General features: G+C 68.5%; 50 protein-coding genes (2 of these 50 only partly in view). 32 read left to right on the plus strand and 18 right to left on the minus strand.

Going from position 1 to position 57,671, the window contains the following annotated elements; translation table 11 throughout:
* From metE to aceA, 3 genes are all read right to left on the minus strand, one after another.
* A protein-coding gene (gene metE / locus A8G18_RS02850) for a 5-methyltetrahydropteroyltriglutamate--homocysteine S-methyltransferase (RefSeq protein WP_026002806.1) crosses the window boundary here: on the minus strand, nt 1–202 show its start. It extends 2,090 nt beyond the left edge of the window; only the first 202 of its 2,292 coding nucleotides appear in the window; it begins with the start codon at nt 200–202; the stop codon falls past the left edge of the window.
* Between the two features lie 102 nt (nt 203–304).
* Nucleotides 305–1,201 (minus strand): 3-hydroxybutyryl-CoA dehydrogenase, encoded by an 897-nt coding sequence (locus A8G18_RS02855; protein ID WP_016931982.1) that lies wholly within the window; start codon nt 1,199–1,201, stop codon nt 305–307.
* Nucleotides 1,202–1,378: 177 nt separating this feature from the next.
* A complete protein-coding gene (aceA, locus tag A8G18_RS02860) occupies nt 1,379–2,668 on the minus strand; it encodes an isocitrate lyase (RefSeq protein WP_016931981.1) in 1,290 nt (429 codons plus the stop codon).
* A gap of 532 nt (nt 2,669–3,200) precedes the next feature.
* Here aceA and A8G18_RS02865 point away from each other — a divergent pair.
* The 12 genes from A8G18_RS02865 to atzF all read left to right on the plus strand — a co-directional run bounded on the left by A8G18_RS02865 (nt 3,201) and on the right by atzF (nt 15,468).
* The gene (locus A8G18_RS02865; protein ID WP_245207762.1) at nt 3,201–4,346 is read left to right on the plus strand and encodes a globin domain-containing protein; all 1,146 of its coding nucleotides are present in this window, start codon (nt 3,201–3,203) and stop codon (nt 4,344–4,346) included.
* 53 nt (nt 4,347–4,399) lie between these two features.
* A complete protein-coding gene (ramB, locus tag A8G18_RS02870) occupies nt 4,400–5,812 on the plus strand; it encodes an acetate metabolism transcriptional regulator RamB (protein WP_016931979.1) in 1,413 nt (470 codons plus the stop codon).
* Between the two features lie 19 nt (nt 5,813–5,831).
* Nucleotides 5,832–6,233: a PPOX class F420-dependent oxidoreductase gene (locus A8G18_RS02875; RefSeq protein ID WP_064062639.1), complete on the plus strand. Its 402-nt coding sequence runs from the start codon at nt 5,832–5,834 to the stop codon at nt 6,231–6,233.
* A 163-nt stretch (nt 6,234–6,396) separates the two neighbouring features.
* Entirely contained in the window at nt 6,397–7,281 is an 885-nt protein-coding gene (locus A8G18_RS02880; RefSeq protein WP_037222026.1) for a type IV toxin-antitoxin system AbiEi family antitoxin domain-containing protein, read from the plus strand.
* Nucleotides 7,282–7,514: 233 nt separating this feature from the next.
* Nucleotides 7,515–8,789 (plus strand): urea ABC transporter substrate-binding protein, encoded by a 1,275-nt coding sequence (gene urtA / locus A8G18_RS02885; protein ID WP_064062640.1) that lies wholly within the window; start codon nt 7,515–7,517, stop codon nt 8,787–8,789.
* Nucleotides 8,790–8,815: 26 nt separating this feature from the next.
* Nucleotides 8,816–9,700, plus strand: a complete 885-nt coding sequence (gene urtB / locus A8G18_RS02890; RefSeq protein ID WP_016931975.1) for an urea ABC transporter permease subunit UrtB — start codon at nt 8,816–8,818, stop codon at nt 9,698–9,700.
* Nucleotides 9,700–10,869 (plus strand): urea ABC transporter permease subunit UrtC, encoded by a 1,170-nt coding sequence (gene urtC / locus A8G18_RS02895; protein ID WP_016931974.1) that lies wholly within the window; start codon nt 9,700–9,702, stop codon nt 10,867–10,869. The genes urtB and urtC overlap by 1 nt, the downstream gene beginning before the upstream one ends.
* Nucleotides 10,866–11,648, plus strand: a complete 783-nt coding sequence (gene urtD, locus A8G18_RS02900; RefSeq protein ID WP_064062641.1) for an urea ABC transporter ATP-binding protein UrtD — start codon at nt 10,866–10,868, stop codon at nt 11,646–11,648. The genes urtC and urtD overlap by 4 nt, the downstream gene beginning before the upstream one ends.
* Nucleotides 11,648–12,340, plus strand: a complete 693-nt coding sequence (urtE, locus tag A8G18_RS02905) for an urea ABC transporter ATP-binding subunit UrtE (RefSeq protein ID WP_064062776.1) — start codon at nt 11,648–11,650, stop codon at nt 12,338–12,340. The genes urtD and urtE overlap by 1 nt, the downstream gene beginning before the upstream one ends.
* Nucleotides 12,340–13,026 (plus strand): GntR family transcriptional regulator, encoded by a 687-nt coding sequence (locus A8G18_RS02910; protein WP_016935001.1) that lies wholly within the window; start codon nt 12,340–12,342, stop codon nt 13,024–13,026. The genes urtE and A8G18_RS02910 overlap by 1 nt, the downstream gene beginning before the upstream one ends.
* 66 nt (nt 13,027–13,092) lie before the next feature.
* Nucleotides 13,093–13,623 carry a carboxymuconolactone decarboxylase family protein gene (locus A8G18_RS02915; protein ID WP_016935002.1) on the plus strand — a complete coding sequence of 177 codons (531 nt, stop codon included), beginning with the start codon at nt 13,093–13,095 and terminating at the stop codon, nt 13,621–13,623.
* Between the two features lie 111 nt (nt 13,624–13,734).
* Complete coding sequence (atzF, locus tag A8G18_RS02920; protein ID WP_064062777.1) at nt 13,735–15,468, plus strand: allophanate hydrolase; 1,734 nt, start codon at nt 13,735–13,737, stop codon at nt 15,466–15,468.
* A 4-nt stretch (nt 15,469–15,472) separates the two neighbouring features.
* On the opposite strand, the gene A8G18_RS02925 is transcribed toward atzF, so the two are convergent.
* From A8G18_RS02925 to A8G18_RS02940, 4 genes are all read right to left on the minus strand, one after another.
* Nucleotides 15,473–16,909, minus strand: a complete 1,437-nt coding sequence (locus A8G18_RS02925; protein WP_064062642.1) for a fatty acid desaturase family protein — start codon at nt 16,907–16,909, stop codon at nt 15,473–15,475.
* Nucleotides 16,910–16,937: 28 nt separating this feature from the next.
* Nucleotides 16,938–18,035, minus strand: a complete 1,098-nt coding sequence (locus tag A8G18_RS02930; protein WP_037222825.1) for a ferredoxin reductase — start codon at nt 18,033–18,035, stop codon at nt 16,938–16,940.
* Nucleotides 18,036–18,104: 69 nt separating this feature from the next.
* A complete protein-coding gene (locus tag A8G18_RS02935; protein ID WP_064062643.1) occupies nt 18,105–18,437 on the minus strand; it encodes a cupin domain-containing protein in 333 nt (110 codons plus the stop codon).
* Nucleotides 18,437–19,249 carry a class I SAM-dependent methyltransferase gene (locus A8G18_RS02940; RefSeq protein ID WP_064062778.1) on the minus strand — a complete coding sequence of 271 codons (813 nt, stop codon included), beginning with the start codon at nt 19,247–19,249 and terminating at the stop codon, nt 18,437–18,439. Before A8G18_RS02940 ends, A8G18_RS02935 begins: the two co-directional genes overlap by 1 nt.
* Nucleotides 19,250–19,428: 179 nt before the next feature.
* On the opposite strand from A8G18_RS02940, the gene A8G18_RS02945 reads away from it, so the two are divergent.
* A complete protein-coding gene (locus A8G18_RS02945; protein ID WP_245207763.1) occupies nt 19,429–20,106 on the plus strand; it encodes a helix-turn-helix transcriptional regulator in 678 nt (225 codons plus the stop codon).
* A 74-nt stretch (nt 20,107–20,180) separates the two neighbouring features.
* Here the strand turns inward: A8G18_RS02945 and lpdA are convergent, their stop codons facing one another.
* On the minus strand, nt 20,181–21,584 hold the full coding sequence (gene lpdA, locus A8G18_RS02950; RefSeq protein WP_064062645.1) for a dihydrolipoyl dehydrogenase: 1,404 nt from the start codon (nt 21,582–21,584) through the stop codon (nt 20,181–20,183).
* 204 nt (nt 21,585–21,788) lie between these two features.
* On the opposite strand from lpdA, the gene A8G18_RS02955 reads away from it, so the two are divergent.
* Nucleotides 21,789–22,079, plus strand: coding sequence for a hypothetical protein (locus tag A8G18_RS02955; RefSeq protein WP_016933419.1), 291 nt, complete (start codon nt 21,789–21,791; stop codon nt 22,077–22,079).
* 37 nt (nt 22,080–22,116) lie between these two features.
* On the opposite strand, the gene A8G18_RS02960 is transcribed toward A8G18_RS02955, so the two are convergent.
* Together A8G18_RS02960 and A8G18_RS02965 are read right to left on the minus strand one after the other, a co-directional pair.
* Nucleotides 22,117–22,962: an SDR family oxidoreductase gene (locus A8G18_RS02960; RefSeq protein WP_064062779.1), complete on the minus strand. Its 846-nt coding sequence runs from the start codon at nt 22,960–22,962 to the stop codon at nt 22,117–22,119.
* 30 nt (nt 22,963–22,992) lie between these two features.
* A complete protein-coding gene (locus tag A8G18_RS02965; protein WP_084421439.1) occupies nt 22,993–24,327 on the minus strand; it encodes a wax ester/triacylglycerol synthase domain-containing protein in 1,335 nt (444 codons plus the stop codon).
* On the opposite strand from A8G18_RS02965, the gene A8G18_RS02970 reads away from it, so the two are divergent.
* Nucleotides 24,326–26,344 carry a prolyl oligopeptidase family serine peptidase gene (locus A8G18_RS02970; protein WP_064062646.1) on the plus strand — a complete coding sequence of 673 codons (2,019 nt, stop codon included), beginning with the start codon at nt 24,326–24,328 and terminating at the stop codon, nt 26,342–26,344. The two genes, A8G18_RS02965 and A8G18_RS02970, sit on opposite strands and share 2 nt — an antisense overlap.
* Before the next feature lie 52 nt (nt 26,345–26,396).
* On the opposite strand, the gene A8G18_RS02975 is transcribed toward A8G18_RS02970, so the two are convergent.
* Nucleotides 26,397–27,401, minus strand: a complete 1,005-nt coding sequence (locus A8G18_RS02975) for a LacI family DNA-binding transcriptional regulator (RefSeq protein WP_064062647.1) — start codon at nt 27,399–27,401, stop codon at nt 26,397–26,399.
* A 101-nt stretch (nt 27,402–27,502) separates the two neighbouring features.
* On the opposite strand from A8G18_RS02975, the gene A8G18_RS02980 reads away from it, so the two are divergent.
* From A8G18_RS02980 to A8G18_RS02995, 4 genes are read left to right on the plus strand one after another with little or no spacing between them, the layout of a single operon-like run.
* Nucleotides 27,503–28,861 carry an MFS transporter gene (locus A8G18_RS02980; protein ID WP_064062648.1) on the plus strand — a complete coding sequence of 453 codons (1,359 nt, stop codon included), beginning with the start codon at nt 27,503–27,505 and terminating at the stop codon, nt 28,859–28,861.
* The gene (gene aroQ / locus A8G18_RS02985) at nt 28,858–29,328 is read left to right on the plus strand and encodes a type II 3-dehydroquinate dehydratase (RefSeq protein WP_064062649.1); all 471 of its coding nucleotides are present in this window, start codon (nt 28,858–28,860) and stop codon (nt 29,326–29,328) included. Before A8G18_RS02980 ends, aroQ begins: the two co-directional genes overlap by 4 nt.
* Nucleotides 29,325–30,191, plus strand: a complete 867-nt coding sequence (locus A8G18_RS02990; RefSeq protein ID WP_064062650.1) for a shikimate dehydrogenase — start codon at nt 29,325–29,327, stop codon at nt 30,189–30,191. Before aroQ ends, A8G18_RS02990 begins: the two co-directional genes overlap by 4 nt.
* The gene (locus A8G18_RS02995) at nt 30,191–32,020 is read left to right on the plus strand and encodes a sugar phosphate isomerase/epimerase and 4-hydroxyphenylpyruvate domain-containing protein (protein ID WP_064062651.1); all 1,830 of its coding nucleotides are present in this window, start codon (nt 30,191–30,193) and stop codon (nt 32,018–32,020) included. The genes A8G18_RS02990 and A8G18_RS02995 overlap by 1 nt, the downstream gene beginning before the upstream one ends.
* Here the strand turns inward: A8G18_RS02995 and A8G18_RS03000 are convergent.
* Complete coding sequence (locus tag A8G18_RS03000; protein ID WP_064062652.1) at nt 32,006–32,863, minus strand: alpha/beta hydrolase family protein; 858 nt, start codon at nt 32,861–32,863, stop codon at nt 32,006–32,008. The genes A8G18_RS02995 and A8G18_RS03000 overlap by 15 nt on opposite strands.
* 160 nt (nt 32,864–33,023) lie before the next feature.
* Between A8G18_RS03000 and A8G18_RS03005 the strand changes: the two genes are divergently transcribed.
* Together A8G18_RS03005 and A8G18_RS03010 are read left to right on the plus strand one after the other, a co-directional pair.
* Complete coding sequence (locus A8G18_RS03005) at nt 33,024–33,365, plus strand: PASTA domain-containing protein (protein WP_064062653.1); 342 nt, start codon at nt 33,024–33,026, stop codon at nt 33,363–33,365.
* A 210-nt stretch (nt 33,366–33,575) separates the two neighbouring features.
* Nucleotides 33,576–33,779 (plus strand): PspC domain-containing protein, encoded by a 204-nt coding sequence (locus A8G18_RS03010; RefSeq protein WP_064062654.1) that lies wholly within the window; start codon nt 33,576–33,578, stop codon nt 33,777–33,779.
* A gap of 601 nt (nt 33,780–34,380) precedes the next feature.
* Here A8G18_RS03010 and A8G18_RS03015 read toward each other — a convergent pair.
* From A8G18_RS03015 to htpG, 5 genes are all read right to left on the minus strand, one after another.
* Nucleotides 34,381–35,397, minus strand: a complete 1,017-nt coding sequence (locus A8G18_RS03015; protein WP_064062781.1) for an alpha/beta hydrolase — start codon at nt 35,395–35,397, stop codon at nt 34,381–34,383.
* 290 nt (nt 35,398–35,687) lie between these two features.
* Complete coding sequence (groL, locus tag A8G18_RS03020) at nt 35,688–37,313, minus strand: chaperonin GroEL (RefSeq protein ID WP_016932760.1); 1,626 nt, start codon at nt 37,311–37,313, stop codon at nt 35,688–35,690.
* A gap of 255 nt (nt 37,314–37,568) precedes the next feature.
* Nucleotides 37,569–38,093 (minus strand): DUF6764 family protein, encoded by a 525-nt coding sequence (locus A8G18_RS03025; RefSeq protein WP_016932759.1) that lies wholly within the window; start codon nt 38,091–38,093, stop codon nt 37,569–37,571.
* 114 nt (nt 38,094–38,207) lie between these two features.
* Nucleotides 38,208–38,984 (minus strand): HAD-IIA family hydrolase, encoded by a 777-nt coding sequence (locus A8G18_RS03030; protein WP_064062655.1) that lies wholly within the window; start codon nt 38,982–38,984, stop codon nt 38,208–38,210.
* Nucleotides 38,985–39,028: 44 nt separating this feature from the next.
* Nucleotides 39,029–40,954, minus strand: a complete 1,926-nt coding sequence (gene htpG, locus A8G18_RS03035) for a molecular chaperone HtpG (RefSeq protein WP_064062656.1) — start codon at nt 40,952–40,954, stop codon at nt 39,029–39,031.
* A 122-nt stretch (nt 40,955–41,076) separates the two neighbouring features.
* Here htpG and A8G18_RS03040 point away from each other — a divergent pair, with 122 nt between their 5' ends.
* The gene (locus A8G18_RS03040) at nt 41,077–42,327 is read left to right on the plus strand and encodes an NAD(P)/FAD-dependent oxidoreductase (RefSeq protein ID WP_064062657.1); all 1,251 of its coding nucleotides are present in this window, start codon (nt 41,077–41,079) and stop codon (nt 42,325–42,327) included.
* On the opposite strand, the gene A8G18_RS03045 is transcribed toward A8G18_RS03040, so the two are convergent.
* The gene (locus A8G18_RS03045; protein ID WP_016935023.1) at nt 42,302–42,850 is read right to left on the minus strand and encodes a PadR family transcriptional regulator; all 549 of its coding nucleotides are present in this window, start codon (nt 42,848–42,850) and stop codon (nt 42,302–42,304) included. The genes A8G18_RS03040 and A8G18_RS03045 overlap by 26 nt on opposite strands.
* Before the next feature lie 108 nt (nt 42,851–42,958).
* Between A8G18_RS03045 and A8G18_RS03050 the strand changes: the two genes are divergently transcribed.
* The 10 genes from A8G18_RS03050 to A8G18_RS03095 all read left to right on the plus strand — a co-directional run.
* Nucleotides 42,959–43,477, plus strand: a complete 519-nt coding sequence (locus tag A8G18_RS03050) for a DUF1707 SHOCT-like domain-containing protein (protein ID WP_064062658.1) — start codon at nt 42,959–42,961, stop codon at nt 43,475–43,477.
* 55 nt (nt 43,478–43,532) lie between these two features.
* Nucleotides 43,533–47,012, plus strand: coding sequence for a TM0106 family RecB-like putative nuclease (locus A8G18_RS03055; RefSeq protein WP_064062659.1), 3,480 nt, complete (start codon nt 43,533–43,535; stop codon nt 47,010–47,012).
* Between the two features lie 92 nt (nt 47,013–47,104).
* Nucleotides 47,105–47,569 carry an SRPBCC family protein gene (locus A8G18_RS03060; protein ID WP_016932476.1) on the plus strand — a complete coding sequence of 155 codons (465 nt, stop codon included), beginning with the start codon at nt 47,105–47,107 and terminating at the stop codon, nt 47,567–47,569.
* A 117-nt stretch (nt 47,570–47,686) separates the two neighbouring features.
* Nucleotides 47,687–48,409 carry a phosphatidylserine decarboxylase gene (locus A8G18_RS03065; RefSeq protein WP_026002919.1) on the plus strand — a complete coding sequence of 241 codons (723 nt, stop codon included), beginning with the start codon at nt 47,687–47,689 and terminating at the stop codon, nt 48,407–48,409.
* Complete coding sequence (locus A8G18_RS03070; RefSeq protein ID WP_016932478.1) at nt 48,406–49,323, plus strand: CDP-alcohol phosphatidyltransferase family protein; 918 nt, start codon at nt 48,406–48,408, stop codon at nt 49,321–49,323. The genes A8G18_RS03065 and A8G18_RS03070 overlap by 4 nt, the downstream gene beginning before the upstream one ends.
* A 46-nt stretch (nt 49,324–49,369) precedes the next feature.
* Nucleotides 49,370–51,583 (plus strand): AAA family ATPase, encoded by a 2,214-nt coding sequence (locus tag A8G18_RS03075; protein ID WP_016932479.1) that lies wholly within the window; start codon nt 49,370–49,372, stop codon nt 51,581–51,583.
* Between the two features lies 1 nt (nt 51,584).
* Nucleotides 51,585–52,778, plus strand: coding sequence for a hypothetical protein (locus A8G18_RS03080; RefSeq protein ID WP_064062660.1), 1,194 nt, complete (start codon nt 51,585–51,587; stop codon nt 52,776–52,778).
* A gap of 202 nt (nt 52,779–52,980) precedes the next feature.
* On the plus strand, nt 52,981–55,818 hold the full coding sequence (locus A8G18_RS03085; protein WP_026002920.1) for a Na+/H+ antiporter subunit A: 2,838 nt from the start codon (nt 52,981–52,983) through the stop codon (nt 55,816–55,818).
* On the plus strand, nt 55,815–56,426 hold the full coding sequence (locus tag A8G18_RS03090) for a Na(+)/H(+) antiporter subunit C (protein WP_064062661.1): 612 nt from the start codon (nt 55,815–55,817) through the stop codon (nt 56,424–56,426). The genes A8G18_RS03085 and A8G18_RS03090 overlap by 4 nt, the downstream gene beginning before the upstream one ends.
* On the plus strand, nt 56,423–57,671 hold the 5' portion of the coding sequence (locus A8G18_RS03095; protein ID WP_064062662.1) for a Na+/H+ antiporter subunit D. The gene runs 341 nt beyond the window's last position; only the first 1,249 of its 1,590 coding nucleotides appear in the window; it begins with the start codon at nt 56,423–56,425; its stop codon lies beyond the right edge, outside the window. Before A8G18_RS03090 ends, A8G18_RS03095 begins: the two co-directional genes overlap by 4 nt.

Raw genomic sequence — 57,671 nt, forward strand, 5'->3', positions numbered from 1 at the left:
TGTTGCCGGGTACCTGGGTCAGACCCGTGGCTGCGAGCTCGCGCCAGGTGTTCTCCTGGAGCTCGCGAGCGACCGCGACGAGTTCGTCCCGCGTGCCCTCACCGTGCCAGTAGGCCTCGAGGGCGAACTTGAGCTCGCGGCGGGGCCCGATGCGCGGGTACCCGAGGATGCTGGATCCGTATCCGTCGGCAGGAGTTGCCATGTCGGCGTCGACCTTTCCCTCATGCACACCGCGCCCGTGCACCGGTGACCAGTGCGGACACTGTCTCCGGGCACGGGCGCCGTGTGCGGTGGTGCTACCTGGCTAGCCGGCCTTCTTGACCGTGCGGCCGTTGTCGGCGTACTCGTAGAAGCCGGCGCCCGACTTCTTGCCGACGAGTCCCGCCTCGACCATGCGCTGCAGCAGCGGTGGTGCCGAGTACAGGGGCTCCTTGAACTCCTCGTACATGGAGTCGGCGATCGACTTGACGGTGTCCAGACCGACGAGGTCGGTCAAGGCGAGCGGACCCATCGGGTGGGCGCAGCCCAGGACCATCGTCTTGTCGATGTCCTCCTTGGTGGCGAAGCCGGACTCGACCATCCGGATCGCCGAGAGCAGGTACGGCACCAGCAGTGCGTTGGCGATGAAACCTGCGCGATCGGAGGACCGCACGACCTGCTTGCCCAGTACGTCGGCGGCGAAGGCCTCGGCGCGCTTGGAGACGGTGGGGCCGGTCTTCAGGGTGGTGACGAGCTCGACGAGCGGGAGCACCGGCACGGGATTGAAGAAGTGCATGCCGATGACACGCTCGGGGGCGCGGGTGGCGATACCGAGCTTCATGATCGGGATCGACGAGGTGTTCGAGGCGAGCACCGCGTTGGGATCGGTGACGATCTTGTCGAGCTCGGCGAAGATCTCGCTCTTGACCTTCTCGTCCTCGACGACGGCCTCCACGACGAGCTGCCGATCGGCGAAGTCACCGAGATCGGAGGTGAAGCGCAGACGCCATGCGGCCTGCTCACGCTCCCGTTCGGTGATCTTGCCGCTGCTGACACCCCGGTCGAGCGACCGGAGGATGCGGGCGCGTCCTGCAGCCGCGAGTTCGCGGGTCTGCTCGAACACCAGTACGTCGACATGAGCGCGTGCGCACACCTCGGCGATACCTGCGCCCATGATGCCGGCGCCGATCACGCCGACGCGCTGAATCTTTTCGCTGGTCACGTCAGCTCCTTCTCGTTGTGGGGGTCGTGGCCGAGGGTCGTCGGTGCACGGGGAAACGCATCGAGGGTGTGCCCATCGGAGCGTCGAACCGCTCCTGATGCGCACACACCCCGCGGCGAGACATGGGGACCTGTGGATCCCGCCGCGGGGTGGTGGCCTCTTGGGTGGCGCTTGTTCCTAGTGGAACTGGCCTTCCTCGGTGGAGCCCTTCAGGGCAGCCGTGGAGGTGTTGGGATCGACGGTGGTGGCGATGCTGTCGAAGTAGCCGGCACCGACCTCACGCTGGTGCTTGATGGCGGTGAAGCCGCGCTCCTTGGCCGCCTTGAACTCGCGCTCCTGCAGGTCGACGAAGGCCGTCATGCCCTCGCGGGCGTAGCCGTGGGCCAGGTCGAACATGCCGTAGTTGAGCGAGTGGAAGCCGGCGAGGGTGATGAACTGGAACTTGAAGCCCATCGCGCCGAGCTCCTTCTGGAACTTCGCGATGGTCGCGTCGTCCAGGTGAGCCTTCCAGTTGAAGGACGGCGAGCAGTTGTAGGCGAGCAGCTGATCCGGGAACTCGCTGCGAACGGCCTCGGCGAACTTCTTCGCGACCTCGAGGTCCGGCACGCCGGTCTCCATCCAGATGAGATCGGAGTACGGAGCGTAGGCCTTCGCACGGGCGATGCAGGGCTCGATGCCGTTCTTGACGCCGAAGAAGCCCTCGGCGGTGCGGGTGCCGTCGAGGAACTCGCGGTCGCGCTCGTCCACATCGGAGGTGATGAGGGTCGCGGCCTCGGCGTCGGTACGGGCGATGACGACCGTGGGGACGTCGGCGACGTCGGCCGCGAGGCGAGCCGAGGTCAGGGTGCGGATGTGCTGCTGCGTGGGGATGAGCACCTTGCCACCGAGGTGACCGCACTTCTTCTCCGACGCGAGCTGGTCCTCCCAGTGCGAACCGGCGACGCCGGCCGCGATCATGGCCTTCTGCAGCTCGTAGACGTTGAGGGCGCCACCGAAGCCGGCCTCACCGTCGGCGACGATCGGGGCGAGCCAGTTCTCGACGGAGGTGTCGCCCTCGACCTTGGCGATCTCGTCGGCGCGCAGCAGCGCGTTGTTGATGCGGCGAACGACCTGCGGAACCGAGTTCGCCGGGTACAGCGACTGGTCCGGGTAGGTGTGGCCCGAGAGGTTGGCATCGCCGGCGACCTGCCAGCCGGACAGGTAGATGGCCTTCAGGCCGGCGCGGACCTGCTGGACGGCCTGGTTACCCGTGAGGGCACCGAGCGAGTTGATGTAGTCCTCGTTGTTGACGAGATCCCACAGGATCTCGGAACCGCGGCGGGCGAGGGTGGCTTCCTCGACGACGGTGCCCTGCAGCTTGGCGACCTGCTCGGCGGTGTAGTTGCGGGTGACCCCCTTCCAGCGCGGATTGGTGTCCCAATCCTTCTGGATCTCTTCTGCAGTCCTCGGGGTGCCGGTGGTCGACATCAAATCTCCACTCTCTAGATCTGCCCCGCTCGGGATGAAGCAGTACGCTTGTACGACTTCACATCCTTTGCGTGCCGTTCGGATGTACAAGAACGACAATGACACACTCCAAAAACCCCGTCTACCTGTTGCTAGTGCCAATCTCGGCTATTTTCGAAGCAGGCATTGCAAATGTTGCTAATCGATGGCCGGTCCAACTACCCGAATCGGGCACAGGTTTATTACCCGCGAGTAGTAACTACCTCGGGTTTTGCCGCCCCCTCCCGGACGCCGACGGCGGCACGCAGCGCTCCGCCGAATCACCCACCGGCGGACAGATCGGACAGTCGCCTGTGACCGCCTTCACAAGAGGTGATCTGCCATCGCGATGCCCATTGACCCCTCGAATCCCACCCGTAACATGTCTCCGGCCGGATCGGGGCCGGCGCGTCGCACTGCTCGGCCTGTCCGGCCCCGGTCGAACAGCCCCCGAACACGAGGAGTCGACATTCTCTCGAGTACGTCGCGGTCGATCATCGAAGCGACCCTGCCGGTGGTCGGAGCCGAGATCGGCGCGATCTCACGTGTCTTCTACAACCGGCTCTTCCGGGCCGTCCCCTCCCTGCGGGACATCTTCAACCGCACCAACCAGGCCGACGGCGCCCAGCAACGGGCCCTCGCCGACTCGGTGGCCGCCTTCGCATCGCTGCTCGTCAGCCATGCGCCGACCGACATCGACCCGATCATGGAGCGGATCGCGGCCAAGCACGCCTCCCTCGGCGTGCGGGCCGTGCACTACGAGATCGTGCGAACCCACCTCTTCGCCGCGATAGCCGAGGTGCTCGGCGCGGCCGTCACACCGCAGGTCGCCGTGGCCTGGCACGAGGTGTACACGTTGATGGCGAATTCCCTGGTGGAGCAGGAGACCAAGCTGTACCGGCAGGCCGGTGTCGCGCCCGGCGACATCTGGCGGCGGGTGGTCGTCACCGAGCACGAATACGACGGTGCGCACGCGGCCACCCTCCATCTCCGCTCCGTCGACGGTGGGCGATTGCCGGCATTCCTTCCCGGGCAGTACATCTCGGTGCGGGTCACGCTCTCCGACGGGACCGAGCAGATCCGCCAGTACACGGTGTTCCCGGGCAGGACGAGCGGTGAGTGGGCGGTGACCGTCAAGCGCGTACCGGGCGGACTCGTCTCCCCGGTGCTGTGCGACGGCCTGCGGTCCGGCGACCGCCTCCTCGTGTCGCCGCCGTTCGGCAGCGTGGTGGTCGACCCGGGCAGCGAACCGCTGCTGCTCGTCTCGGCGGGCGTGGGCGTGACCATGACCATCGCCGCGCTCCGCGACCTCCAGTCCCGCCAGGACGGCCGGAGCGTCGACGTCGTCCACCTCGACCGCACGCCCTACGAGCAACCGCATCGGACCGAGATCCGGACCCTGGTCGACTCGCTGCCGAACGCCCGACTCCACGTGCGCTACACCGAATACGACGAGATCCGTAGCGGCGGGCGAACCCCTCTGTCCGGCTTGGCGATTCCGGGCGACGCCCGCACCTACGTGTGCGGGCCGATCCCGTTCATGCGCGCTATCCGCACCGACCTCGTCGCCTCCGGTGTGGCTCCGGCGTCGATCCGGTTCGAGGCGTTCGCGCCCGGTTCGTGGTTCGGCCTCGAAGCGCCACCGGCGCCCGTCGATTAACATGCTGCAAACGTCACCTTGCGAAGGTTGCAAGGCAGTTCTACCCTGGGCGAATGGCCAAGACCTATGTAGGCGCCCGGCTGCGGCAGCTACGCACCGAGCGAGGACTCAGCCAAGCGGCACTCGCCAAGACCCTCGAGATCTCCGCTAGCTATCTCAATCAGATCGAGCACGACGTCCGGCCCCTGACCGTGCCCGTCCTGCTCCGCATCAGCGAGGTCTTCGGGGTGGACGCCACCTTCTTCTCCTCGCAGGACGATACGCGCCTGATCGCCGAGATGCGGGAGGTCGCGCTCGACCGGGAGATGGGCATCGAGGCCGACGCCCAGGAGATCGCCGAGATGGTCGCCGCCCACCCCACCCTCGCGCGGGCGATGGTCAACCTGCACCGGCGCTTCCGCAACACCACCGCACAGCTCGCCGTCGCCACCGAGGAGCGGTACAGCGACGGAAGCGGCAGCGGCGCGATCACCATGCCGCACGAAGAGGTACGCGACTACTTCTACCAGCGACAGAACTACCTGCACGATCTCGACACCGCCGCCGAGGAACTGGCCAATCGCATCCGTTTCCACCGCGGCGACGTCGGCGGCGAGATCGCCCGACGCCTGACCACGGCCCACGACGTGCAGATCGTCAAGCGCATCGACCTCGGCGAGAACATCCTGCACCGCTACGACCCCGAGACCCGCGTCCTCGAGGTCGCGCCGCAACTGTCCGGTGGCCAGCAGGTGTTCAAGCTGGCCATCGAACTCGCATATCTGGAGTGCGGAGAGCTCATCGACCGTCTCGTCGCGGAGGGCTCGTTCACCAGCGATCCCTCGCGAGCACTGGCCCGGCTGGGGCTCGCCAACTACTGGGCGGCCGCGTTGATCCTGCCGTACACGCAGTTCCACGAGATCGCCGAGGACTTCCGGTACGACGTCGAACGCCTGTCGGCCTTCTACGGCGTCAGCTACGAGACGGTCGCGCACCGGCTCTCGACCCTGCAACGCCCGAAACTGCGGGGCGTCCCGTTCTCGTTCGTCCGCGTCGACCGCGCCGGGAACATGTCGAAGCGGCAGTCCGCCACCGGTTTCCACTTCTCCACGAGCGGCGGCACGTGCCCGCTGTGGAACGTCTACGAGACCTTCGCCTATCCCGGCAAGATCATGACGCAGATCGCGCAGATGCCCGACGGTCGTCGCTATCTGTGGGTCGCGCGCACCGTCGAACGTCGCGCCGCGCGGTACGGTCAGCCGTCGAAGACGTTCGCGATCGGGCTCGGGTGCGAACTGCGGCACGCGCATCGTCTCGTCTACGCCGACGGTCTCGACCTCGACGACTCCAATCCCGGTACGCCGATCGGCTCGGGTTGCCGCGTGTGCGAGCGGATGAACTGCCCGCAGCGCGCGTTCCCACCCCTCGGCAAGGAGATCGACATCAACGAGCACCGCTCGTCGGTCTCGCCGTATCTGGTGCGTTGAGCGTCGGTAGGCTCGTCGCATGGCACGCACCCCCGACGCGATAGGCGCGAAGGCACTCGAGTTCCTGTCCGAGTACCACCTCGCGACGCTCACGACCCTCCGCAAGGACGGCTCGCCGCACGTCGTCGCCGTCGGGTTCACGTGGGACGAAGAGGCCGGCCTCGCCCGCGTCATCACTTTCGAAGGTTCGCAGAAGACGCTCAACGTCGAGCGCGGCGGTTACGCCGTCGTCAGCCAGGTCGACGGCGGACGCTGGCTCACCCTCGAGGGACCGGCCCGCGTGACGCGCGAGCCCGCCGACGTCCGCGAAGGCGAGCGTCGCTACGCCGCCCGCTACCGCGAGCCCCGCGCCAATCCCCGCCGCGTCGTCATCGAAATCGCGGTCGAGCGCGTGATGGGCTCGGTTCTCGAACCCTCCTGACCCGTCCGCTACGGAATTCGCCATTCGCTACGGAAATAGCTGCAGCAGATGACGAAAGATGTAGCGAACGCGTTGTCCACAGGGCGACGACTCATCCACAGATCGATCGGAATCCGCGTCGTCCGCGGCTTTTCGGCGGCGGACGTGGGGCAGGGTGGTCGCCATGCAGCCCCTCCTGCGCGCCGACGCCCTGACGACCGGCCTCAGCGACACCGAAATCCGCCGAGCCCTGCGCAACGGTGAACTCGAACGACTCGAACCCGGCGTGTACATCGCCGACGCCTCCCTCGACGACCTCGACCGCTACCGCATGCGCGTCCGGTCCGTCGGTGCGCGCCTGTCCGCCGACACCGTGACCAGCCACGAGTCCGCCGCCGTCCTGCACGGACTCGCCCTGTGGAAGCCGGACCTCACGCGGGTGCACGTCACCCGCGACAGGTCGGGTGGTGGACGCAGGACCGCAAGTCGCCACCTGCACGTCGCGCCACTCCCCGCCGACGACCGCTCCGAGGTGGACGGAGTTCCCTGCACGTCGATGGCCCGGACGGTCGTCGACCTCGCCTGCACGCTCGACTTCGACGAATCGGTGATCGCCGGTGACTCCGCCGCAGCCCGTCAGCCGGGGTTCGCGGAAGCTCTCGCCCGTTGCCTGGCCGAGTCGGGCCCTCGTACGGGCATCGCCGCGGCACGGCGGGTGGCAGCATTCGTCGACGGTCGCAGTGAAAGCCCTGGCGAGTCGCTCAGCCGGGTGCGCATGCAGGAGGTCGGCATGCCGTCGCCGATCCTGCAGCAGGAGATCAGAACTCCCAGTGGACTCTTCGTCGGGCGAGCCGACTTCTACTGGGAGGACGAAGGCGTCGTCGGTGAGTTCGACGGCATGGGCAAGTACGACGACAGCGGGATCGAAGCCGTCCGACGGGAGAAGCGACGTGAGGACGCGCTGCGCGATCTCGGCTTCGAGGTGGTGCGGTGGACGTGGCCGGAGCTGTTCCGATTCGACGTGGTCCGCGCCCGTTTCGATCGGGCCGTCGCCCGTGCCCGGAGGTAATCGCTACATCTTCAGCTGTCCGCTACAGCAATTGCCGTAGCGGATGGCAAAGGCCGTAGCCGATGCTTGTGCGCGCTGTGTAACACGCGCGAAATCTGCGTCATGAGACCGTGACCGGAAGATATTCCCGCGCAACAACTCCCTTCTACTGTGTGGCCTCACGGATACAGCGCTGTATACGCCGCCCGGATACACCGGGCCCCCTCCCGCCACCTTCGAAGGAAGGGCTCTACATGTCTGTTGTCAGGTCCAGGCTCGCCACCCGCGCCATCGCGGCCCCCGCCGCACTCGTCGCAGTCGGACTCGTTCTGTCCGCCTGCGGAAGCCGCGCGGGCGACGAGGGCAGCACCACCGCCGCCGGTGCTGCGTCGTGCGTCGACACCTCGGGCGACACCGTCAAGGTGGGCTCGCTCAACTCGCTGTCGGGCACGATGGCCATCTCCGAGGTCACCGTCCGCGACTCGATCACGCTGGCCGTCGAGGAGATCAATGCCGACGGCGGTGTGCTCGGCAAGCAGATCGAGATCGTCTCCGAGGACGGCGCGTCCGAGCCGACGGTGTTCGCGGAGAAGGCCGAGAAGCTCATCGGATCCGACTGCGTCGCAGCGGTGTTCGGAGGCTGGACGTCGTCGAGCCGCAAGGCGATGCTGCCGGTCTTCGAGGACCGCAACGCGCTGCTGTACTACCCCGTCCAGTACGAGGGTCTCGAGTCGTCGTCGAACATCTTCTACACCGGCGCAACCACCAACCAGCAGATCGTGCCCGCCCTGGACTACCTGAAGGAGCAGGGCGTGAAGTCGCTCTACCTCGTCGGTAGCGACTACGTCTTCCCGCAGACCGCCAACCGCATCATCAAGGCGTACGCCGAGGCCAACGGCATCGAGATCAAGGGTGAGGACTACACCCCGCTCGGCTCCACCGACTTCTCCACCATCGTCAACAAGGTGCGCACCGCCGATGCCGACGCGGTGTTCAACACCCTCAACGGCGATTCCAACGTCGCGTTCTTCCGCGAGTACACCAACGCCGGCCTGAACGCGAAGGACATGCCGGTCGTCTCGGTGTCCATCGCCGAGGAGGAGGTGGGGGGCATCGGTGCGCAGAACATCGAGGGCCAGCTCACCGCATGGAACTACTACCAGACCGTCGACTCGCCCGAGAACACGTCCTTCGTCGAGGCGTACAAGGCGAAGTACGGCGAGAACAAGCCGACCTCCGATCCCATGGAAGCCGCTTACACCTCGGTCCACCTGTGGAAGAACACCGTCGAGAAGGCCGGATCGTTCGAGGTCGACGACGTCGTCGAAGCTGCCGACGGCGTGACCTTCGAGGCCCCCGAGGGCACCGTGACCATCGACGGCGACAACCACCACATCACCAAGACCGCCCGCATCGGTGAGATCCGCGGCGACGGGCTGATCTACACCGTGTGGGAGTCCGACGGTGCCATCGAGCCCGACCCGTACCTCGAGTCCTACGACTGGGCTTCGGGCCTGTCCGGTAACTGACAGCACGAGCCGACGAGGGAGACGACATGGATGTCCTTGTAGGACAGTTCTTCACAGGATTGAGTATCGGATCGATCCTGTTGCTGGCAGCGCTGGGGCTGTCGCTGACGTTCGGCCAGATGGGCGTGATCAACATGGCCCACGGCGAATTCATCATGGCCGGCAGCTACACGGCGTTCGTCGTGCAGCAGGTGATTTCCTCGGCCGGGGTGTCCTTGTTCGTCTCCCTGCTCGTCGGCTTCCTGGTGGGCGGTGTGATGGGGGTGCTGCTCGAGGTCACCCTCATCCGCCGCATGTACCACCGCCCGCTCGACACCCTGCTCGTGACCTTCGGTGTGGGCCTGCTGCTCCAGCAGGCCGCCCGCGACATCTTCGGCGCCCCCGCCGTCAACGTCGTCGCACCGTCCTGGCTCTCCGGCGGGGTCGAGATCCTCGGAGCGGTGGTCCCCAAGACCCGCCTCTTCATCCTGGCCCTGGCCGTGATCTGTGTGATCGCGCTGATCGCGTCGATGAAGTACACCCCGATAGGACGACGGATCCGCGCCGTGGTGCAGAATCGCGATCTCGCCGAGACCGTGGGCATCTCGTCCCGCCGCACCGACATCACCACCTTCTTTCTCGGCTCCGGCCTGGCCGGTCTCGCCGGTGTCGCCCTGACCCTGATCGGCTCCACCAGCCCGACCGTCGGGCAGTCGTACCTGATCGACGCCTTCCTCGTGGTCGTCATCGGTGGTCTCGGCCGGATCGAGGGCGCGGTGCTCGCGGCCGTCGCACTGGGCCTGCTCACTTCGTTCATCGAGTACTCCACGACCGCCTCGATCGCGAAGGTGATCGTGTTCGTACTCATCGTGATCTTCCTGCAGGTCCGCCCGCAGGGCCTGTTCGCCGTCAAGACGAGGAGCCTGGTCTGATGTCCGTGACCCTGTCGGCCCGCACCTTCACACAAGCCGGACCCGCCCGTATCATCACCCGCCCCGGACCCACCCGTACCGCAGCGGGATTCGCGCTCGCCGCACTGATCCTGTTCGGTCTTGCCCCGGCGGTGCTCTCCGATTTCCGGCTCGGCCTGCTCGGCAAGTTCCTGTGCTTCGCGATCGTCGCCGTCGGGATCGGCCTGGCCTGGGGTCGCGGCGGCATGCTCACCCTCGGCCAGGGTGTGTTCTTCGGCCTCGGCGCCTACATCATGGCGATGCACCTGAAGATCGCCGACGCGCAGCTCCGCGGCGATTCGGTTCCGGACTTCATGCAGATCGCCGGCATCCGCGAACTACCCGCCTACTGGGTGCCGTTCACCTCGCCCGCCGTGACGCTGCTGGCGATCCTGATCGTGCCGGCCCTGATCGCCGCGCTGCTCGGCTTCGGGGTGTTCGCCCGCCGCGTCAAGGGTGCCTACTTCGCGATCCTCTCCCAGGCTCTGGCCGCCGCCTTCGCGATCCTGCTCGTCGGTCAGCAGTCCACCGGAGGGTCCAACGGGCTCAACCGTTTCCGTACCTTCTTCGGCTACGACCTGTCCGATCCGGTGAACAAGCGGATGCTGTTCTTCATCGTCGCGGCGATCCTGCTGCTCGTCGTCGCCGCGACCCGCCAGCTCATGCAGTCCCGTTACGGCGAACTGCTCGTCGCGGTGCGCGACCAGGAAGAGCGCGTCCGTTTCCTGGGCTACGACCCGGCCCTGATCAAGGTCGTCGCCTACACCGTCGCCGCCTTCTTCGCCGGCGTCGCCGGGGCGATGTTCGTGCCCATCGTCGGCATCATCTCCCCCGCCGACGTCGGCATCGTCCCGTCGATCGCGTTCCTCATCGGCGTGGCCATCGGCGGACGCAACACCCTGCTCGGCCCGGTCCTCGGTGCCATCGGCGTCGCCTGGGCACAGACCGCCCTGTCGGAGAGCTTCCCCTCCGCCTGGACTTACGCCCAGGGCCTGCTGTTCATCGTCGTCGTCGGCTTCTTCCCCGCCGGCCTGGCCGGAGTGATCACCCTGCTGCGCCGGCGCCGCAGCCCCACCCCTCCGGATCCGACATCCGAACCCGAACCCGATTCCGATCCCGCCGACCTTCCCGCGATGGAGCGCGCCCGATGAGCACACCCGTCTACGGCGGCAACGCCGGTATGAGCAGCGACTACCTCGAGATCCGCGACCTGCGTGTCACCTTCGACGGCTTCACCGCCGTCGACGGCGTCGACCTGACCCTCCTCCAAGGCGACCTGCGGTTCCTCATCGGCCCCAACGGTGCCGGCAAGACGACCCTGGTCGACGCCGTCACCGGCCTGGTGCCCGCGACCGGCTCGATCACCAAGTCCGGCGTCGAACTGCTCGGCAAGAAGACCCACAGGGTCGCGCGCCTCGGTGTCGGCCGCACCTTTCAGACCGCCTCGGTCTTCGAGGAACTGTCGGTCCTGCAGAACCTCGACATCGCTGCCGGCGCGGGCCGCTCCCCGTGGCAGCTGCTGCGTCGCCGCAGCGGCGTGCTGCCCGAGATCGAGGAAGCCCTCGAGACGATCGGCCTGACCGCCCACCGCGACACCCCCGCCGGGATCCTCGCCCACGGGCAGAAGCAGTGGCTCGAGATCGGCATGCTGCTCGTCCAGAACGCCGACGTCCTGCTCCTCGACGAACCCGTCGCCGGCATGAGCCACGACGAACGTGAGGAGACCGGGCAACTGCTGCGGCGCATCGGTGCGCAGCGCACCGTGGTCGTCGTCGAGCACGACATGGACTTCATGCGCGCCTTCGCCACCTCCGTCACCGTCCTCGCCCGCGGCAAGGTCATCGCCGACGGCACCGTCGACCAGGTCCAGAACGACCCGCAGGTCCAGCAGGTCTATCTCGGGACCGCCACCGCACCTCAGGAGGCATGATGCTCGAACTCGTCGACGTCCACGCCGGTTACGGTCGCACCGAGATCCTGCACGGACTCTCCCTCACCGTCCCGTCCGCCAAGTCCGTTGCGGTCATGGGCCACAACGGCGCCGGCAAGACCACCCTGCTGCGCGCCGCCGTCGGCCTGCTGCCCGTCACCCGCGGAAAGATCCTCTTCGACGGTGAGGACGTCACCTCGCTGCGACCGTCCGCCCGGGTCGCCCGGGGTCTGGCCTACGTCCCGCAAGGGCAGCAGTCCTTCGGCCAGCTCACCTGCCGTGAGAACCTGCAGGTCGTCGCGGACACCAGGCGCAACGGCCGCGCGCTCGTCGCCGACATGCTCGACCTGTTCCCCGCCCTCGTCCCGCTGCTCGACCGCCGGGCCGGGTTGCTCTCCGGCGGCCAGCGCCAGCAACTCGCCATCGCCCGCGCCCTGATCACCGAACCGCGCATGCTCGTCCTCGACGAGCCCACCGAGGGCATCCAGCCCTCGGTGGTCGCCGAGATCGAGAACACCATCGTCGAACTCGGCCGTAGCGGCGGCCTCGGGGTGCTGCTCGTCGAACAGCACATCGGTTTCGCTCTCGACAACGCCCTGCACTACTACGTCCTCGAATCCGGGCGTATCACCTCCACCGGGGAAGGTGGTGTCGACGCCGCTGCCACCGTCCGCGCGGCCATGGCGATCTGATGGCCGCCGACACCCGCCGCGAACGCGTCTACACGGCGCTGCGTGCCCGTCTGATGTCCGGCACACTCTCCCCCGACGAACGGCTCAGCGAGGAACGGCTCGCGGAGCAGTACGGGGTGTCGCGAACTCCGGTGCGCGAGGCCCTCGCCCGGCTGGTGTCCGACGGGCTCGTCGAGCGTCGTGACCAGGGGCTGTATCCCTACCGTCCGCGTTTCGACGACCTCGCCGACCTGTACGAGCTGCGCACCACCCTGGAGCTGCGCGGGATCCGCCGGGTGCTCGAGGACGAGTCGGTACGGCACGACCCCGACGTCCTCGGCCCCGAACTCGACCACTGGTACGAGATTCGCAGCCGTCCGCCCGAACCGGACGCCGGTTTCGTCACGCTGGACGAACGCTTCCACATGACGTTGCTCGCCGCCTCCGGCAATCGCGCCCTGTGCGACGCCCTGGCCTCGGTGAACGCCAAGGTGCGTCCGGTGCGGATGTTCGACTACCTGACACCCGATCGCATCGCCGCCACCGTCGACGAGCACATTGCGGTCGCCGAACTCGTTCTCGCCGACAAGCTCGACGACGCCCACCACCTGCTGCTCGCCCACATCGACACCTCGCGATCGGTGGTCGTGCGACGCGCCGAGGAGGCACGCACCTTCGCGCGGATGGCCCGCGCCGTCCGCGACTGACCCGCATCCGTGGAGCCCCGGTCGTTCCGCGTGACCGGACGAGCTCGTTCGGGCACACTGGCGCTCATGACACCCCGCATCCAGCCCGGACGTTTCAAGGAACTCGGCCCGCTCAACTGGGTGACATGGAAGGCCCTGTCCGCTGCCGGGGGTACCTCGGACGCCCACCTGTTCAGCACGCTCGGCCGCACCGGGCGACTGTTCCGCGGATGGTTGCACTATGCGGGCATGCTCATGCCGTTCGGCCGCCTCGGCCGCTTCGAGTCGGAGATGGTCATCCTGCGGGTAGCGCATCTACGCGAGTGCGGTTACGAATTCGACCACCACACCCGTCTGGGCCGCCGCGCGGGGATCACCGACGAGGTGCGCGACCGTATCGTCGCCGGACCCGGCGCTCCGGGCTGGCAGCCGAGGCACCGTACGCTTCTCACCGCCGTCGACGAGCTCGTGACCACGAAGCACCTGTCCGACGAGACCTGGTCGTCGCTCGCGCAGTACTACGACGACCGCAGGCTCATCGAATTCTGCCTGCTCGTCACGCAATACGATGCTCTCGCCACGACCATCGGTGTCCTGCAGATCGAACGCGACTTCTGATCCGTCCGCATGCCGGCATCCGGCCGGAGAGGACATCCCTAACAAGGCTGTTACACAACGTCACAGCGGCGTCATTGCCGGTCCATAGCGTATACAGCCATGTCCACGAAGATGTATACAGCTGCGGCGCCCGTCTCCCCGGCGAGGGTGTCCGCCACCGATCGCGTTCTCGCCGCGCTGCGCCGCATCGGCGAGGTGGAGCGCCCCGAAGTGTGGATCACGCTGCGCGGCGCCGACGATCTCCTCGCCGAGGCCGCCGCCGTGGACGCCCGCGTCGCCGCCGGTGAGTCACTGCCGCTCGCCGGTCTGGTCGTCGCGGTCAAGGACAACGTGGACGTCGCCGGAATCCCCACCACTGCTGCATGTCCCGAGTTCGCGTACGTCCCCGAGGAGACCGCCTCGGGTGTCGAGCGCCTGATCGCCGCCGGCGCCGTCGTCCTGGGCAAGACCAACCTCGACCAGTTCGCCACCGGTCTCGTCGGGACCCGCAGCCCGTACGGGACGGTGCGGTGCGCCTGGGATCCCGAGAAGGTCTCGGGCGGTTCGAGTTCGGGTTCGGCGGTCGCCGTCGCGCTCGGCATCGCCGACATCGGGCTGGGCACCGACACCGCCGGGTCGGGACGCGTCCCGGCCGCGCTGAACGGAATCGTCGGTGTCAAGGCCACCCTCGGCGTGATCCCGGCGCACGGCGTGGTGCCGGCGTGCGTCGACTACGACTGCCTCACGGTCTTCGCGCCGTCGCTCGACCTCGCGGCGACCGCGGTCCGGGTGATGGCCGGACCCGAATCCCGAGATACGCGCAGCAGGGCATGGCCCGCGGACGTGCGACTCGCCGCATCGAACGCTCTGCGTGTCGCGGTGCCGCGCGCCGAGGATCTCGAGGCCCTGTGCGACGACTACCGCGACGCCTTCGCCCGCACGGTGGCGACGACGCGCGAGGCCGGCGCCGAAATCGTCGAGGTGGACATCTCTCCGCTGCTCGACGCGGCGCTGCTGCTGTACGACGGTGCCGTGGTGGCCCAGCGCTACGCCGCTGTCGGCGAGTTCCTGTCGAGGGCGCCGGAGGGCGCCGATCCCACCGTCGCCGCGATCGTCGCCGACGCGAAGAAGCCCGCCGCGTACGAACTCGTCGAAGACCTCGACACCCTCACCCACGTCAAGGCGTTCGCAGCTGAACTGCTCACCGGGTTCGACGGGTTGCTGCTCCCGACGACGACGGAACACCCGACGATCGCTGCAGTGGAGGCCGATCCGGTCGCCGTCAATCGACGGATGGGCACCTACACCAACTTCTGCAACCTACTGGACATGGCGGCGGTGGCCGTTCCGGGCGCACCCACGGCGGGCGGCGATCCGTTCGGGGTCATGGTCGTGGTCCCGGCCTTCGCCGATCAGGTGGCAGTGGACGTCGCAGCCGCGCTGAACGATGTGGATGCGCCGCGCGTCGTCGAGTCCGGTGTGGAACTCGCGGTCTTCGGAGCGCACCTTCGCGGTCAGCCACTGCACTTCCAGCTCGAGAAGCTCGGGGCGCGGTTCGTCGAGGAAGTGCACACCTCCGACGCGTACCGTCTCGCCGCGCTGAACACGACACCACCCAAGCCGGGACTGGTGCGGCACGCACCGGGCGAGGGCGCCGCGATCACCGGCGAACTGTTCCGTCTGTCGGAGGCCGGTCTGGGACGCTTCCTCGCCGCGCTCCCCGCCCCGATGACGCTGACGAGTGTCGAACTGGCGGACGGGCGGTGGGTCGTCGGTTTCGGATGCACGCAGGACGCCGCGAAGGACGCGGTGGACATCACCGGGTTCGGTGGCTGGAAGGCCTACCGGGCGTCACGATCTCGGTGAGCGGTCAGCGGGGCGGCGGGTCGACCTTCACGCCGCCACCGTCGTGTTCGGGTCCGGCATCGGGATGATCGGCGGGCAGGCGGTCGCGGAACCGCGCGGCCTCGCTGGGGGCGGGCCCACCCTGGGGATCCTGCGAGCGTCGGTACGGTCCGGGCTTGGGCCGGGGCTTGCCGCCCGGGAAGGCGAGCCGGGCGATGGTGCGGTGCACCATGAACCACTGCTTGCCCAGTCTGCCCGAGTTGTAGGGCAGTTCGTAGCGTTCGCAGATGTCCTTGACCTTCGGCGCGACCTCCGCGTAGCGGGTGCTCGGCATGTCGGGGAACAGATGGTGCTCCACCTGGTAACCGAGATTGCCGCTCATGACGTGGAACAGCGGGGTGCCTTCGATGTTCGCGGCGCCGACGAGCTGCCGCACGTACCACCCTCCGCGCGACTCGTTCTCGACCTCCTTCTTCGAGAAGGTGTAGGTCTGGTCGGGGAAGTGTCCGCAGAAGATGATCGCGTGCGCCCACACGTTGCGGATGATGTTGGCCGTGACGTCGGCGAGCACGGTCGCGAGGAAGGTCTTCTCGACACCGGGCAGATACCGGTCGGCGAGATCGGCTGCGGTACGGAACTTTCCGGACCGGTCCTTACCGATCGGCCCCGTGCTCGTCGAGCGCAGTCGCCGGCCCAGACGTGAGGTCTTCGGCTGGGGCAACCGGCCCTGCAGCGCGACCTGCGCGAGACCGAACAGCGCGGCGCTCACCAGCGGCCAGCCGACGTAGTCCTTGACGAACTGGGCGCGGGCCTTACCGGCGATGCCCTTCAGTTCCTCGAGCACCTGCCCGGCCGACTTCTCTCCGGCCCACAGCGCCTCGAGGTCGAGGTCGTGCAGCGCGACACCCCACTCGAACAGCACGGTGAGCAGCGCGTTGTAGACGGGCTGCGCGAGGTAGACGGGGTGCCACTTCTGGTGCGGGTCGATCCGCATGATCTCGTAGCCGAGGTCTTTGTCGAGACCGCGAATGTTGGTGAACGTGTGGTGGATGTAGTTGTGCGAGTGCTTCCACGCTTCCGCGGTGGAGGCGGTGTCCCAGTCCCACACCGACGAGTGGATGTCCGGATCGTTCATCCAGTCCCACTGGCCGTGCATGACGTTGTGGCCGATCTCCATGTTCTCGAGGATCTTCGCCAGGCCGAGGCAGGCCGTCCCGGCCACCCATGCGGGCTTCGACGACGACGCGAACAGCAGCACCCGCCCCGCCACGACCAGTTGACGCTGCGCCGCGATGACGTTCTTGATGTACTGCCGGTCCTTGTCGCCGAGGCTCGAGTACACCTCGTCGTGGATGGCATCGAATTCCTTCGCGATCTGCTCGAGATCGTCGTCGCTCAGATGCGCGAGCGGACTCTGCAGTTCCTGCGACCCGGTATCGGCCCTGTCGATGCTTCTCGTCACGACGCCCCCTGCCTCGAAGCCGGTTGCTTCACAGTTCGATTTCGATGTCGCCCTCCGCGGTGTGGATGCAGGTACGCACCGCCGCCCCGGTGGGCTCGCTCACCTCGTCGGTTCGCAGGTCCCGGAGTTGTCCGGATCTCAGTGTTCCGACACACGTGTGGCAGATGCCGATCCGACAGCCGTACGGCAACTTCAGGCCGGCGTTCTCCCCTGCGACCAGGATGGGTGTTCCGCCGTCGCATTCCACCTCCTTCTCGCTGTCGAGGAAGTGGATGGTGCCGCCTTCGCCGCTTCCGGCATTCCCGCCGATGATCGGCTGGAAACGTTCGAGGTGGAATCTTTCGGGATCGCCGTGTTCGTCCCAGTGTTCTTCGAGGGCGTCGAGCAGGTCGCGCGGACCCGAACAGAAGGCGTCGCGCTCGCGCCAATCGGGGCAGAGTTCGTCGAGGTCGCCGGGAGTGATGCGGCCGCGTTCACCGCTGAGCCACACTTCGAGGCGCAGGCCGGGATGACGGTCGTCGAGCTCGTGCAGGGTCGACGAGAAGATCACCTCGTCGGGGGTGCGGGCGGAATGCACGACCACGACGTCGTCGACGCGGTCGCGGTGGTCGAGGCTGCGCAGCATGCTCATGATCGGCGTGATCCCGCTGCCCGCGCTGATGAACAGCATCTTCCGAGGCAGCGGATCGGGCAGTGTGAACACGCCCTCCACCTCGCCGAGCCGGACGATGTCGCCCGGTTCGAGCTTGCGGACCAAATACGGCGAGACCACACCGTTCTCGACGAGCTTGGGCGTGACGCTGATGAGTCCGTCGTCCGGATCCGGGTCGGAGGTGAGCGAATACGCCCGCCAGTGGTAGACGCCGTCGATGATCACGCCGAGCCGCACGTACTGGCCGGGCTCGTGTCCCCGCCACTCGTAGGCCGGGCGGATGAGCACCGACGCGGCGTCGCCACCCTCGGGGACGACCCGCTCGACACGGCCGCGCAGTTCGCGGGTCGTCCAGAGCGGGTTGATCATCTCGAGATAGTCGTCGGGACGGAGGGGCGTGAACAGGTGCCGCACCGTGCGCAGCAACCATCTCCGAACCGGGTGCACGTGTGGGCGAGCGCCGCGTTCCGCCATGGCGACACACTACGCGTGCATACACGCCGCACGTGCGGATTCGCTTCCGTGTGGAAGCGGGAACAATCGTCAGCGCAGGATCGTCAACTGCACTACCGAATCGGCGTTCGCGACGAGGCGGTGCACGATACCCGCGTCGACGTGGACCGCGGTGCCCGGCAGCAGCGACACGGTCTCGTCGGCGGTGCTGAACGCGATGTCCCCGGTGACGGCCTGCACGAGGATCGGGGCGCCGGCCTTGTGGTCGTCCATCGTCTGCCCGGCGGTGAAGGACAGACGTACCACGGTGGCACCGGTGACCGCCGCGAGCTTCTCGATGCGCGGCCCGCTCCCCTCTCCCGCGTTGAGCTCCGCGAGCCCCTCGATACGGGTGAGCCTGCCCTCGACCTGCTGTGCACTCATCACGCTTCCTTCTTCGTGGCGACGATCTCGATCGCGACCAGATGCTTCTTGTACTTCGTGAACGTCGACCGCATCCGGAGCACCCGGCTGCGGGCGTCGGAGTCGCGAAGGACGTTGCCGACGAACTTCAGGGTCCCGGGCAGGCCCTCGTCGGCGAGGATGCGCTTGGGTTCGAGCAGCGCCATGGGGGCGAAGCCAATCTTCTCGACCTCGAATCCGTTCTCCTCGAACAGGGTCCGCCATTCCGCCGCGGTGAGCGGGCGGGCGTTGACCTTGATCGAGCGCGCGAGCGACTTGCGGATCTCGGTCTTGACCTCGTCGTCGACCGCGTCGGGTTCGATCGCGAGTTCGTGGATGGCGTACCGCCCGCCCGCCCGGAGCACCCGCCGTGCCTCCTGCACGATCTCCGCCTTGTGCCTGTCGGTCTGCATGGTGAGCATCGCCTCGCCGACCACGACGTCGGCGACCTCGTCGTCGAGTCCGGTCTTCGACGCCTCGCCGCTGACCACCCTGCCGCCACCGGCGATGGCCTTGCGCGTCAGTTCGGCTGCCGTCTCGTCGGATTCGACGCCGGTGTAACTGCCGGGCGAGTACGCGAGGATCTCCTGCGCGGTCCGGCCGAGGCCGGGCGCGAACTCGACGACGTCCGCGCCGCGCAACCGCGCGTCGGCGAGCATGCGCGCCGTCAGTTCCTTGCCGCCGGGCCGCAGCACACGCTTGCCCAGGCGGGCGAGCAGCCAGTGTCCCGGCAGGTGGGCGGTGTCCCTACCCGCAAGGGGCAGAGCATCTTCCGATGCGCGCTCATTCGTCATGTTCTGCACTCTTTCTCGCGAGGCCAAGAGTAGCCACAGTTCCGAGACTCTCCGGACCGGTCGTAACGTGGACGGTGATCCGGTCGTCGCCTCCATGACGCCGACTATAGAGGATTTTCTTCCTTTTAATAAGGTGACCCTCACCTAAGGGGCACCCCGGGCGCGACGGGAGAGCGGACTTGGCACGGCGGGTGAAGCAACACGAGCGGATTCTCGGACTGTTGCGGGAATCCTCGGGCCCGGTCGACGCCCATCACCTCGCCGCCACGCTCGACCTGCACGTCACGACCGTCCGCTTCCATCTCGCAGGCCTCGAGGAGGAAGGTCTCGTCCGCACCCGGCAACTTCCGGCCGAGCGGGTCGGGCGCCCGCGCCTCGGCTACGTCGCGGTGAAGGAACCGTCCTACACCGATCTCGTCGCGCTGCTCGCCGCGCGGATCGGGGGCACCCCCACCGAGCGCGAGGACAAGGCGTTCGAGGTGGGCTCGGACTGGGCGGGCATGCTCGCCCTCGCACCCGCGCCGACCGTCGACGCCGCCACGCTCGTCATCGACGCCCTGCAGCAGTTGGGTTTCGAGACGCAGAGCGCGACGAACGCCTTCGGCACCCACAGTCTCACGCTGTGCACGTGCCCGCTCGCGGAGATCGCCCGCACGAATCCCGAAGTGGTGCGCGGCATCCAACGCGGATTGATCCAGCGCGTCCTCGACGACCACGCCGACCTGCTGCGCAGCCGCTACGCCGTCGACGTCCGGCCCGACCCGCAGGACGGCAACTGTCTCGTGCAGCTCGTGCTGCGTCCGGAGAAGGGCGGAACGACGTCAGCCCGCGACGACGGTCGAGTCGTCACGGGCTGAGCCGGTACATCCGAGCGGGGATCCGCCCACACGGAAGAAGGGTGAACGCGGAGCCTCGGGTCGGCCCCGCATCCTCAGAAATTGATCATGTGTCCTGCGAGACCGTGGATGGCCTCCTGCAGCGCCTCGCTGAGCGTCGGGTGCGTGTGGACGTTGCGCGCGAGCTCGTTGACCGTGAGGTCCCACTTCTGGGCCAGGGTCAGCTCGGGCAGCAGCTCCGAGACGTCGGGGCCGATGAGGTGGCCGCCGATGAGCTCACCGTGGGTCTTGTCGGCGATGAGCTTGACGAAGCCGGTGGGATCGCCCAGACCGTGTGCCTTGCCGTTGGCGGTGAACGGGAAGGTCGCGACCTTCACGTCGTACCCCTCGGCCTTCGCCTGCTCCTCGGTGAGACCGAAGGAGGCGACCTGCGGCTGGCAGAAGGTCGCGCGCGGCATCATGCGGTAGTCGCCGAGCTCGAGTGTCTCGGCGCCGCCGATGGTCTCGGCCGCGACCACGGCCTGTGCCTCCGCGACGTGGGCGAGCTGAAGCTTCGCGGTGACGTCGCCGATAGCGTAGATGCCCTCGACATTGGTGCGCATGCGCTCGTCGATCGCGATGGCACCGCGGTCGGTGAGCTCGACGCCGGTGTTCTCGAGGCCGTAGCCCTCGACGCGCGGCGCGAAGCCGACCGACTGCAGCACCTTGTCGACCGTGACGGTCTCGACGTTGCCGGACTTGTTGTCCTTGATCTCGACGGTCACCTTCGAGCCGTCGTCCGAGATCTTCTGCACGGCGGCACCGGTCTTGATGGTGATGCCGAGCTTCTTGTACGCCTTGGCGATCTCCTTGGAGACGTCGGCGTCCTCGTTGGGCAGTGCGCGGTCGAGGAACTCGACGATGGTGACGTCGACCCCGTAGTTCTTCAGGACGTAGCCGAACTCCATGCCGATGGCGCCGGCACCGACGATGACGATGGACTCGGGGAGGTCGCGGGTGAGGATCTGCTCCTCGTAGGTGACGACGTTGTCGCTGAGCTCGGTGCCCGGGAGCAGCTTGGTGACCGAGCCGGTGGCGATGATGACGTTGTCGAAGGTCACCTGTTCGGTGCCACCCTTGGTGAGGGCCACCTCGATGGTCTTGGCGTCGACGAACGAGCCCTTACCGTCGTATTCGGTGATCTTGTTCTTCTTCATGAGGAAGTGCACGCCCTTGGTGCGGCCGTCCGCGACCTTGCGGCTGCGGTCGTAGGCGGCACCGAAGTCGAAGGACACGTCACCGGAGATGCCGAAGGTCTTGGCCTCTTTGTTGAAGAGATGCACCAACTCGGCATTGCGGAGAAGCGCCTTGGAGGGGATACAGCCCACGTTCAGGCAGACACCACCCCAGTACTTCTGCTCGATGATGGCGGTGCTCAGTCCCAGCTGTGCCGCGCGGATAGCAGCGACGTACCCACCGGGACCGGCTCCGAGGACAACGACGTCATAGTGTGAGGTCACGGATATACAGGGTAGTCCCGCCCGATTCCGGTGTCTGCCGATGGTCCGGTTACCCGCGGGTAGCCACCGTCCCGATCCGCTCTCCACCGATCGGATGACGGCGCGTGTCGTCCGGTTCGGGCATGATGTCGTCGTGCGTGTTCCCCGTCGAGATCAACCCGCGCGGCGCGAGGCCGCTCGGGTGTTCGACACGGGAGAACACACATGGAATACAACGCGATGATCGAAATCGACGCCGACCTCGATCGCTTGACCGACGACGAGACCGTCGACCTCATCGAACCGATCGTCCCGCATCACGGGGCGGTGGGGCGCAGCGACAACGGCCGCGCCCAGCTCGTCATCACCGTCGACGCCGTCGACGCGATCCACGCCCTGCGGTTCGTGCGCGACCTGATGCATGCCTCGTACCCGTCCTACCGCGTGAACGCGGTGGACGTGTTGCCCACCGGCGCGTTCGACGCGATCTACGGATTCGGCGACTGTTTCGCCTGATGTGAGAGCCCGGTGAGGGTCCGCGCCGCGCGGACCCTCACTTCCGGCGCCCGAACCTCCGCATGGCGAGCAGGTACCGGGGGATCGACCGGAGCGGAACCCGCACCGGCCAGTCGTCGGGGCGGAAGTACGCCTCGGTGCCGCCGTCGACCACCACGACGCTTCCCGTCAGGAAGTCCGCCGCCGGCGACAGCATGAACTCGACCCACTGCGCGATCTCCTCGGGCTTCCCGAAGCCGCCGAGCGGAACGGGGAAGCTCTCGACCGCCTTCCCGAGCGGGCTGTCGAGCTGCGCGTCGAGCAGCGGGGTGGAGATCGCTCCCGGTGCGAGGACGTTGAGGCGGATACCCGCTCCTGCCCACTCGGGGGTTACCGCAGCCCGGCGCGCCCATCGGGTCACGGCGATCTTCGACGCCGCGTAGGTGAACGGCGGACCCGTCTGCGGGATGCGCGTGGCGCGGGCGACGCCCTTGTCCATGTCGCCGGCGAGGAACGCCTTCACCGCCGAGTTCGGCACGCCGGGCGTCGTCGTCGTCGAGTTGGACCCGAACACCACAACCTTGCTGTTGCCGGAGGCGACCAGCGCCGGCCGCCAGCCGACGAGCAGGTCGATCACGCCCCGCACGTTGACCTGCGCGATGATCTTCTCCTTGCCCGGGGCGGGACCCAACCCGGCGGCGAGTACGGCGCCGTCGAGACGGCCGCCCGCCAGCTCGAGCGTCGTGCGGACCGCATCGGAGCGGCCCTGGGGCGTGGACAGATCCGCCGTGACCTCGGTGTCCTTCAGGTCGATGCCGATCACCGTGTGCCCGGCAGCCCGTAACCGTTCCGCACTCGCCCTGCCCATTCCCGACGCGGCACCCGTCACCGCATATACCGCCATGTACCCCTCCATCGTTCGATTCGGGGCACGCTACAGCGCGGCGACCGCCTCGCGCAGCAAGGCGACGTACCGAGCGAGACCGGCCGCATCGACCACCTCCGGGGAGGTCGTCACCGACAGGGTCACCGCCTCGCCGATCCCGTGCACGCCGTGTGTGAGGGCCTGCACCGGCGACAAGCCGGGGAAGCCGGAGGTGAACCGCACCCGGCCGCCACCGAGTTCCAGGTCGGCCCGGCCGCGATCGACACTCGAGACGACGGTGTTGCCGGTGACGGTGGGCGGGACGACGGACAGGTCGAGGCGGTCGGTGCCGAAGCGCAGCAGCGGTGCCGGGACGTGATCGTCGGTGCGGGCGCGTACCGCCATTGCGGGGTGGCGCGCGCGGATCCGCTGCGACGCCAGGTCGGCGGCGATCGCCACGGCACGCTCGTGCGGGTCGCGGATGGTGCAGTGCAGGTCGACTCCGACGTTGCGGTAACTGTTGCGGGAGGTCGCGGTGGGCACCGCGACCGGCACTTCCGCGGACAGTTCGTCGACACCGAGGAAGTCCGACAGGGCGGCACCGATCACGGTGAGCGCACCGACGGTGACGGTGCCGACGCGGCGCAGGTCTGCGGTGTCGACCACGACTGTGCGCACCGCCCGGCGCGGTCCGGGCGCGGTGTTCACGGCCACCAGCGGCCTCCCCGGGGCGGGTTGCGGGACCGACGGTTCGGCGAGTTGCCGTTGTGCTTCGACCGCCCGTCGCCCGTCGGCGATCACCTGCGGGATCGACAGAGGCAACCGCAGGAGGGCGCGCGCGAGCATCCCGGCCGGCGAGGGGGCACGCGGCGGGGTCGTGGGTGTGGCGATGCCCGACAACAGGTCCCGGGCCAGCGCGGACGTGCGCACCCCGTCGGCGAAGGCGTGCGACATCTGCAGGACGACGACGAGCGCGGGACCGTTTCCGCGCGGAGCATCGGCGACCTGCTGGAAGATGTGCAAGCGCCACGGTGAGACGGTGACGTCGACGCGGGTCGCGACGAGCCCGGACAGCGTGTCGAGCACCTGCCCGTAGCTGCCGGATTCGTGGACGACGAACCGGTCGGGGCCAGGTCCGCAGGCTGTCCAGTAGGGATAGTCGAGACCCGCGGGCACCTCGACCATCCGCACCTGCAACTCCCCCATCGCCGCCACCCGCGACCGCAGTTCGGCGAGCACCTCGGCGACCGGAACCGCGGGGGCGTCGAAACAGTAGAGGGCGAACAGGTCGCCCGGGATTCGGTCGCCGAGCCATTCTCGGCGCGCGTCCGACGGATGCATCTGCACGAGGTCACAGTCTGCCTGCCGCCCGCGGCAGGTGAGGGGCGGGTATGAATGGGTCATGAGCGACGACACGACCGATCCGTACCTGTGGCTCGAGGACGTCACCGGCGAGAAACAACTCGACTGGGTGCGTGCCCGGAACGACCGAACGGTCGAGACGTACACCCGCACCGACGGCTTCACGGACCTCGAATCCCGCATCCGCGAGGTACTCGACACCGACGCCCGCATTCCGTACGCCCGTCGGCGGGGTGAGTACCTCTACAACTACTGGCGGGACGCCGAGCACGTGCGCGGCCTGTGGCGTCGTACGACGATGGAGCAGTACCTGCGCGACGAACCCGACTGGGACGTCCTCGTCGACCTCGACGCCGTCGCCGAGGAGGAGGGTGAGAACTGGGTGTGGTCGGGAGCCCAGGTGCTGCGGCCCGACCAGACCCGCGCGCTCATCAGCCTGTCGCGCGGTGGTGCCGATGCGAGCGTGATCCGCGAGTTCGACCTCGTCGAGCGGCGATTCCTCTCGGGTCCGGACAGTTTCGAACTGCCCGAGGCGAAGACGGACATCGGGTGGATCGACGCCGACACCGTCTATGTCGGAAGCGATTTCGGCGACGGATCGCTCACCGACTCGGGATACCCGCGTCTCGCGAAGAGATGGCGACGCGGCACGCCGATCGAGCAAGCCGAGACGGTCTTCGAGGGTGAGCGCAGCGATGTCGCGGTTTCCGCGTGGTACGACGACACGCCAGGATACGAACGCACCCTCGTCGACCGCGCGATCGACTTCTACCGGGCGCACCGGTTCGAACTCACCGCGGACGGCGGACTCGTCCGGCTCGACGTTCCCGACGACGCGCGGGTGAGCGTCTACCGCGATCACCTGCTCGTGCGTACCCGGTCCGACTGGCTCGGATATCCCGCCGGCACGCTGCTCGCGGCGGACTATCCGGCGTTCCTCGCCGGTTCGCGCGAGATGACGGTGCTGTTCGCCCCGGACGAGCACACCTCGCTCGAGCAGTACGCGTGGACGAAGAATCACCTGCTCGTCGTCACACTGCGCGACGTGCAGACCCGCGTGCGGGTGCTCACGCCCGGTGACGACGGCTGGGCCGACGAGGAACTGCCCGGTGTCCCCGATGCCACGTCGACCTCGATCATCGACGTCGATCCGCGCACCGGCGACGATTTCTTCCTCAACTCCAGCGGATTCACGATCCCGGCGACCCTGTTGTCCGGGACGGTCGGCGGCGCGGTGGAGGCGATCAAGCAGGCGCCGTCGTTCTTCGACGCCGAGGGCATCACGGTCGAGCAGCACTTCGCGACGTCCGACGACGGCACACAGGTGCCCTACTTCGTGGTCGGCAGCAACACCGGAACCCCTTCGCCCACACTGTTGTACGGATACGGCGGGTTCGAGAACTCGATGGTTCCGGCCTACAGCGGTGGCGTGGGGCGGGCATGGCTCGAGAAGGGCTACACCTACGTCATCGCCAACATCCGCGGCGGTGGCGAGTACGGCCCCACCTGGCACACCCAGGCACTGAAGGAGAACCGTTACAAGGTCTTCGAGGACTTCGCCGCGGTCGCGAAGGATCTCGTCGCGCGCGGGATCACGACAGCGGCGCAGCTCGGCACCCAGGGCGGCAGCAACGGCGGGTTGCTCATGGGCGTGATGCTCACGCGCTATCCCGAACTGTTCGGGGCGATCGTGTGCCAGGTGCCGCTGCTCGACATGAAGCGTTATCACCTGCTGCTCGCCGGAGCATCGTGGATGGCCGAGTACGGCGACCCCGACAACCCCGCGGAGTGGGAGTTCCTGTCGAAGTACTCGCCGTACCAGAACACCGATCCCGACGCTGCCTACCCGCCGATCCTCGTCACCACGTCGACGCGGGACGACCGGGTGCATCCCGGGCACGCGCGCAAGATGGTCGCGCGTTTGGAGGAACAGGGACACGACGTCTCGTACTACGAGAACATCGAAGGTGGTCACGGCGGCGCGGCCGACAACGCCCAGGCGGCGTTCAAGTCGGCGCTGACGTTCACCTTCCTGGCCGACAAGCTCGCGAACCGGTGACCTTCGGGGAGGTCGTGTGCGTTTTCGTCGAAAAAGACGCACACGACCTCCCTCATCTCGCGGGGCCGGTGGACTCGCGGACGACGAGCTGGGTCGGGAGTACGAGTCCGTCGGCCACCGCGACCCGCTCGTAGGCCTGCCGGGCGAGCATCTCCATGGCTCGCGCCCCGGCGTCCTCGGTGCGTTCGGCGAGCGTCGTGAGCGACGGCTGACACAGGTCGGACCCGAAGATGTTGTCGAAACCGACCACGCTCACGTGCCCGGGCACGGACACCCCGCGTTCGCGCAGCCGGCGCAGCACCCCGATCGCGAGCATGTCGTTGTGGCACACCACCGCGGTGACGCCGGCCGCCACGGCGGCGTCGGCCGCGGCGGCACCGCCTCCGAGCGTCGGCGAGTACGGGCCGAAGCGACGCACCACGATGTCGTGGGCTTGTGCCGCCGCCTGCAGACCGGCCCACCGTCGCGCTCCCGACCACGACTCGGGCGGGCCGCCGAGGAACAGCAGCGAGCGGTGCCCGAGCGACGCGAGATGGTCGACGATCTGACGTGTTCCCGTCTCGTAATCGGCCACGACGCAGGAAATTCCGCGGATCGCGCGGTTGACCAGGGTCACGGCGTCGAGTTCCGCGACGCGCCGGAGCTCGTCGTCGGGCATGCGCGCGGCCGCCAGGACGAAGCCGTCGACCGCCGGCCCCAACCGCCGGATGATGTGCGCTTCGGTGACCGCGCTCTCCTGCGTGTCGGCGAGGACGAGGGTCCGGCCGGAGGCGACGGCGGCGCGCTCGGCCCCCTTGATCACGCCGGAGAAGAAGGGGTTCGTGATGTCGGGGACGAGCAGCGCCAGGGTGTTGGTGCGTCCCGATTCGAGGGCACGGGCCGCGGGGTTGGGGGCGTAGCCGAGCCGGTCGGCGACCTCGAGGATGTGATCGCGGGTGACGACGTTGACCCGGCCCGGGTCGGTGAAGGCGCGGGAGACCGTGGACGCCGCGACCCCTGCCTCGCGGGCCACATCGGTGATGGTGGCGCGTTTCCGGGAACGCGGGGCAGCCGACATGCGGACAGTATGGCAAAAAATGGCAAACGATTGCCGTGTGCTGCGCCACACCCCTACCGTCCCTGTATCCGATACTGAAGACCCACCCCCCGAGGCACCCGATGACCGAAAACACCACCGTGCAGCGCACGCCCCGCAAGGCGGCACTCGCCGCCTGGAGCGGCAGCGCACTGGAGTACTACGACCTGGCGATCTACGGCACCGCCGCTGCGCTCGTCTTCCCCGAGATCTTCTTCCCCGAGGGGAACCAGGCGGTCGCGACCGTCGCATCGCTCGCGACCTTCGGCGTCGCCTACGTCGCCCGCCCCTTCGGTTCCGTCCTGATGGGCCACATCGGCGACCGCTTCGGCCGCAAACTGATCCTCGTCGGCACGCTGCTGCTGATGGGTGTCTCGACATTCCTCATCGGTTGCCTGCCGACCTACGGCCAGGTCGGCATGATCGCACCGATCCTGCTGGTCGTGCTGCGACTGCTCCAGGGATTGTCCGCCGCGGGCGAGCAGGCCGGCGCGAACTCCATGTCGTTCGAACACGCCCCCGACGACAGGCGCGGCTTCTTCACCAGCTGGACGCTGAGCGGCACGCAGGGCGGCCAGGTGCTCGCACCGCTCATGTTCCTGCCGGTGATCGCCCTGCTGTCCGAGGAACAGTTGCAGTCGTGGGGCTGGCGCGTGCCCTTCTGGATCAGCGCCGTGATCGTGCTGATCGGCTTCCTCATCCGGCGCAGCCTCGACGAGACCCCCGAGTTCCACGCCGAGAAGGCGCACAACGAGGCACCCAAGGCACCGCTGGCCGTGCTCTTCCGCCATCACTGGACCAGCGTCCTGCGGGTCTTCTTCGCGGCCTTCATCGCCATGGTGAACACGGCCTTCCAGGTCTTCGCCCTCAACTTCGCCACGGCCGACGAGTACGGCATCGGCATCAGCGACACCACGATGCTGTGGCTGGCGATCGTCGCCAACATCATCGCCGTGGGCACCATCCCCCTGTGGGCCGTGCTGTCCGACCGCATCGGCCGCAAACCGGTCTTCGTCTCCGGTCTGATCGGCAGCGCCGTGATGGTGACGGCCTTCCTGTGGTCGATCTCGCGGGGCGACGTGCCGCTCGTGCTCGTCACCGGCATCCTGCTCGCCGGCGTGATCTACAGCATGCCGAACGCGGTGTGGCCCGCCACCTACGCCGAGTACTTCCCCACCAGCGTCCGCCTGTCGGGCATGGCGATCGGCACCCAGTTCGGCTTCGCCCTCGCCGGTTTCACCCCGGCCATCGCCGGATCGCTCATGGACGGCAACGCCGACAACTGGTACCGCGTGGCCCTGTTCTGCGTCGGCGCCGTCGTCATTTCGCTGGTCGCGGTGGCCACCGGACCGTCCGGAACCCACAAGGTCCCCACCCGTGAGATCGGCCTGCTCCCCCACGACCGGAACACCGCGCCGGTTCCCGCCGGAGCCGCATCATGAGTGCACGTCCCACCATCGCCGTGCTCAACGGGCCCAATCTCGATCTGCTCGGCACGCGCGACCCCCGTCTCTACGGCACCGCGACACTGGCGGACATCGAGAAATCGTGTCGCCGCACCGCCGACGACCTGGGCTTCGACATCGACTTCCGGCAGACCAACCACGAGGGCGTCCTGATCGATTCGATCCACGACCTACGCGAATCGGCGGCAGGCTTCGTCGTCAACGCCGCGGCCTACACGCACACCTCGGTTGCGCTGCACGACGCGCTGGCCATCGTCGCGGCACCGATCGTGGAAGTGCACCTGACCAACATCCACGCCCGCGAAGAATTCCGGCACCGCTCGTTCGTCGCTCCCGTCGCGAAGGCCGTGATCGCCGGATGCGGCCCCGACGGATACGCGTTCGCCATCCGTCACCTGGCCGCGCTTGCACTCGATACCGAACAGAAGGACCGTTCCCGATGACCACCGCCGCGCCCGCACGCACATCCTTCCTGCTGGGCCTGTTCGGCGCCGGGATCGGCGGTTCGCTCACCCCGGCCATGCAGGAACGAGAGGGCTTCGCCTCGGGTGTGAACCTGACCTACCGCCTCGTCGACGCCGAGCGTCTCGGCTACGGTGTCGACAACCTGGCCGAGATGCTCGACTGGGCACAGCGATTCGGTTTCGACGGGCTCAACATCACGCATCCGTTCAAGCAGGTCGTCATCCCGCTGCTCGACGAGTTGTCCGACGACGCCCACGATCTCGGGGCCGTCAACACCGTGGTCTTCCGCGACGGGCGCGCGATCGGCCGCAACACCGACTGGTCCGGTTGGGGACGCGCCTTCCGCCGGCGCCTACCCGACGCCGTCTCCGACCGCGCCGTGCTGGTCGGGGCCGGTGGTGCCGGTTCGGCCGTCGGGTACGCGCTGCTCGAACAGGGCTCCGCGCACGTGTCCATCGTCGACGTCGACGTCGAGAAGGCGCAGGCCTGCGCGACCCGCCTCGCCAAACGGTTCGGCGACGACCGGGTCGCCGCGACCACCGACCTCGCCGGGGCCCTGGCCTCGGCGCAGGGCCTGGTCAACGCGACCCCCACGGGCATGACCGGTCATCCCGGGCTTCCCGTTCCCGCCGAACTCGTCCGCGAGGACCTGTGGGTCTCCGACGTCGTGTACTTCCCACTCGAGACCGAACTGATCCACCTCGCCCGCTCCCGCGGCTGCCGCGTCGTGCCCGGTGGTGGCATGGCCGTCTTCCAGGCCGTGGGTGCCTTCGAGTACTTCACGGGCGTCGAACCCGACGCCGAACGCATGGTCCGACACTTCGAGGAGCTGACCCGCTGATGCGCCGCGGAATCGCCACCGTCTCGCTCTCCGGTGTTCTCGCCGACAAACTCGACGCGATCGCCGCCGCGGGATTCGACGGAATCGAGATCTTCGACAACGACCTGATCGCGTCGCCGCTGTCCCCCACCGAGGTGGCCCGCCGCTGCGCCGATCTCGGCCTGTCGATCGATCTGTTCCAGCCGATCCGCGACATCGAGGGCGTCGACCCGCGGCGGTTCCCCGACGTCCTGCATCGCGTCCGCCGCAAGCTCGAGGTGATGAACGAACTCGGCGCGACGACCTTCCTGGCGTGCTCGAACGCGCTCCCGAACGCGATCGACGACCCGGAGCTGTCCGCCGAGCAGCTGCGTATCGTCGGCGAGCTCGCCGCCTCGCACGGGGTCACCTTCGCCTACGAGGCCCTCGCCTGGGGACGGCACGTCAACCGGGTCGGACAGGCGTGGAATCTCGTCGACCGCGCCGACCACCCGGCGGTGACGCTGGCCGTGGACACCTTCCACATGCTCGCGCGCGGCGACGACGGACGCGCCCTGGCCGGAATCCCGGGCGAGCGCATCGGTTTCCTGCAGGTCGCCGACGCCCCGGTGCTCGAGATGAACGTCCTCGAATGGAGCCGCCACTTCCGCTGCTTCCCGGGGCAGGGCATGCTCGACGTGTCCGGGGTCGTCGCGGCCGTGCTCGACGCCGGCTACGACGGCCCGCTGTCGCTCGAGGTCTTCAGCGACGTGGTGCGCGAAGCGGATCCGCATGTGACCGCGCGCGACGCGATGCGGTCGCTGCTGTTCCTCGAGGACCGGCTCGGTGCGCGGCTCACCGGCCCCGCACGCGAGAAGGTGACGGTCGCGCCGCCGGTGCCGGCGCGCACCGATGCGGCGTTCGTCGAACTCGCCGACCCCGACCGCACCGACTACCCGGCACTGCTCACCGGACTCGGATTCCACATCGCCGGCCGGCACCGCAGCAAGCCCGTCGTGTGGTGGCGCAACGGCGGCGCGAACGTCGTCCTCAACGAAGCGCCCGCGCCGGGCCCTGCCGCGACCGCGCTGGGGCTCGTCGCGCCCGACGTCGCCGCGGTGGCCGAACGCGCCGCCAGCCTGTTGTGGCCCGCGGTCGACCGCACCCGCGGGGAGGGCGAGGCGGGCCTGCCGGGCATCACCTCCCCCTCCGGCCTGCACGTCTTCGTCAGTGCCGAGGCAGGGCAGACCGACGACTGGCACAACGACTTCGTGGCCGACGACGCCGCAGTCACTCCCCCGGCGGACGAGGGATGGCTCGGTCTCGACCACGTCGACGTGACGGTGGCCGCGGACGATCTGAACCAGGAGCTGTCGTTCTTCCGCACCCTGTTCGGGCTGCGCCCGGAGGACCCCGAGGAGTACATCCAGCCGCAGGGCCGCCTGCGTATCCGCGCCCTGCGTGCGGAGAAGGGGGACCTGCGGGTCGCGTTGAACGTCTCCGAGACCGGTGCGGCGCCACAGCCGCACGGCGTGACCCAGCTGGCCTTCGCCACGGCAGACGTCGTCGACTCGGTGCGCCACGCGCGTGCGCGCGGTGTGGAGTTCCTGCGACCACCCGCGAACTACTACGCCGACCTCGATGCGCGGTTCGCGCTCGACCCCGGGCTGCTCGCCGCCCTGCAGAGCAACGGCCTGCTCTACGACCGCAACGACGACGGAGGTGAATTCCTGCACGCCTACACGCTCCCGGTGCAGGGTGGATTCCAGGTCGAACTCCTCGAACGGCGCGGCGCCTACACCGGATACGGCTCCCCGAACGCCCACGTCCGGCTCGCCGCGGCCGCCCGCGCGGGATCAGCGGTCACGTAACCACGCCACGATCGTCGCGACGGTGTCGTCGTTGTCGCGGATCCAGCCGTTGTGGCCCAGGGGCCGCGGATTGTGCCATCGGGTGATCTCGGTGGACGGCAGCTTCTCGAGCAGGTGCTGCGCGGACGCGACGGGGGTGAGTTCGTCGCCGTCGATCGTGATCGACAGGACGGGGAGCGTGAGCCGCCCGATCCGTTCCTCGTAGTCGATGTCCGCGCCGGCCGGTTCGAACCGGCCGGTGCGGGCCAATCGTGCCCAGTCGGAGATCAGGGCGCGCGACTGCCGGCCGAAGCCGGCGACGTCGATCCGGTCGCCGGGCCAGAACCCGGCGACCGCGGCGGTCAGCGACATCGCCGTCGATCCGAGCCACAGCCCCGGGCCGCGGACGCCGCCGTGGTGCCGGTAGTAGGGCGTGCCCGACGCGACGAGGATCAGCCCGCCGAGCCGTCCGCGGATGCGCGCGGCGTAGAGCGCGCCGAGCTGCCCGCCCATGGAGTGACCGAGCAGGTAGGGCGTCGAGTCGGGGAAACGTTCCCGCACCACCTCGAAGACGGCGGGGAAATGCGTCGCGACGATCTCGTGGTAGCCGTACGTGCTGTCCGGTCCCGGCCTCGGACGGCTGTCACCCTGACCGGCGAGCTCACAGACAGCCGCGTCGAATCCGTGCTCGGTGATCGCCTGCGCGAAGGGCTCGTAGTAACCGGCGGGGATACCGAGGCCCGGGACGACGACCACGACGGCGCGGGAGGCGTCGCGGCGTGTCTCGTGTTCGTGGTCGGGTCCCGCGAAGAGGCGCACCGGCGCCGTGGTGCCGCCGGGAAGCTGGATCGGTACGGTCTCCACCGGCTCAGACTAGGCCGATCCGGACGCGGCGGTTGCCGGTTTCCTCCTCCACCCCGAGTCCGGAATTCAGGGTGGGGATGGGGGTCGTGCCCGGATGTGCTCGGGCCCGGTCGCGGCGGACGATCGAAATGTCCGATCCAGCACCCCTTCGGAGGATCCCATGCGTACCCCTTCCGCTCGCTCCCGTCTCGCGACCGCCGCCGTCCTGTCGATGGGCACTGCCGCGTTCCTTCTCGGAACAAGCACTGCCGCAGCACAACCCGCGCCCGGCGTCGTGGGCATGAGCGAGCAGGACGCGGTCGAGATGCTCGCCGCGAACGATGTGCCGTACACGATCGTCAACCGGTCCGGTTCCGTCGGCGGCGACTGCACGGTGACCGCTCAGCGAGACCGGGGGTACCGGACCGTCGTCGAGTACGAATACGACAGCGACGACAACGAGTTCGACCGTGTCGAGCGTCAGGTGTGGCGAGGGGTAGGCCTGGCGGTCGTGTGCCGCTGACCCGCCTCGAAGGTCGGTCCAGCCCGAAAATACTCTCCCGCAGACCATCTCGAGTATCCTCGCGGCTTCCGAGCACGCCGGGCGACGAGTTGTCCAGGATGATTCCAGCACTCCCCGGCGAGAGTCCGGTCGACCCCGAGTCGAAGATCAGGGTGAAGATCCGGGCCGTTCCCGGATGTGGCGGGATCGTCTCGGCGACAGGATGAATGCATGAACTTCGAGAACCGGACCCCCCGCCCCTTCACCCGTTCCTCGTCCCAGCGCATGCTCGGTGGCGTGTGCGCAGGACTGGCCGAGTACTTCGGCATCGACCTCAACCTCGTGCGCGCAGGCGCACTCCTCACAGCCTTCGTCACGGGTGGCACCGCCGTACTGCTCTACCTCGCATTGTGGATGATCGTCCCCGAACACTGATCGACATCCCGGCCCGAAGAACATGCGACCCCCGATGGACATCCATCGGGGGTCGCATGTTGTGCAGGTGGCAGCGGCAGTCGCGAACCACTACGACTGGGCGCTGCCCAGCAGAGCGCTGCCGCTGTCGAGCAGGGTGCCCAGAAGTTCGGTGCCGCCGAGCAGTTCGAGGGCGGAGCCGATGAGTTCGATGATCTCCATGAGAATCTCCTTCGTCCGATCGCATATCGAACGGATTTCGTCCGATCGCTTTACGCCCACCCGGAAATCCGACCGGATTCCATCGGGCTCGAATAGATTCTGGTCACATTCGTCGAGCTTTCGCGACCCGAGAATGCAAAAAACTGGTGTGATGACTTTCACACTCGCAGATTCACCCGAAGAGTCCCCGTAAATCAGCAGTTCAGAGTACTCGCATAAGAAAATGGAACGTTCGTACCGATCGATTCGCTTCGGATTCGATATTTCCGATCGACCCGTTTCATCCCGTTCCCGAACAGTTATGGGCGAGTTGCCCGGTCCACCGGAAATATGCCACCGAACGGAAATGCCCGGCTCGACAGAGGTCGAACCGGGCATTCGGCGAGTCGCGGAAGGACCCCTACAGTCCGACCGCCTCGGACAGCACCGGCCACGAGTTGCGCAGATCGTCCTCCCAGTAGTCCCACGAATGCGTGCCCGCCGGGCGGATGTCGATGTGGGCGGGAATGTCCAGTTCCCCGAGGCGCTGTGCCATCCGCTGCGTGCAGTGATGGACGGCTGCCTCGATGCTGCCGCCGACGACCACCTGACCGACGAGTCCGATCGGGTCGTTGTTCACCGACCGGGCCCCGAGCCGCTCGTACTCACCGGGCAGACCCGAGCCCGACGAGATGTACACGTCGATCCCGCGAAGTTTCTCCGCGTGGAGGTACGGATCGTTCTCGATCCATCCCGCGTCCCCCACCGGGCCCCACATGTTCTCGGGATCGCCGCCCTTGACCCGCACGACGGCCTGCACGTACGACTGCCCGAGCGGCGTGCTCGTCTCGGCGCACCCGCTGTACGCCCCGACCGCCTCGTACAACTCGGGCGCTGCCGTCGCGAGGCCGAGAACCGACGTACCCGACATGGACACGCCTGCGATGGCGTTGCGGCCCGACGTCCCGAACTGCGCGTCGACGACCGGCGGGAGTTCGCGCGTCAGGAAGGTCGTCCACTTGTTGCGGCCGAGCACGGGATCGTCGTTCTGCCAGTCGGTGTAGTAGCTGTACCCACCCAGGAGGGGCGTGACGACGTTGATGTTCTTGTCGGAGAAGAAGTCCTCGATGTCGGTCTGCCTCTCCCAGGTGGCGATCCCCTGACCGCCTCCCGAGCCGTTGAGCAGATAGAGCGTGGGACGGGGTTCGCTCGCGTCGGCGGGTGTCCGGACCCGGAGCGGGATCACCTTGTCCATCGACGGCGAGTAGACGTTCGCGATCACGGTGCGGTCGCTTTCGCGCTCGACGGAGGTCAACTCCCCCACCGGCTGTTCGCCGGCCTCTCCCGGCCGCGCGACGGCGCCTCCAGCAGTCGCGAGCACCATCGACGTTGCCACCGCCATCGTGAGCAGTACCCGTCGCAACCGGGACGACCGCATGTTCTCTCCCCTCGTGGATCCGTCTGCCTGCACACTGCCGTCCGGCGCCGGATCGGCACGAACCGCCGGGAACCGGATGCAGTGGCACTGTCGGGACATTCATCGTGTGCCGAGTCCGTTTCGTAACGGATGTGTCATCGTTCGGTACGAGCGGCCGGAACGATTGGGGAAGAGCACGAGGCCCGACCCCACCGGAGTGGGATCGGGCCTCGCGTGGCTCTACGGGCAGATCGGAAGTCCTTTCCGCCCGGAGGGGCGGATCAGAAGTCCATGCCGCCCGGAGGGGCGGATCAGAAGTCCATGCCGCCCATGCCGCCGGTGGGGTCGCCCGCGGGAGCGGCGGCCTTCTCCGGCTTGTCGGCGACGACGGCCTCGGTGGTCAGGAACAGGGCCGCGATCGACGCAGCGTTCTGCAGCGCCGAGCGGGTGACCTTGACCGGGTCGTTGATGCCCGCTTCGAGCAGGTCCTCGTAGTCGCCGGTCGCAGCGTTGAGGCCGTGGCCGGCCTCGAGGTTGCGGACCTTCTCGGCGACGACGCCGGGCTCGAGGCCGGCGTTGAAGGCGATCTGCTTCAGCGGCGCCTCGAGGGCGACCTTGACGATGTTGGCACCCGTGGCCTCGTCGCCCTCGAGCTTGAGGTCGTCGAGAACCGGAGCGGCCTGCAGCAGAGCCACGCCACCACCGGCGACGATGCCCTCCTCGACGGCAGCCTTCGCGTTGCGGACGGCGTCCTCGATGCGGTGCTTGCGCTCCTTGAGCTCGACCTCGGTCGCGGCACCGGCCTTGATGACGGCGACGCCGCCGGCCAGCTTCGCGAGGCGCTCCTGCAGCTTCTCGCGGTCGTAGTCCGAATCCGACGCCTCGATCTCGGCGCGGATCTGGTTGACGCGACCGGCGATGGCGTCGGGATCGCCCGCGCCCTCGACGATGGTGGTCTCGTCCTTGGTGACGACGACCTTGCGGGCCTGGCCGAGCAGCTCGATGCCGGCGGTCTCGAGGGAGAGGCCGACCTCTTCGCTGACGACCTCGCCACCGGTGAGGATGGCGATGTCGGCGAGCTGGGCCTTGCGGCGGTCGCCGAAGCCCGGAGCCTTGACGGCGACCGACTTGAAGGTGCCGCGGATCTTGTTGAGGACCAGGGTGGACAGAGCCTCACCCTCGACGTCCTCGGCGATGATCAGCAGCGGCTTGCCCGACTGGATGACCTTCTCGAGCAGCGGCAGCAGGTCCTTGACCGTGGAGATCTTGGAGCTGACGAGCAGGATGTAGGGATCCTCGAGCACGGCCTCCTGACGCTCTGCGTCGGTGGCGAAGTAGAGGGAGATGTAGCCCTTGTCGAAGCGCATACCCTCGGTCAGCTCGAGCTGGAGGCCGAAGGTGTTCGACTCCTCGACGGTGATGACACCTTCCTTGCCCACCTTGTCGATGGCCTCGGCGATGAGCTCACCGATCGCGGGATCGCCGGCGGAGATGCCCGCGGTGGCAGCGATCTGCTCCTTGGTCTCGACCTCCTTGGCGGTGTCGAGCAGCTTGGCGGTGACGGCCTCGACGGCCTTCTCGATGCCGCGCTTCAGGCCGAGGGGGTTGGCACCCGCGGCAACGTTGCGCAGACCCTCGCGGACGAGCGCCTGGGCGAGCACGGTAGCGGTGGTGGTGCCGTCACCCGCGACGTCGTCGGTCTTCTTGGCAACTTCCTTGACCAGCTCGGCGCCGATCTTCTCGTACGGATCCTCGAGCTCGATCTCCTTGGCGATGGAGACACCGTCGTTGGTGATCGTGGGGGCGCCCCACTTCTTCTCGAGAACGACGTTGCGACCCTTGGGGCCCAACGTCACCTTGACTGCGTCGGCGAGGCTGTTGAGGCCACGCTCGAGGCCGCGACGGGCCTCTTCGTCGAACGCGATGATCTTGGCCATTGCGAAGTGATCCTCCGGGTATGGGGTGACACCGGAGCGATCGCTCGTCGGATCGCTCCATGTACGCCTTCGGCCGGAAGCAGTGCCCGCGACGGACGACCAGGGGTGTCGAAAACCCGGTCTCACCCTACCGACCTGGCACTCACGTGTTGCGAGTGCTAAGTGCATTCTTAGCACTCGGGGGTGGCGAGTGCAAGATTACCGGCACCCGCCACCCCCGTCACGAAATCCGTGGAAGAGCTACTACGCCCTCACTCACCGCGGCGTCGAACCGACACCCACGGCGCACCACTGCCCCGTTGCCGTGTTGACCGCGAACGACTGGGCGCCGACGCACGTGACGCCGGTGGTGTCGGCCGTCGCGCCCGAACCCCAGCCGGCCACCGACAGGGTCGTCGCCGGACCTTGGGCCCACGAGTGGCTCAATCCCCCGCCGAGCGCGTACGCGAACGAACGACCGCCATCACGGGCAGCGCTGAGCGCCGTGCCGAAGCCCGTCGCATGGGCTTCGGCGGCGCCGGCCGACTCGGCCACGGACACCGCGGTGCCGCTGTCGGCCGCATACGCCCGAGCGAACGCACCCTCGGCCGTCGCGCCGCAACTGGCGGTGTCGGACACGAGGATGTCGTTGGCAGACGGAGGCGACACGCAGGTCACCGGCGCGGCCGTGGCGGTACCGCCACCGAAGAGCGCGGCCGAGGCCACACCGACGGCGACGAGTACACCTGCCCGGAACGAACGGCGCGCGGTGAGAGCGGAACGGAAGGAACGAATGGACAAGAACGGCTCCTCTGCACTGGAGTGCCTCTACGCGAAAGGCTGCGTCTGCGCTGAACGGGGCGAGCGCCCCGGCGGTAGGGTACCGATCACATCCGTCTCACGCGACACCACGTGTCACAGACCGGCGAGAAGTCCGGGAAGATCTGCGACCGAGTCGACGACGTGGTCGGGACGATCGACGGCCAGGTCCAGAACCGATTGCCGGAACTTGCCGGTGCGCACCAGGATTCCCGTCATCCCGAGGCGCTGACCGGGCACGACCTCCCCGGCGAGATCGTCCCCGACGACCACCATCCGATCGGGTTCGACGCCCATCCGCTCCGACGCCACGAGGAAGCCGCGCAGCGACGGCTTGCCCACCGCCACCACCGACCGTCCGGTGAGTTCCTCGAGTCCCGCCAGGTAGACACCGGTGTCGATCCGCAGCCCGTCGGCCGCCTGCCAGGCGAGCGCCCGGTGCATCGCGACCACCGGGACGTCCTCGAGCATCAGTTCGGCGACGCGACTCATCGCCCGATGCGTGAAGGCATCTCCCGCTCCACCGAGGATCACCACCTCCGGATCGTCCGCGTCCAGGACGAGACCGTCGAGATCCGCTGCGATGTCGCCCTCGTTGAGGACCCAGCAGCGCAGACCCGGATAGGTCTGCCGGACATGGTCGACGGTGAGGGACACCGCCGTGACGATCTCGTCCGGCGCCACTTCCATCCCCAGATCCGTGAGCCGCTGCGCGATCTCGGCACACGTACGCGAGGTGGTGTTGGTGAGGAAGGCGCGGCGGACGCCGTCGGCACGCAAGCGTGCCAGGACGTCCGCCGCGCCCGGGACGGGCTGCCACTCGGTGACGAGCACACCCTCGATATCGAACAACACCCCGTCCACATGCGTCATGCGTCGAGCCTATCCGCGCGGTGACTCGCGGAGAAACGCTCGGCCTACACGCTGCCGGCGAGACGCTCGGCGAGCAGGCGGGTGAAGCGTGCCGGGTCCTCGACCTCGCCACCCTCGGCGATCAGCGCCATGCCGTGGAGCAGTTCGGCGACGTCGGCGAGGGTGGTGTCGTCCGGGCGTTGCTCCCGGGCGGTGCGCAGACCCGACACGAGCGGATGGCCGGGGTTGAGCTCGAGGATCCTCTTGACCCGCGGCACCGGCTGGCCCGACGCCTTGTACATCCGCTCGAGGGCGGGCGACATGCTGAAGGTGTCGCCGACGATGCACGCCGGGGAGGTCGTCAGGCGCGACGACAGGCGCACGTCCTTGACGTGCTCGTCGAGGGTCTCCTTCATCCACGACAGCAGGTCGCCGAACTCCTTCTCCTTCTCCTCGCGCTCGGCTTCGGCGATCTTCTTCTCGTCCTCCGTCCCGAGATCGACGTCGCCCTTGGCGATGGACTGGAAGCGCTTGCCCTCGAACTCCGGAACGGAGGTCACCCACATCTCGTCCACCGGGTCGGTCAGGAGCAGGACCTCGATGCCCTTGTCCCGGAACGCCTCCATGTGCGGGGAGTTCTCGAGCAGGTGCCGCGACTCGCCGGTCAGGTAGTAGATCTCGTCCTGGCCGTCCTTCATGCGCTCGACATATTCGGCGAGCGTGGTCTGCTCCTCCTCGCTCGCGGTGGAATCGAAGGACGAGATCGCCAGCAGCGTGTCGCGGTTGTCGGTGTCGGAGATCAGGCCTTCCTTGACGACCCGGCCGAACTCGCGCCAGAACGTCCGGTACTTGTCCCGGTCGTTCGCAGCCATGTCCTTGACGGTCGAGAGCACCTTCTTCGTCAGGCGGCGCCGGATGGCCCGGATCTGCCGGTCCTGCTGCAGGATCTCACGAGAGACGTTGAGCGACAGGTCCTGCGCGTCGACGACACCCTTGACGAAACGCAGGTACTCGGGGACGAGATCCTCGCAGTCGTCCATGATGAACACGCGCTTGACGTACAGCTGCACCCCGGTCCGCCGTTCGCGCGCGAACAGGTCGAAGGGCGCGTGTTCCGGGATGAACAGCAGCGCCTGGTACTCGAAGGTGCCCTCGGCCTTGAGCGGGATGACCTCGAGCGGCTCGTCCCAGGCGTGGGCGATGTGCTTGTAGAAGTCCGTGTACTCCTCCTCGGAGACCTCGTCCTTCGAGCGTGCCCACAGCGCCTTCTGCGAGTTGAGGGTCTTGGTCTCGAAGGTGACCTCGTCGGTGCCGTCCTCCGTCTTCGTGGTGCGCGAGACCTCCATGCGGATGGGCCAGGCGATGAAATCCGAGTACTTCTTGACGATCTCCTCGAGCTTCCACTGCGAGGTGTAGTCGAAGAGGTGGTCCTCGGCGTCCTCGGGCTTGAGATGCAGGATCACCGAGGTGCCCTGCGGAGCGTCGTCGACCTCGGCGATGGTGTAGGTGGATTCGCCGCTGGACTCCCAGCGTGTACCGGTCTTCTCCCCCGCCTTGCGCGTGACCAGGGTGACCTTGTCGGCGACCATGAACGACGAGTAGAAGCCGATACCGAACTGACCGATCAGCTCCTCGGAGGCCGCGGCGTCCTTGGCCTCGCGCAACTTCTGACGGAGTTCGCCGGTACCGGACTTCGCGAGGGTGCCGATGAGATCGACCACCTCGTCGCGGTTCATGCCGATGCCGTTGTCGCGCACGGTCAGGGTGCGCGCGTCCTTGTCGACCTCGAGCTCGATGTGCAGGTCGGAGGTGTCGACCTCGAGATCCTTGTCGCGGAACGACTCCAGCCGGAGCTTGTCCAGGGCGTCCGACGCGTTGGAGATCAACTCGCGCAGGAAGGTGTCCTTGTTCGAGTAGATCGAGTGGATCATCAGATCCAGCAACTGTCGCGTCTCGGCCTGGAATTCACGCTGTTCGACGTTCGTACTCATTCCGGGTTCCCTTTCCACAAGCAGAACTTCCCCGGAAATAGTAAGCCGTTCGCGAGCCCGGCCCGTTCGCGCTTCCGGGTCCATGATGGAGGTGCAGGCTTCGTCGTTCACAGGAGGTTGCGATGACGGTTCGTCGGACGGTGGTCGTCGGTGCGGGAATCGTGGGCTTGTCCACCGCATGGTTCCTGCAGGAGCGCGGCATCGAGGTCACGGTGCTCGACCGGGTCGGGGTGGCGGGCGACTCCTCGTGGGGCAACGCCGGGTGGCTCGCGCCGGCACTGACCTTGCCGCTGCCCGAGCCGGCGGTGCTGCGCTACGGGCTGCGGTCGATGTTCCGGCCGTCGTCGCCGGTGTACGTGCCGCCTACGACCGATCTGCGGCTGTTGCGTTTCCTCGCCGACTTCGCCCGGCACTGCACGACGCGGCGCTGGACGTCGTCGATGGAGATCTTCGCGCGCGCCAATCGCCTCGCCCTGGGTGCCTACGACGATCTCGCCCGCGGTTCCGGGGGCACGATCGTCACCGAGCCGACGCGAGTGGCCGATCCGTTCCTGGCGGCGTTCACCTCGGACGACGACCGTCGCGTGCTGGTCGAGGAGTTCGAACACGCGCGCACCGCCGGCAGCGAGATCGACTTCGACCTGCTCGACACCGACACGCTGCATTCGCTCGAACCGCTGCTCGGGGACGCGGTGCGGGTGGGTATCCGCATCCGGGGACAACGGTTCATCGACCCGCCTCGGTTCGTTGCCTCGCTGGCGCACGCCGTGCGCGCACGGGGCGCGGAGATCGTCACGGGCGCCGACGTGGAGGAGGTGCGCGACACCGGTCGCGGGGTGGACGTCGTCGTCGCCGGCGGGGACCCGCGTTCGGCGGATGCCGTGGTGCTCGCGAACGGGGCGTGGCTGGGAGCGCTCGCCCGGTCGTTCGGTGTGCGCACACAGGTCCAGGCCGGTCGCGGCTACAGCTTCAGCGTGCGACCTCCGAGCATTCCGAAGAACCCGGTCTATTTCCCCGCGCAGCGGGTGGCGTGCACACCCCTCCACGACAGGTTCCGTGTTGCGGGAATGATGGAGTTCCGCAGCCCCGACGCCCCACTCGACCCGCGGCGCATCCGGGCGATCGTCGACGCGACACGTCCGCTGCTGCGCGAGGTCGACTGGGACGGGCGTACCGAGGAGTGGGTGGGCTCGCGGCCGTGTACGGCGGACGGGCTCCCGCTGATCGGCCGTACCCGCTCGGATCGGGTGTACGTCGCCGGCGGGCACGGGATGTGGGGCGTGGCGCTCGGCCCCCTCACCGGCAGGCTGCTCGCCGGATCGATGACCGGTGAGCCGGATCCCTTGCTCAAGGCGTTCGATCCGCTGCGCTGACCGGACCGGTTCCGAGCCGGTCGCGCACGCGGTCGAACCAGTCGAGGACCGCCCGTTCGTAGAGGATGCCGAAATCGAGTGTCGCTGCGGCGTGCGGCGGGAGGATGTCCGCAGCCGCCTCCCGTTCGTAATCGGCGAGTTGCTCCTCGTGTCTGCGTCGATGGTCGGCGAGCATCGCGGCGAGGCGCTCGGGCGGGAGGTGATCGCCGAAGGCGACGGTCAGCAGCAGCGGGTGCCTGATGTTCTCGTCGCCCGGCTCGCGGTCGATCCATTCGGCGAAGGCCCGGCGCCCGGCGTCGGTCAACAGGAAGGGCTTGCGGTCGCGCGGCCCCTTCTCACCCGCCTCGATCAGGCCCTGCCGTTCCATCGTGGCCAGTTCCCGGTAGACCTGGCTCGTCGTCAGCGACCAGAACTTGCCGATGCGGGTCTGCGCGGTGGATACCAGGTCCCAGCCCGTTTTGGGGCCTTCGTGGAGGAACCCGAGCAGTGACGCGGCGGTGGCGTTGAGGGGTCGTCCGGTCATGGCCGGTTCCTTTCTCGATCCGGGCACCGAAAACACTTGACATTCCACTGTGGCATATCCACCCTGGAACCAGGCGACATTCCATTGTGGAAGATCCCGGAGGGCACCATGGAACACACATCCCCCGCCGCCCCGACCCGTACCGGCACCGTGGGCCCACCGCTCCGCATCTCCGACGCCGAGCGCGAGACGATCGTCGAGCGACTGGGGCACCACCTCACCGCCGGACGGTTGACCATCACCGAGTTCGACGAGCGCGTCGCCCTGGTCTACCGCGCCACGACACGGGACGACGCCGGCGCCGTCCTCGCCGACCTGCCGCCCACGCCTGCTCCCACCCCGCCCCGGCCCGCCGGGAACACAGTCACACGTCTGCGCCTGCCGCTCCACCAACGCATCGAGTGGGGCGCCTGGGCGGCGGTGGGATCGATCAATCTCGCGGTGTGGGCGCTGGTGTCGCTGGGCACCATGTCGCCGATCTATTTCTGGCCGATCTGGGTCGTCGTTCCGTGGGGCATCGTGCTGGCGGTGCGCACCGCGCTCGGGATCGAGGGCGGGCCCGGCCGCCGCAGTGTGCCCGGTAAGCGCGGAAACAACGGTCCGGCGGGTCCGACCTGTCTGCGATAGTCGGGACGAGCCGTGCCCATCCCGGGCATCCCGCACGCCGGAGACGGAGCCGCCGATGTTTCTGCTCGACGACAGGCTGATGTTCGGCGCCGGAGATCTCACCCGCGCCGCATCGTGCGAATTCGCACTGCTCCGCACGTTCGACTCGGTACTGGGCCGCGTCCCCCGCCCCGAGGCGGAACCCGACGCGATGCTCGAACGCGTCGCCGCACTCGGCGGACACCACGAACAGCACATCCTCGACCGGTTCCGCGCGCAGGTGGGCACGGACGAGGTCGTCGAGATCCCCCGACCCGCCCACACCGCGCAGGCCCTCGCGGAAGCCGCGCAGGCCACCCTCGAGGCCGTTCGCGCCGGCGCACCCGTCGTCTGTCAGGGTGCGTTCTTCGAGACCGGCCCGGATCCGGCCGGCATGATCGGCTTCTCCGACTTCCTCGTCCGCGAGGACGACGGCTACGCCGTGTACGACAGCACACTGTCCCGGCACGCGAAGGTCGAGGCCCTCCTGCAGCTCGCCGCCTACGCGGACGCCCTCGCCCGCACCGGGACGCCGGTGTCCTCCCACGTACATCTCGTCCTGGGCAACGGTTCGATCGCCTCCTACCCGCTCGCGGAGGTCCTGCCGGTCTACCGGTACCGACGCGACTGTCTCGAAACCCTTCTCACGTCGCACGGCGCTGCCACCGGACCGGCGCGGTGGGGATCGGGCGGGCACACCGCGTGCGGTCGCTGCGACGAGTGCGCCCCGGAGATCGAGCGGAACCGCGACCTGCTGCTGGTCGCCGGGATGCGCAGCACCCAGCGGCTGCGGCTGATCGACGCGGGCGTGTCGACCATCGACGATCTCGCCGCACGTGAGACACCCGTCGGCGGGATGGCGCGCCGCACCTTCGACACCCTGCGGGCGCAGGCACGGGCCCAGCTCGAGGAGGAGAAGCAGGGCGCCCCCTACGCCGAGGTCTACGATGCCACCCCGCTCGGCGTCCTGCCCGCCCCCGACGAAGGCGACATCTTCTTCGACTTCGAAGGCGACCCGCTGTGGTCCGAGGGCGGCAGTTCCGAATGGGGACTCGAGTACCTGTTCGGTGTCGTGGAGGGCACCGCCGACGCACCGGTCTTCCGGCCGTTCTGGGCGCACGACCGCCGGCAGGAGCGACAGGCGCTGCTGGATTTCCTCGACTACGTCACCGACCGCCGGCGCCGGCACCCGAAGATGCACATCTACCACTACGCCCCCTACGAGAAGACGGCTCTGCTGCGGCTGGCCGGTCGGTACGGCGTCGGTGAGGAGATCGTCGACGACCTGCTGCGCGAGGGTGTCCTCGTCGACCTGTATCCCGTGGTGCGCAACTCGATCCGCGTGGGTGCCCGGGCGTACGGGCTGAAGGAACTCGAACCGCTCTACACCGGCGACGCCGAGGCGCGCGAGGGGGAGGTCGTCGATGCGGGCGCCTCGATCGTCGCGTACGCGGACTACTGCGCACTGCGCGACGCCGGACGCCACGAGGAGGCGGAGCGCGAACTCGCGTCGATCGCCTCCTACAACGAGGACGACTGCGTCTCGACACTGCGCCTGCGCGACTGGCTGCTCACCCACGCCCGCGACCACGGCGTCTTCCCGAGCGAGGTGACACACGACGAGGCCGCCCCCGACGCGGAAGCGCACCCCGCGGAGACGAAACTGCTCGAATTCGTCGGTGGGGCGCTGGCGGGCCACCGCACCCCCGAGCAGCAGGCCGCCGCCCTCGTGGCCGCGGCCGTGGGCTATCACCGGCGCGAGCGGAAACCGTTCTGGTGGGCGCACTTCGATCGTCTGTCCACGGCGCCGGACGAATGGGCGGACGGCCGCGACACGCTGGTCGCGGCGACGGCCGCCGTCGAGACCGACTGGCACAAGGCCACCTCCCGGCAGCGACTGCTCCGGCGCCGGTTGCGCCTCGCCGGCGAACTCGAACCGGGCAGCGCGTTGCGGGCCGATCAGGACGTCTTCCTGCTGTACGACGCGCCGGGGCCGGACGGATTGCCCGACGGCGGCGCCGGGACGCGCGCGTGGTCGCGCGGCAAGGTCGTCGAACGCACCACGGGGACGGAGCATCCCGACGTGCTCGTCGTCGACGAGCTGTTGCGGACGGACGAGGAGTACTCCGCACTGCCGGTCGCCGTCACGCCCGGTGCGCCCGTCGCGGCGAAGAACATCGACGCAGCGATCGCCTCCGCCGCCGAGGCGATGTGCAGCGGATTGCCGTCGCTGCCGTCGACCGCGGCGGTGGACGTGCTGCGCCGCATCCCTCCCCGTCTGCGCTCCGGCGGCGCGTTGCCGCCGCTCGGTGACGATACGGCGGACACCATCGTCACGGCCGTTCTCGCCCTCGACGATTCGTATCTGGCGGTGCAGGGTCCGCCCGGCACCGGCAAGACGTACACCGGGGCCCGCGTCGTGGCGTCGCTGGTGAACGAGCACGGTTGGCGGGTCGGCGTGGTCGCGCAGTCGCACTCGGTGGTCGAGAACATGCTGGCCGGCATCGTTGCGGCGGGAGTGCCGGGTGAGCGGGTCGCCAAGGCGAAATGCCAGAACCCGGAACCGACGTGGGCCGCCTTCCCGGACGCGAAGACCCTTGCGGCACATATCGGTACATCCACCGCCGGCTACGTGGTGGGCGGAACGGCCTGGGACTTCACGAATCCGAATTGCATCGCTCCCGGCAGCCTCGACCTGCTGGTGATCGACGAGGCCGGACAGTTCTGTCTCGCCGACACCATCGCCGTGGCCACGGCCGCGTCGAATCTGCTGCTGCTCGGCGACCCCCGGCAACTTCCCCAGGTCTCCCAGGGCACCCACCCCGAGCCGGTCGACGAATCCGCCCTCGGGTGGCTCGCCGAAGGGCACGGTGCGCTGCCCGCCGATCTCGGCTATTTCCTGCCGGTGACCTGGCGGATGCACCCGGATCTGTGCGCGCGGGTGTCCGACCTGTCCTACGAGGGACGACTGCACTCGAAGTCCGAGGTCACCGCGCGTCGCGCGCTCGACGGCGTCCCACCCGGTATCCGCCTGATCGAGGTGGCCCACGAGGGCAACGCGACCTGCTCGCCCGAGGAGAGCGCCGAGATCGTGCACGCGATCGCGTCCGTGCTCGGCGCCGCGTGGACGGACGACGCCGACTCGCCGCCCCGGCCCCTGGGCGAGGAGGACGTTCTGGTGGTCGCGCCGTACAACGCTCAGGTCACCCGCCTGCGACAGGATCTCGCCGCGGCGGGTCTGCACCGGGTGCAGGTGGGCACGGTCGACAAGTTCCAGGGGCGCCAGGCCGCGATGGTGTTCGTGTCGATGACGGCCTCCGCCGTCGAGGACGTGCCACGGGGGATGTCGTTCCTGCTGTCCCGCAACCGGTCGAACGTGGCACTCTCGCGCGGTGAATGGACGGCAGTGATCGTCCGGTCCTGTGCGCTGACCGATCACCTCCCGTCGACTCCCGACGACCTGATCGAACTCGGGGCGTTCCTGCGCCTGACCGAACCCGGCCCCACCGGGACGTGACCGCACTCACATCGTCCGTTAGGATCGACGGCGATCCTGTTACCTCAGGTAGCGGATACACGGGACCCGGTCCCCCGAGAACAGGAGTACACGTGTCGAAGACCCTCGAGGCCACGATCGAGATCGCCGCCTCTCCCGAGCAGGTGTGGCGCGTGGTGTCCGATCTGAAGCGGATGGGCGAATGGAGCCCGCAGTGCCGCCGGATGATCGTGCGCGGCGGGCCGGTGTCCGCCGGCACCACCACGATCAACATCAACAAGAAGGGCCTGCTCGTGTGGCCCACCACCGCGAAGGTCGTCGCCTTCGAACCCGGCCGCCGCCTGAGCTTCCGGATCAACGAGAACCGCACGATCTGGTCGTTCACCCTCGAACCCACCGCGACCGGCACCCGCGTCACCCAGCGGCGCGAAGCCCCCACCGGGACCAGCACGCTCTCGCAGACCCTGGTGAAGTATGTTCTCGGCGGCACCGAGGCGTTCGACGACGAACTGACGAGGGGGATGAACGCGACCCTCGCGCGTCTCAAGAGCGAGATCGAGACGGCCGCGCGGGTCTGACCTTCCACCCTCGGCTCACGTACGCTGGAGTGCCTGTGGACCGACAGGACCCGCCCGTTCGACGGGCGGGTCCACTGCGGTCCACAGCACACCGATCGCCAGCGATAAGAGGAGCCCGTGGCACGTAAGCCGACGCCCGCCGGAACACCCCCCACCAGCGGGGTAGCCCACATGGTCGACCTGGTCAGACATGTCGTACCGCCCATGCATCCGGGCGGCATCCCCTTCGTCGCCGCTCCGTTGGCCGTGGCGACCCTCGGCCGCCGTAAGCCCTGGCTGCGCCGCGCCGGTCTCGCATCGGCACTGGCGTGCGCCACCTTCTTCCGGCATCCGCACCGTGTGCCCCCGAACCGCGCCGGTGTGGTCGTCGCGCCCGCCGACGGCGAGATCGCTCTCGTCGACCACGCCGTGCCGCCCGCCGAACTCGGGCTCGGCAGCGAGGAGCGCCCCCGGGTCAGCATCTTCCTGTCCGTCCTCGACGTGCACGTACAGCGCAGCCCCGTCGGCGGCACCGTTCGCTCCGTGGTCCACACGCCGGGCAAGTTCCTCTCCGCCGATCTCGCCGACGCGAGCGAGGTCAACGAGCGCACCAGCATGCTGATCGAGACCCGCGACGGCGCCGAGGTCGCCGTCGTCCAGATCGCCGGGCTGCTGGCCCGTCGCATCGTCAACGACGCGCAGATCGGCGACACCCTGCCGATCGGCGACACCTACGGCCTGATCCGTTTCGGTTCCCGGGTCGACACCTACCTGCCGGCCGGGAGCACTGTGCTGGTCGAACGCGGTCAGCGCACGATCGGCGCCGAGACCGTTCTCGCTCAGCTGCCCACGCTGTCGTGAGTCCGCCTACGCAGGGTGCGCGCGCGGCCGCGACCGCACGGTCCCGCAATCGGTCCAACGTCGTCCGCCTGTTGCCGAGCGTCATCACCATCCTCGCGTTCTCCGCCGGTCTGTCGGCGGTGAAGTTCGCGCTCGACGGGGAACTCGGTACCGCTCTCGGCATGATCGGCGCCGCGGCGGTCCTCGACTCACTGGACGGCCGCATCGCCCGCATGCTCGACGCGACCAGCAAGATCGGCGCCGAACTCGACTCGTTGTCCGATGCCGTCGCGTTCGGTGTGGCACCGGCGCTGGTGCTGTACGTGACGATGCTCGACGGCAGCCCCTTCGGCTGGATCGTCGCCCTGCTCTACGCGGTGAGCCTGATCCTGCGGCTCGCGCGCTTCAACACCCTCCTCGAGGACGACAGCGTCCCCGCCTACGCCCGCGAGTACTTCGTCGGCGTGCCCGCCCCGGCGGCCGCCCTCGTCGCACTCGCGCCGGTCGCGGCCTACATCCAGTGGGGCGACGGCTGGTGGACCACCTACGCTCTGGTCGCGCTGTGGACCCTCGCAACGGCAGGCCTCGCGGTCAGCCGGCTCCCGACCTTCGCGATGAAGTCGGCGTCGGTGCCCGCACGACTCGCAGTCGTGCTGCTCGTGCTGGTCGCGGTGGCTGCGGCCGCGCTGGTCACCTACCCCTTCATCCTCATGCTCGTGCTGGTCGCGGTCTACCTCGCGCACATCCCCTTCGCGGTGCGGTCCCGGCGCTGGGTTGCGGCCCGGCCCGAGACCTGGGACATCAAGCCCTCGGAACGACGGGCCCTGCGCGCGCGTAACCGCGCCGAACGTCCGCGTCGCGTCGCGGCCCGGCGCGTCGCCACGACGGCACGATCTCAGGCGCGACTCGGGCTGCGCCGTCCGCGAGGGCGATGACATGCACGACCCGCGAGGACGCTAGTCACGTTCTAGGCTCGGCGGGGTGACCACCCCACAACTCTCACTCACCGTCCGGCTCAACACCTCCGCCGCCGACGCGCGGCGCGGTGTCGTGCGTCTGCACCCCGAAGCGCTGGCCGCGCTGGGCCTACGGGAATGGGACGCGATCGCGCTGGTGGGGGCGCGTCGCACAGCGGTCGTGGCGGGTCTCGCACCGGCCGGCACCCCCACCGGCACGATCCTGCTCGACGACGTGGTGCTGTCGAACACGGGCCTGAAGGAGGACGCGACCGTCGTCGTCGCGCCCGTGACGGTGTACGGCGCGCGCACGGTGACCGTCACCGGATCCGCCCTCGCCAGGCAGTCGATCCCCGAGACCACACTGCGTCAGGCACTGCTCGGCAAGGTCCTCACCGTCGGCGACGCGGTGTCGTTGCTGCCGCGCGATCTGGGACCGGGCACGAGCAACGCCGAGACGACGCGGGCGCTCTCACGGACGTTCGCGATCGCATGGACCACCGAACTGCTCACCGTCTCGTCGGTCGATCCGGCCGGGCCGGTGAGCGTGCAGCCGAACACCGCCGTGGTGTGGGGTGGCGCCCCGGGTGCCCTGCCGTCCACCTCCGTGCCGTCCGTCTCCGGATTCGTCGCCTCCTCCTCCGCGACCGTCCGGCCCGAACCGGCCGCCGCGCCGCCGCCGGCACCACCGGCACCGCCGGTCGAGGACCTCGTGGGTGTGCAGGCCCAGGTCGCGAAGCTGTCCGAATGGCTCACCCTCTCGCTCGACGAACCCGAACTGCTGCGCACCCTCGGTGCGTCGCCGCATCTCGGCGTGCTCGTCACCGGTCCCGCCGGAGTCGGCAAGGCGACCTTCGTACGTTCGGTCGTCTCGGGCCGGCGTCTGGTGGAGGTCGACGGACCGGGCGTCGGTGCGCTCGCCGCCGACGAACGGCTCCGCCGGATCTCCGCCGCGGCCGAATCGGTGCGCGGCGGTGGTGTCCTGCTGCTGACCGACGTCGACGCCGTGCTGCCGGCCGACACCGAACCCGTCGCGACGTTGATCCTCGACGAACTACGGCGGGTCGTCGACACCGAGGGTGCGGTGCTCGTCGCGACCACCGCACATCCCGACGACGTCGACTCCCGGCTGCGGGCACCCGAGATCTGCGACCGCGAACTGTCCCTGCCGTTGCCCGACGGCGCGACCCGCCGCGCCCTGCTCGACGTGCTGCTGCGGTCGGTGCCCTCCACCGACCTCGACCTCACCGCCGTCGCGGGTCGCACCCCCGGCTTCGTCGTCGCCGACCTCGCGGCGCTGTGCCGCGAGGCCGCACTCCGCGCGGCGTCCCGGGCCAACCGCGACGACGACGAGCCGTCGCTCGTCCAGGACGACCTGATCGGCGCCCTCGAGGTGATCCGCCCACTGTCGCGCTCGGGCACGGAGGAACTTGCGATCGGCAGCGTGAGCCTCGACGACGTCGGCGACATGATCGAGACGAAACAGGCCCTGACCGAAGCCGTGCTGTGGCCCCTCCAGCACCCGGATTCGTTCGAGCGTCTCGGTGTCGATCCGCCGCGCGGTGTGCTGCTGTACGGCCCGCCCGGGTGCGGCAAGACCTATCTCGTCCGCGCTCTCGCCGGCACCGGGCGCCTGAGCGTCCACGCCGTCAAGGGCGCCGAACTGATGGACAAATGGGTGGGTGCCTCCGAGAAGGCGGTGCGCGAACTGTTCGAGCGTGCCCGCAACTCGGCACCTGCCCTGGTGTTCCTTGACGAGATCGACGCGCTCGCGCCGCGCCGCGGACAGAGCTCGGATTCCGGGGTGTCCGACCGGGTCGTCGCATCGCTGCTCACCGAACTCGACGGTGTGGAGCCGCTGCGCGACGTCGTGGTGGTGGGAGCGACCAACCGGCCCGACCTGATCGATCCGGCGTTGCTGCGTCCCGGCCGGCTCGAACGGCTCGTGTTCGTGCCGCCGCCGGACGCCGACGCCCGCGCCGCGATCCTGAAGACCGCAGGCCGCTCGGTGCCGCTCGACGACGACGTCGACCTCGACGAGCTCGCCGCCGGACTCGACGGTTATTCGGCCGCGGACTGTTCGGCGCTGCTGCGCGAGGCCGCGCTCGCGGCGATGCGGCGCAACGTCGATGCCGCCGTCGTCACCGCGAAGGACGTCGCGACGGCCCGGGAGAAAGTGCGGCCCTCACTCGATCCCGAACAGGTCGCGCATCTGCAGGCCTACGCGGAGGGCCGTTGAGATGCCCGTCTCCACCGCGGTCCGCGTCGCCGGTCCGGCAGCCGTCCTCGCGGCCTTCCTCGCGGCTGCGGTCGCGATCCTCGTCCCGGCCGCGGGTGAGTCGGTCCTGCCGGAAGGTGCCCGCAGCGAGTGGGCTCCCGTGGTCACCGCCGCGCTGGCCGTCCTCTCGGCGGCCGGGCTTCAGCGGACCGGTTCCCGGCGCACCGCATGGATGCTGGCCGCTGCGTCGGTCGTGGTCCTCGGCTCGATCCGGTATCTCGTTCCCGCCGGTATCTCGGCCGACAGCCTGACCGTCGTCGGATGGGTGATCGCCGCGATCACCGGTGTGCTGCTCGGGGCGGCGACCGCGGGCTCGTGGGGCTCGGCGACCGGTCAGTGGGCCCTGATCGCCGGTGGATGGGCGGCCTTCCTCACCGCCGCGGCCGTGGGCTCCGAGGTTCCCGTCCACGCGCTGCGCTGGACGGTGCCGCAATGGGCACTGGCCTTCGCACTCCTCGCAACGGTCGCCGCCGCGCTGACGGTGCCCGCCGGGCTGCGCGTGCAGCGGGCCGATCCGCGACTGCTCGCGATCGTGGTGGCCGCCGCAGTGGTGCTCTCCCTCGGGTACCGCCTGCTGGGTGAATTCGTGGGCTCCCGCGCGACCGGCACGGGTGTGCTCCCGTGGCTGATCGCCGGTGGCGCGCTCGCCGTGGCGGTCGTCGGCGCCGAGATCGTCGCGCGTCTCGTCCCACCCGGCGACGACCGGTTCGTCCTCGCGGTCACCGGCGCCGTGGCCGCGGCGTACCCCGTGCTCGTGGAGTTGTGGTCGGGCATGCGGTCAGCGAGCGTGCCGTGGTGGGTGCTGCTCGTCGCGGTGGCCGCCGTGGTCGCCGGGGTCCGGCTCGCCTCCTCCCTGCCGTACGCGCTTCCCGGGCTGCTGCTCGCCGCGTCGATCTCGGCGGCGACGGTGTGGTGGCCGGAGGAGATCGGCGAGGGCATTCCGGTCGCGGTGCGGGTCGCGCTCGTCGCGCTGGGCACCGGTCTCGCGCTCGGTGCGTCGTTGCCGGGTTCGGCCTCCGTCGCGGCGCTCGGGCTCGCGCTGCCGGTGCCGGCGACGGCCGTCGTGGGAGCGGTGTGGATGCTGCCGGCGGAGCCGCAGTGGTCGGCGCTCGCATTGTTCGCCGCCGCCGTGATCTGTGCGTGGCAGGTGCGTTAGATGCTCTCACCTCCCCGATTCGCAAGCGTGCGAAGACAACCATTAGGATAGGAACAATCCGTTTTGCCCGATGACGGCGAGCGGCGTGCATGTCGGGGCGATCCCCGTTTCGGCGGTGTGCCGTCCGCTGTGACGACCGCGAGTCCTACGGCCCGCAGTCCGTTTCACCCCGCCGACAGGCCCGACCCCGACGGAGTGCCTTTTGATCGCCATACTCGTCGCCCATGCGGTTGCTGCTCTTCTGGCGCCGCTTCTGGTCAGAGTCATGGGGAGAAACGCATTCCTGCCGCTCGCGCTGGTGCCCCTCGCGAGTCTCGGCTGGGTCGTCACCAATTGGGGAACCGAGCAGAAACTGCAGATCGCGTGGGCTTCGACTCTGTCGATGAACATCGATCTGCGCTTCGACACGCTCGCGGCGATCATGTGCGTGCTCGTCCTGGGCATCGGCTCGCTGATCCTGCTCTACTGTTCGCGTTATTTCGAGGACGACGAGCCCCGCCTGGGAATCTTCGCCGCTGAGATGGTCGCCTTCGCGGGCGCGATGTTCGGCCTGGTCGTCAGCGACAACATGTTGCTGCTCTACATCTTCTGGGAACTGACGACCGTCCTGTCGTTCCTGCTCGTGGGCCACTACGCCGAGCGAGCGTCGAGTCGGCGCGCCGCCACCCAGGCCCTGCTCGTCACCACGGCCGGTGGCCTGGCCATGCTGGTCGGCATCATCATCCTCGGCGAGATGGTCGGCAGCTACAACCTCTCCGACGTCGTCGCCGCAGCACCCCACGGGTGGCTCGCCGGCGTAGCGGTGGTGCTCGTTCTCGTCGGCGCACTGTCGAAGTCCGCCGTCGTCCCGTTGCACTTCTGGCTGCCCGGCGCGATGGCCGCCCCCACCCCGGTCTCCGGATATCTTCACGCCGCTGCGATGGTCAAGGCCGGCATCTATCTCGTGGCCCGGCTCGCACCCGGCTTCGCCGACAGCGCGGCCTGGCGCCCCATCGTCATCGGTCTCGGTCTCGCGTCGATGATCCTCGCCGGCTGGCGGGCGTTCCGCGCCTTCGACCTCAAGCTCATCCTCGCATTCGGCACCGTCAGCCAGCTCGGTTTCCTCACGGCCCTGGTGGGCACGGGCAGCCGGGAAGCGGCGCTGGCCGGCCTGGCGATGGTCATCGCTCATGCACTGTTCAAAGCGTGCCTGTTCATGGTGGTCGGCATCATCGACCACTCCACCGGCACTCGCGACATTCGCAAACTCGCGCATCTCGGTTCCGCTGCCCCTTATCTGATGATGATCGCGATACTCGCGGCGGCGAGCATGGCCGGACTACCGCCGTTCATCGGTTTCGTGGCGAAGGAAGCCGCGCTGGAGTCGGCTCTGGTGGCCGAGGTGCTGCCCGACTGGGCACGGATCGCCATGACCGCGGGCATCGTGGTGGGTTCGATCCTCACCCTCGCGTACAGCATCCGGTTCATCTGGGGCGCCTTCGGCCGCAAGCAGCTCAAACGGCCGAGCCCCTCGGTGCAGAACCTGCACGCCCCCGGACCGCTGCTGCTCACCGCGCCGAGCGTCCTCGCGTTCGCCGGTCTCGCCGCGGGCTTCGCGAGCTCGTGGATCGATCACCTGATCGCCCCCTATGCCGACGAACTGCCCACCGACCTCGCGAAGCCGTACCACCTTGCGTTGTGGCACGGATTCACTCTGCCGCTCGGCCTGACCGTCGTGGTGATCGCGGGTGGCACGGCGCTGTTCCTCGCGCACCGCACCATCGCGCGCCTGCGCTTCGAGCATCCCCCGCTCGGCAACGCCGACCGGATGTACGACGCGACCCTGCAGGGCATGGACACCCTGTCCCTGCGCCTGACCGCCTTCCTGCAGCGCGGTTCGCTGCCGCTGACCCAGGCGACGATCCTCGTCACCCTGGTGGCACTCCCGACCGTGCTGATGTTCTTCTTCGGAACGAGCGTGATGCCCGCGACACGCGCATGGGACTCGGTCTGGCAGCTCGCCGTGGGACTGCTCATGATCGTCGCCGCGATCACGACGACGATACTGCGCAACCGCCTCGCCGCCCTGCTGGTCGTCGGTGTGACCGGCTACGGGCTCGGGGTGCTGTTCGCGCTCCAAGGCGCCCCCGACCTCGCGCTCACCCAGTTCCTCGTCGAGACCGTCACCCTCGTGATGTTCGTGCTGGTCCTGCGCAAGCTGCCCGCCGAGACCGACCCGGCTGCGGTGATGGGCAGCAAGTTCGCCCGCGCCCTGCTCGGCATCGCGGTCGGTGCGGTAGTCGTCGGCATCGGCGCCTACGCGGTCGCGGCACGCACCACCGATCCGATCTCGCTGCTGCTGCCCGATGCCGCCTACTACGGTGGCGACGGCAAGAACGTCGTCAACGTCCTGCTCGTCGACATCCGCGCCTGGGACACCCTGGGCGAGATCTCGGTGCTGCTGGTCGCCGCGACCGGCGTGGCCAGCCTGGTGTTCCGCACCCGCCGCTTCGGCACCGCCCCGCGTGTGGCGGATGCTCCCGCAGCGCAGCTCGACGCGGTTTCCGCCAGCAACGAGACGACCTGGCTGCTCGGCGGCGATCTCATCGATCCGCGCTACCGCTCGCTGGTCCTCGAGGTCACCACCCGGCTGGTCTTCCCCACCCTGATGATTCTGTCGGTGTACTTCTTCTTCTCCGGGCACAACGCTCCCGGTGGCGGCTTCGCGGGCGGTCTCGTCGCCGGTCTCGCGCTCGTCCTGAGGTACCTGGCCGGCGGACGCTACGAGCTCGGAGAGGCGGTTCCCATCGACGCCGGCAAGATCCTCGGCCTCGGACTCACCTTCGCCGCCGGAACGGCACTGGTGTCGATGTTCCTCGGCGCCCCGGCGCTGTCGTCCGCCACGGTCGAGTTGACCCTGCCGGTGCTCGGTGACATCAAACTCGTGACCGCGTTGTTCTTCGACCTGGGGGTGTATCTCATCGTGGTCGGCCTGATCCTGGACGTGTTGCGCAGCCTCGGTGCGCGCCTCGACGCCGAGACCGTGGGTGAGAGCCGATGACCGCGAACATCACGCTCCTCGCCGTCGTCGGTGTACTCGTCGCGTCCGGTGTGTACCTGCTGCTCGAACGCAGCATCATCAAGATGCTGCTGGGCCTGTTGCTGGCCGGCAACGGCATCAACCTGCTGCTGCTCACCCTCGGCGGTCCCGCGGGCCATGCCCCGATCGTGGGCGTCGAGAGCGACCTGAACGAGGGCATGGCCGACCCCCTCGCCCAGGCGATGATCCTCACCGCGATCGTGATCACGATGGGTATCGCAGCCTTCGTCCTGGCACTGACCTACCGCTCCTACACCTTCCGGGCACGTGACGAGATCGAGAACGACCCCGAGGACACCCTCGTCTCGAAGCGACGCAGCATCGCCGACCTGCCCTCGCGCGACCGATCCGACGACCCCCTCACCGGCATCCCGAGCAAGGGCGGTGACGCGTTCGACGCCGAGGGCAATCCCATCCCGCTCGACCAGCTCAAGAACATCGAGGATCTCGAGGCGTACGAGGATCTGCACGACGGGGATTTCGACGATCCCACCGACTCGGCCTACGCCCGGAACCGCGACGAGACGGACCGGAACCACGAGAGCACCCGAAAGGGGGAGCGCCGATGAACCTCGGTGTCGCGAACCTCGTTCCCCTTCCCGTGCTCATCCCACTGCTGGCTGCGGCTGCCACACTGATCGTCGGCCGGCGTCCCCGCGCCCAGCGGTGGATCACCGTCGTCGCGCTGGTCGCCTCCCTCGTGGTGTGTGCGGCCCTGCTGTACTACGCCGACGCCGACGGCATCGCTGTACTCCAGATCGGCGGGTGGGAGGCGCCGATCGGTATCTCGCTGGTCGTCGACCGTCTGTCCGCGTTGATGCTGGTCGTCTCGGCGATCGTGCTGCTGGCGGTGATGCTGTTCGCCGTCGGTCAGGGTATCCACGACGGCAACGAGCAACAGCCCGTCTCGATCTTCCTGCCGACCTATCTGGCGCTCACCGCGGGCGTCAACATCGCCTTCCTCGCCGGCGACCTGTTCAACCTCTTCGTCGGCTTCGAAGTGCTGCTCGCCGCATCGTTCGTCCTGCTGACCCTGGGTGCGAGCGCCGACCGCGTACGAGCCGGCGTCTCGTACGTCATGGTTTCGATGGTGTCCTCGCTGGTCTTCCTGCTGGGCATCGCCTTCGCCTACGCCGCCACGGGCACCCTGAACCTCGCCCAGATGGCGCTGCGGATGGACGAGATCACACCGGGCACCCGGGCGGCGATCTTCGGCGTGCTGCTCGTGGCCTTCGGCATCAAGGCCGCGGTGTTCCCGCTGTCGTCGTGGCTGCCCGACTCCTATCCCACCGCCCCGGCCCCGGTCACGGCGGTCTTCGCCGGGCTGCTGACGAAGGTCGGTGTCTACGCGATCATCCGGGCGCACACTCTGCTGTTCCCGGGGGGCGAGCTCGACGACGTCCTGCTCGTCGCCGGGCTGCTCACGATGATCGTCGGCATTCTCGGTGCGATCGCGCAGAACGACACCAAGCGTCTGCTGTCCTTCACTCTCGTCAGCCATATCGGGTACATGGTCTTCGGTGTCGCCCTGTCGTCGCAGACCGGCCTCGCGGGAGCCGTCTTCTATGTGGGGCACCACATCCTCGTGCAGACCACCCTGTTCCTCGTGGTGGGTCTCATCGAACGCCAGGCCGGATCGGCGTCCCTGCGTCGCCTGGGCAGTCTCGCGGTCATGAGTCCGCTGCTGGCGGTCCTGTTCCTCATCCCGGCGCTCAACCTGGGCGGTATCCCGCCGTTCTCCGGGTTCATCGGGAAAGTGGCCCTGTTGCAGGCCGGCGCGCAGAACGGATCCGTCCTCGCCTGGGTCCTCGTGG

Source organism: Rhodococcus gordoniae (genome assembly GCF_001646655.1).
GTDB lineage: Bacteria > Actinomycetota > Actinomycetes > Mycobacteriales > Mycobacteriaceae > Rhodococcus > Rhodococcus gordoniae.

Bases quoted from the DNA above. Each gene is read 5' to 3' on its own strand.
- aceA (WP_016931981.1), bottom strand. From the start codon at position 2,668: ATGTCGACCACCGGCACCCCGAGGACTGCAGAAGAGATCCAGAAGGAT.
- ramB (WP_016931979.1), top strand. From the start codon at position 4,400: ATGGCCAAGACCTATGTAGGCGCCCGGCTGCGGCAGCTACGCACCGAG.
- A8G18_RS02875 (WP_064062639.1), top strand. From the start codon at position 5,832: ATGGCACGCACCCCCGACGCGATAGGCGCGAAGGCACTCGAGTTCCTG.
- A8G18_RS02880 (WP_037222026.1), top strand. From the start codon at position 6,397: ATGCAGCCCCTCCTGCGCGCCGACGCCCTGACGACCGGCCTCAGCGAC.
- urtA (WP_064062640.1), top strand. From the start codon at position 7,515: ATGTCTGTTGTCAGGTCCAGGCTCGCCACCCGCGCCATCGCGGCCCCC.
- urtB (WP_016931975.1), top strand. From the start codon at position 8,816: ATGGATGTCCTTGTAGGACAGTTCTTCACAGGATTGAGTATCGGATCG.
- urtC (WP_016931974.1), top strand. From the start codon at position 9,700: ATGTCCGTGACCCTGTCGGCCCGCACCTTCACACAAGCCGGACCCGCC.
- urtD (WP_064062641.1), top strand. From the start codon at position 10,866: ATGAGCACACCCGTCTACGGCGGCAACGCCGGTATGAGCAGCGACTAC.
- urtE (WP_064062776.1), top strand. From the start codon at position 11,648: ATGCTCGAACTCGTCGACGTCCACGCCGGTTACGGTCGCACCGAGATC.
- A8G18_RS02910 (WP_016935001.1), top strand. From the start codon at position 12,340: ATGGCCGCCGACACCCGCCGCGAACGCGTCTACACGGCGCTGCGTGCC.
- A8G18_RS02915 (WP_016935002.1), top strand. From the start codon at position 13,093: ATGACACCCCGCATCCAGCCCGGACGTTTCAAGGAACTCGGCCCGCTC.
- atzF (WP_064062777.1), top strand. From the start codon at position 13,735: ATGTATACAGCTGCGGCGCCCGTCTCCCCGGCGAGGGTGTCCGCCACC.
- A8G18_RS02930 (WP_037222825.1), bottom strand. From the start codon at position 18,035: ATGGCGGAACGCGGCGCTCGCCCACACGTGCACCCGGTTCGGAGATGG.
- A8G18_RS02935 (WP_064062643.1), bottom strand. From the start codon at position 18,437: ATGAGTGCACAGCAGGTCGAGGGCAGGCTCACCCGTATCGAGGGGCTC.
- A8G18_RS02940 (WP_064062778.1), bottom strand. From the start codon at position 19,249: ATGACGAATGAGCGCGCATCGGAAGATGCTCTGCCCCTTGCGGGTAGG.
- A8G18_RS02955 (WP_016933419.1), top strand. From the start codon at position 21,789: ATGGAATACAACGCGATGATCGAAATCGACGCCGACCTCGATCGCTTG.
- A8G18_RS02960 (WP_064062779.1), bottom strand. From the start codon at position 22,962: ATGGCGGTATATGCGGTGACGGGTGCCGCGTCGGGAATGGGCAGGGCG.
- A8G18_RS02970 (WP_064062646.1), top strand. From the start codon at position 24,326: ATGAGCGACGACACGACCGATCCGTACCTGTGGCTCGAGGACGTCACC.
- A8G18_RS02965 (WP_084421439.1), bottom strand. From the start codon at position 24,327: ATGACCCATTCATACCCGCCCCTCACCTGCCGCGGGCGGCAGGCAGAC.
- A8G18_RS02975 (WP_064062647.1), bottom strand. From the start codon at position 27,401: ATGTCGGCTGCCCCGCGTTCCCGGAAACGCGCCACCATCACCGATGTG.
- A8G18_RS02980 (WP_064062648.1), top strand. From the start codon at position 27,503: ATGACCGAAAACACCACCGTGCAGCGCACGCCCCGCAAGGCGGCACTC.
- aroQ (WP_064062649.1), top strand. From the start codon at position 28,858: ATGAGTGCACGTCCCACCATCGCCGTGCTCAACGGGCCCAATCTCGAT.
- A8G18_RS02990 (WP_064062650.1), top strand. From the start codon at position 29,325: ATGACCACCGCCGCGCCCGCACGCACATCCTTCCTGCTGGGCCTGTTC.
- A8G18_RS02995 (WP_064062651.1), top strand. From the start codon at position 30,191: ATGCGCCGCGGAATCGCCACCGTCTCGCTCTCCGGTGTTCTCGCCGAC.
- A8G18_RS03005 (WP_064062653.1), top strand. From the start codon at position 33,024: ATGCGTACCCCTTCCGCTCGCTCCCGTCTCGCGACCGCCGCCGTCCTG.
- A8G18_RS03010 (WP_064062654.1), top strand. From the start codon at position 33,576: ATGAACTTCGAGAACCGGACCCCCCGCCCCTTCACCCGTTCCTCGTCC.
- A8G18_RS03015 (WP_064062781.1), bottom strand. From the start codon at position 35,397: ATGCGGTCGTCCCGGTTGCGACGGGTACTGCTCACGATGGCGGTGGCA.
- groL (WP_016932760.1), bottom strand. From the start codon at position 37,313: ATGGCCAAGATCATCGCGTTCGACGAAGAGGCCCGTCGCGGCCTCGAG.
- A8G18_RS03030 (WP_064062655.1), bottom strand. From the start codon at position 38,984: ATGACGCATGTGGACGGGGTGTTGTTCGATATCGAGGGTGTGCTCGTC.
- htpG (WP_064062656.1), bottom strand. From the start codon at position 40,954: ATGAGTACGAACGTCGAACAGCGTGAATTCCAGGCCGAGACGCGACAG.
- A8G18_RS03040 (WP_064062657.1), top strand. From the start codon at position 41,077: ATGACGGTTCGTCGGACGGTGGTCGTCGGTGCGGGAATCGTGGGCTTG.
- A8G18_RS03045 (WP_016935023.1), bottom strand. From the start codon at position 42,850: ATGACCGGACGACCCCTCAACGCCACCGCCGCGTCACTGCTCGGGTTC.
- A8G18_RS03050 (WP_064062658.1), top strand. From the start codon at position 42,959: ATGGAACACACATCCCCCGCCGCCCCGACCCGTACCGGCACCGTGGGC.
- A8G18_RS03055 (WP_064062659.1), top strand. From the start codon at position 43,533: ATGTTTCTGCTCGACGACAGGCTGATGTTCGGCGCCGGAGATCTCACC.
- A8G18_RS03080 (WP_064062660.1), top strand. From the start codon at position 51,585: ATGCCCGTCTCCACCGCGGTCCGCGTCGCCGGTCCGGCAGCCGTCCTC.
- A8G18_RS03090 (WP_064062661.1), top strand. From the start codon at position 55,815: ATGACCGCGAACATCACGCTCCTCGCCGTCGTCGGTGTACTCGTCGCG.